Origin of the sequence: Emticicia sp. 17c (genome assembly GCF_037153985.1) — a bacterium.
In the GTDB taxonomy this organism is placed as follows: Bacteria; Bacteroidota; Bacteroidia; order Cytophagales; family Spirosomataceae; genus Emticicia.
The window spans coordinates 57,672-115,342 of sequence record NZ_JBBAYI010000002.1 but is presented as its reverse complement, the minus strand read 5'-3'; the positions used below and the strand labels follow the sequence as shown (position 1 = coordinate 115,342).

Genomic DNA, 57,671 nt, shown 5'->3' with positions numbered 1-57,671 from the left:
AATTTGGAAAACCTATTGTTACAATAATGATTTCGGTGATTTTAGTAGACGATGAAGCAGAATGCCTTGATGTTTTAGAAGCAGAGCTTACTAAATTTTGTCCCGATTTTCAGATTCTACAAAAATTTGATAACCCCACCGAGGCTGTCAGATACATTAATCAAACGCCATTCGATGTGCTTTTTCTGGATATTTCAATGCCTGTACTGAATGGCTTCGATTTATTAAAGCAAATACCCCAGATTAACTTCGATGTGGTTTTTGTAACAGCCTACGATAATTTTGCTTTGAAGGCTTTTGAGTTTTGTGCCGTAGATTACCTGCTGAAACCTACCAATAAAGAAAGTATTATCAGGGCTGCCGATAGGATAAGAGCCAAGCAAAAAAGCCTTAACATAAAAGAAAACATAGCTTTATTGCTGGCTAATATGCAAAAAGACGGCTTAAAAAGAAAGCAGGTGGCTATCCCGACGCTTGAAGGGCTAGAGTTTATTAATATTCAGCAGATTTCCTACGCAAAGGCTGATGGTAACTACACCATTATTGTTTTGCAGAATCAAGAGAAAATCTTGATTTCAAAAACCTTGAAAGAGTTTGAGGGTATACTCAACGACCCTACCTTTGCGCGTATTCATAACTCTTATGTAGTAAACCTTGAGCATATCCGAAAATATATTAAAGGCGATTCAGGCTCAGTAGTACTGAACGATGGAACAGTTTTACAGGTATCTCGGGCTAATAAAACCAAATTATTAAGTCTGGTCCGATTCGGCAATTAACAAAACCTTTCAGGCATGAAAAAAGCTATAATTATAATAATATTATTGAGCTTTTGTTTGCCTTTATCTGCCCAGACCATTATAGACATTGACAGTTCCTTTTATCGGCAACACCAGCTTAACCTGCAACACCAAACCCTGTTCAGACTTGACTCCACCCATGCTCTGCCTATTGAGCAGATTAGCAATAGTGGTTTCAGACCTTTCCATGAATTACCAACGTTCGACCGTTTTTCGAGATACGCCACTGATGTATGGCTAAAGTTTCAATTAAAAAATACATCTTTCCGCGATACCCTTTCTGCACTTTTTACGGCTGGGGGTAGCTACTTTACTACATTGTATGTTTTTGATGGGCAAAAAATGCTTAGCGTTGCAGAAGCCAGTAAGCTACTGCCCGACAACCAACGGCCTTTCCGTTTCGACGGGGCCTATATTCCCGTTAGTATTCCGCCGCAAAAGATTTACACTTATTATGCCAGAATCAATCGTTTTTCACTGAAAAACATTATAATTTCTCCTGCCATTGTTTCGTATGAGCAAGAGGCTCAAACAAAAGAACAACTGCTTTATAACGACCGTTTCGCACTAGTATTTAATTATTCGTTTATTGCTATTTTGTTGTTTCTGGGGGTGTTTACGTTTGTTCAGTACTGGCTCAACCGGCAGCCTTATATTCTGTATTATTCGTTATACCTTTTTTCGATGGCAGCCTTTGGTATATGGGGTTTTGAGTATTCGCCGTATGTGAGTTATTTCATGAAATACTGCCCATTTCTGCTGATTTCGCTCAGGCAGAATTTTTATGTTTTACTTACGCAATATTGTTATTTTCTGTTTATCGGCAATTTTTTGCTTTATACACATTCGCACCCCTTAATTACACAGACAATCCGGTTTTTACTCCGAAGCATTGTGGTGCTTATCATGATAGAGCTAGGTATTACCCTTGCGCTGGGTCGTTATGACTGGGAAGTATATTTAAGCATTTTTACACAGGTATACTTATCTGTGTTTGGGTGTGTAGTATTGTTTTTTTTGTATCAAATCAAAACGCGCTTGGCGTTTTACATTAAAATAGGCAGTAGCTTTCTGTTGTTAGGGGGGATTTTCGGTTTTTTGTCCAGTTGGTTGCATTGGGTTCCGCAGAGTTCGGCTTTACTCGAACACTACCCCAATGCCTTTTTTAATACCTGCATTTTGCTCGAAATCCTGTTTTTTTCTATGGGTTTGGCCTATAAGTCTGTCGAGATTATCAATCAGAAAAATAATCTGGAGCAGGCTGTGTCGCTTTCAGAACTTAATATGCTTCGTTTACAGATTAATCCACATTTTTTATTTAATAGCCTTAATTCTATTAAAAGTTATATTGTCAAGAACAAAACAGAAGAAGCGGCCGAATATCTGACCGATTTTTCGATGTTGATTCGTTCTATTCTCCAGAAATCGAAAGAACAGGTTGTTACTTTACAGGAAGAACTTGATACCGCTTTGCTATATACTAAACTTGAGCAAGTACGTTTTCAAAAAAAGTTTGATATAGTGGTTGAGCTTTCGCCGTCGATCGATACTCAAGCCGTTATGGTTCCGGCACTTATTCTGCAACCTTACATCGAAAATGCCATTAAACATGGGTTGGCTAACAAACCCACAAAAGGAACCCTCAGTTTGCTTGTGATAGATTCAGGCGAAGAAATAGAGATAAAAATTGATGATGATGGCATTGGCCGTAAACAAGCGGCTGAACTAAAATACAATTCTGAAGGGCATAGGTCGATGGGGCTGGCTATTAATGAAGAAAGACTGATTTTGCTCAATAAAATTCATAACTGGCACATCCGATGCCATATTGTAGATAAATTCGATGCCGAAAATAAGCCACTAGGTACTACAATTATACTCACCTTACCAAAGTAAGGCTTTACCAGTTTTCTGTTATTTCCTGCAAGTTATTAACTCGGCACGTCTAGTTACTCATTGTATGTTGTTGTTTTACACCAATTTCAAGATTTTTGACTATCAAAAAAACTTGAATCCGTCTTATGAAAAGACTTATCCTTTTCCTGTTTGCTTCACAAACCGTTTTAGCGCAGGTAACAACACTACCTAGTTCGATTGGTATTGGTGCCAATACGCTTTCCAGTATTCCGTTACATATTAATGCTACTGGCGAAATAGCCCGTTTTCAGGGGGTGTCGCCTTATGTAAGTTTCTATAATAACAGCCTTATTAACGGATACATTCAGGCAATTAACAATACATTCGAGCTAGGGTCAAAAAACAGTTATAACCTTAACTTTTTTACTGGCGATGCCTTGCGCATGAGCATTAATGGTACAACCGGAATGGTTACTTTTAGTCAGAAGCTAATTGCACAAAATGGTATAAAACTTACAGGCCCTTTGCAAGCTGAAGGTGAAAGCGTAGGAGCCGAAGGCATGATACTGGTTTCAAAAGGAAATAATACGCCAGCTTGGGAAGAGCGTAGAATTGCTTTTTCGGCATACTTGCCAACTAATAAAACAATAGGAACCAGTTTAGAGTATCCATTTGATAATTTGTCGGAGCGTTTTGATTACGGTAACAATTTTAATCCTGTAACCGGCGATTTTACGGTGCCATCTGACGGCCTGTATAATTTTATTGTGAATACCATGTTTAATGCGTCAAGTGATTATACCAACGTGCCTATTAAAATCAGGTTATACCGAAATGATAGCTTTCATATGCAATATGAGTACACTATTAATTTTAAAAATACCGAAGGTACAGGCACTAGTTCAACGTTTATACTTAAGTGCAATGAGGGGGATGTTTTAAATTTCAGGATACTTCAGTCTTCTGGCGTAAGTCAGGTTTTATCAGGATATTGGTCTACAATTACTGTTGCAGGTTATAAAGTTTTTTAATGATGAAAACACTCTTTATTTTTTTACTTTTCAGTTCTTCGGTTTTGGGGCAGGCATTCACTGCCGAAACAGGAGATATTTATCTGGGCGATGCCAAAGGCGATTATTCGGGGCTGTTGATTGTGAGGTCAGGATTATTGAAAGTAACTGACCCCATCGAGATATACTCGTCTAAAGGCTTTAAGTATCTGGTGCGTATCGTAAAAATGAAAGACATCAACGATACCAAAAAAGAACTCAAACAATTGAGTGCAGGCCAAGAGGCTTACATTGAGTTTGTTACTGCCGACGAGCCTAAAAGTTATGACGATGCTCTTAGAAAAGGAATGAAGGTGTATCCTAAAGGTTTTAAACCCGATGGTGCTTCGCTGGCAGCTAATACAAAAAAAGCAGATTTTATGGCTACGCTTGACGGGCAACCCTTTAAAGCTGCCGTTGCTTACAAAGGGGCTACACTCTGGCGCAAGGGTGTAAAGAACTTTGCTTCCAATAAACCTTATTTGTTATTACAATTTGGGTCGATAGTTTCGCCGGACGACCGGATATTAACCATTCAGCTATTTAACCCGAAAGAAACCATAGCCAGATACGGCCCCAAAGATATGGAAGTTAATTTTTCGGGTACTACCGATGGCAAAAAGGAAAACACAACCATATATGGTTTTGTAAATGGCAAAGCTGATACTGATTTTATTGTTGAAATTACCAAATGGCAGGCAGTTTCTAACACTAAGGCAATTATTTCAGGAAAACTTTATGGTGACCTTCGAGAAGTAAAAGTGCTGGGTGTTGCCAAGAAGATTAATAGATTTGAAAATGCTACTTTCGATAACATAGAAGTAGAAATCATAAATACTCAGTTAGATTTAAGTACAGGAGTAAAAGATAAAAACTAATAGGTTTTTCCGTGCAATAAGGCTGTTTGCTGTTTGGCAGGCAGCTTTATTTTTTTATATTGGCTCTTATTGGGCAGAACAGCTTTCGTTCTTCACAGAAAATAACCTTTTATCAAAAACTACCAGCCAAAAAGCCAAAATCGTTTTTTCTTTGAAAAAATTATGAAAAACTTCGCCCCACTAATGATTCATTTATTCAACGAACATAAAAACACGCTGGATGTTGTCAGAATAAAGCAGAACTCATTGGTTTTTTCTTCGCTTCAGGCATATTACCAACCCGTAACGTCTCAAGGTTTTGCTATTAAATATGTAGTAGAAGGTCTTGAAAAATACACGCTCAACGGAAATAAGTACCCCATCGAAACAGGAAGGTATTTATTAACGAATGATACCTACGAGGGTAGCGTTGAAATAGATGAAGGCAAGAATGTAAAGGGTATATGTATAAATGTTTCTGCTATTTTACTGGCCGAAGTAGTGGCAAGCATACAACGCCCCGACACTTCTTTTACAGACAATGCACTAGGGCAATTTTTCGTATCAAGCCACTTTCTGGAAAACCAGTATGCCGATACCCAAACGCATCTGGGGCAATTGCTCAGGCAATTAACGGCGCAGGTATATCACAGCCAGTTAAAGCAGGAGGATATAACAGACGAGTTATTTTATACAATTTCAGAAAAAATTGTTGAAGACCAGATTCCGGTTTTTAGGCAGCTACAAGCTATTCCGAGTATTAAGCCAGTTACTAAAAGAGAGTTATTTAAGCGGCTCCAAAAAGGCCGCGAATTTATGGATAACTATTTTACATTACCCTTGTCTATCATAAATATTGCACAAGAAGCCTGTATGTCGGAATACCATTTTTTCAGGCTTTTCAAAACCGTATTTGGTATTTCGCCTAATCAGTATCTTATCCAGAAACGCCTCGAGTATGGGCAGTCTATGCTGAAACAAGATAGGTACTCGGTATCGGCTGCCGCCATGGAGTCTGGGTTTTCAGATATTCATACCTTCAGCAAGGCTTTTAAGAAACACTTTGGTGTTGCACCTTCTTATTTTACTAAACAGCCACGTCAGGATAACTACAACAAAGTAGTTTACTAAAAACAGGTAGTAATTAAAATTAGCAGAATTTGACAAATCAGGTTTTGCGGTATTTTATAGCTTTGAATGCAGTAAGAAACTGTAAAGGTTCATTATTTAATAAAAATCAATAAAATTTATGAAAAAGCAAGAATTCTTCGAGTCGAAATTTTTCAAATTTCTTCTGACCTTAAGTATTATAGTGAGTATCATCTCAATTTTCAGAGCAGGCTATGCAACTGGCCAATGGTTGTTTGCCATCCTGCATTAATGCAAAACTGAACAACCTCAACTTTTGTAAGTCTTCATACTTGAATTAAACACACATCCGAAATTATGTACAAAAAACTATTCTTATTACTATTTATTTCAATTTCAGTAAAAGCACAAAACGGAAACATTAAGGGCATAGTAAAATCTGATAAAAACGAAGCCATAGTCGGGGCTACAGTTATTCTTTCAAAATGGCAGCAAGGCAATATAGTTAAATCTTCATTCACGGATGTTGACGGAAAATTTGAATTTGAAAAACTGAAATATGATTCGCTTGAACTTACAGTCAGTTATGTGGGTATGAGTAAGTATTCGTCAGGTAAAATCGTTTTAAGCGCACAAAATACTATTCTCGATTTAGGAACCATTACACTTCAAAGTAGCGAAAATGCCTTGCAGGAAGTAGCAGTAAAAGCACAAAAGGCTTTTGTGGTGCAAAAAATTGACCGTACGGTGGTTAATCCTGATGCGTTGATAAGTAACGCCGGAGTAACCTCTTTAGAAGTACTGGAAAAAGCTCCGGGGGTATCGGTCGATATAAACGGGAATATTTCGTTAAGAGGGAAGGGCGGGGTAGTAGTATTTGTTGACGACAAACCTACCTATTTGTCGGCAGCCGACTTAGCCAATTATTTACGCACAATTCCTTCTTCAACTATCGAGTCAATCGAAATCATGACCAATCCACCTGCCAAGTACGATGCCGCCGGAAACTCTGGCGTAATTAATATTCGGCTAAAGAAAAACGTGGCTAAGGGCATGAATGGCGGCTTGAATCTGGCTTATGGGCAGGGGCGTTATATGCGGACAAATAACAGTTTTAATTTCAATTACCGAATCAATAAACTGAATTTCTTTTCTAACCTGAGTGTGAACCAGAACAATAGCTATCAGGATTTAACCATTACCCGTAAATATTTTACTCCAGAGGGGCAGTTGAGTTCGACATTTATTCAGAATTCTTACATCAGGCCATCGAACAGAAGTCAGAACCTGAAACTAGGGCTTGATTACTATGTTACTAAAAAAACAACCTTAGGCGTAGCTCTAAGCGGGTTTATTAATCCATCGAGCCGTAACGTAAAAAATAAAGCTACTATCAGAGACGGACAAGGCGAAATAACAGGCTTGGTTGATGCCTACAACCCTACGGATATTCTGTTTAAAAATGGTAGTATAAACCTGAATGTAACCCACAAGCTGAACGATAAAGGCAAAGAAATATCGATGAATCTGGATAACCTTGTCTATAAGTCGAGTATTGACCAATTTCTTGAAAACAGTAATCTGTACCCGGATGGTAGCCTGATTAACAAAAGTGTGCTGGCATCGGAACTCCCCTCAGATATTAGTATTAAGGCATTAAAAGCAGACTTCATTAACCCGCTTAAAAAGGGTGGGCGTATAGAAGCGGGTGTGAAAACAAGTTTTGTAAAAACAAGTAACATTGCCGATTTCTATGACGTAATTGATGGAAGCCGTATGCCTAATTATACGTTCTCTAATAATTTTCAGTATAAAGAAAACATTAATGCTGCTTATGCTAATTACTCGAGAGATTTCAGGAAAATATCGCTTCAACTAGGCTTGCGTATAGAAAACACCAATATTGTGGGAAATCAACTAGGGAACGTAGTCGTGAAAGATTCCTCTTTCAAAAGAAACTACACCAGTCTTTTTCCTACTTTTTACACACAATACAGAATCGATTCAGCATCGAAACATGTGGTTGGGTTATCAGTAGGCCGCCGTATAGACCGACCTAATTATAAAGATATGAACCCGTTTACCTATCCGATGGACAGGTTTACTTATTACGGTGGTAATCCGTTTCTACAACCTACTTTTTCTTATAACGTAGAGTTGTCATATACCTATAATAATTTTCTGACAACTACTTTGCAGTATAGCAGAGCCGATAACGTAATTTCGGAGACCAACGAGCAACGCGGGAATATATATTATAGCCGCCCGGGTAATTTTGCTAAACAGGTTTCGTATGGGATTGAAGTAAGCGGAACTTTTCAGGTACAAAAATGGTGGACAATCCAGCTTTATACGGCTTTCATGAACAACCGTTTCAAAAGCCCTATTTATACCGAAATGCTGGACGACTCGCGCTGGTACTGGGTAGCAGTACCTACCAATCAGTTTATGATTAATAAAAAATGGAGTGCCGAATTGGCGGGTTCTTACCAGACCAAATTATTATCGGGGCAGTTTCTTGTGATTCCTATTGGCTCGGTAAGAGCCGGAGTATCAACCAAAATCATGAAAGATAAAGGTACTTTAAAACTGAATGTCAATGATGTTTTCTACACTAATCAGGTAGGGGGCGATATTCGGAATATTAAAAATGCTGCGGCCAGTTGGTTTAGTTATCTGGACACCCGTGTCATAACGGTTTCTTTTTCATACAGATTCAGTAAAGGACAAAACCTGAGAGTACGCCAGAACGGAGGCTCAGAAAGCGAACAGAAACGCGTAAAAGTATCATAATAATTTGTAAAGCCAGTATTCAATTGCTTATGAAAAAACTCTCTCCAACCGGAGAGAGTTTTCTACATTATTAAGAGACGGGTAAGGGGTAATTATTCTTTAAATGATAGAACGCCAGCCACCACCTAAGGCCCTGTAAAGCCCGATAACGGCATTGTACTGGCTTTTTCTTAAATTGATTAACTCTATTTGGGCCTGCAAGGCATTCTTCTGGGCTGTTACCACTTCCAGATACGTAGCTCTGCCAAACTTGAATAAGTCTACCGAAGTGCTTATGGAAACTTTCAGCACATCTACCTCTTTCGATTTAAGTTCGTGCATTTCGTTGGTGTTTTCAATCAGATTCATATAGTTATATACCTCTGTAAAACTATTTACAATGGCTTTCTTATAATTGGTATAAGCCATTTTTTGTTGAGCTTCGGTAGCCATCAGGTCGGCAATAAGCTGGCGACGGTTTAGTAAAGGTGCAAATAGCCCTCCTGCAAGATTATACGCAAACGAGCCAGGGTTAAAAAGTAAGGCAGCCCTGAATGCCTGTAAACCCATACTGCCATTGATGGTAAACGATGGATAAAAAGCCGCTTTGGCCGAGTAGATGTCGGCATCGGCTGCAATTAAATCAAACTCGGCCTGTTTAATGTCTGGCCTGTTTTCTAGTAATTGAGAAGGCACGCCAACCGATAATCTGGGTGGAATAATTTGCTCCCAAGCGACCGATTTCCGTTCGACAGCCTGCGGGTATCTGCCCAGTAAAAAGTTAATTCTGTTTTCGTTCTCAATAATTTTCTGTTTTACTTCTACCTTCAACGATTGAGAGCTAAGCAATTGGGCACTCATCAGCTCAACTCCAAGCTGATTGGCTTGTCCGGCTTGTTTCAATACCGTTACAATTTCAAGAGCTTCTTTTTGCAGGCGAATGTTATCTTCCAGAATTTTCTGTTCGTTGTCCAGAATTAAAAGCGCAAAGTAAGCATCGGCAATTTCGGCTACCAATGAAGTTACAATCAGATTCCGGCCATGTTCGCTGGCAATGAATCGGGCGGCAGCGGCTTTTTTCTTGCTTTTTAGTTTTCCCCACAAATCAATTTCCCACGATGATTGCAAGCCAATGAAATAATCGGGTACATTGGGCGCAGGTAGTTTTTGTTTATTGTCTAGGTTAGTCGAAAACTGCGTGTCGTAGTTCCCAACGCCATCAATGGTATAATTCCCGAACTTTCGTTGTCCGGCAGTTACACTGGCCGATAAGTCGGGCATATCAATTCCTTGTGTAAAACGCATACCAGCGCGTGCCAACTCAATATTTTGCATGGCTAGCTGCAAATCAAAATTGTTTTTCAGCGCAGTATCTATTAAGGCTATTAAAGTAGGGTCTGAGAAAAACTCCTGCAGCGTAGCCAGTTTGTTAGCGGTGGTGTCGGTTTTAGCACTAAATTTTTGTGGTGTAACAACAGGCTTATTCTGAGGCAAGTTTTGTTTAATCTTACAGCCACCTAAAAAAAGGCAGAAGACAACTATATAAATATATTTAGGCTTCAACATACGATTCTTGAGTAATTTTTTTGGTTTTTTTCTTTCGCTTTGTAAGTCCTGCAAAAATGATGTACAGGCCCGGAATAATAATAACTCCGAATATGGTTCCGAAGAGCATACCTCCGGCCGCGGCGGTTCCGATGGTTCTGTTACCGATGGCTCCGGCACCTGAGGCAAACATTAATGGAATTAAGCCGGCAACAAACGCGAAGGATGTCATTAAAATTGGTCTGAAACGCGCTACGGCTCCGCCTACGGCGGCTTTTAGTAAAGTTTTACCCTCTTTCTGTTGAAGTACGGCAAACTCAACAATCAGGATAGCATTCTTGCCTAACAAACCAATGAGCATAACCATGGCTACCTGAGCGTAAATGTTGTTTTCGAGCCCAAAAAGATACAAAAAGAATAACGAGCCAAAGATGCCCACAGGCAACGACAAAATAACAGGCAATGGTAAAAGGAAACTTTCGTACTGGGCAGCCAGTAACAGATAAACAAATAGTAAACAGATGATAAAAATGTATACTACCTGATTTCCTGAAAGTACTTCTTCACGGGTCATACCCGACCACTCATAGGTGTATCCGCGAGGGAGTTTTGCTTTGGCTACTTCTTCAATAGCTTTGATGGCATCGCCGCTACTATAACCTTCGGCGGCTTCTCCGTTCAGCATGGCCGATACATACATATTATAACGCGTTAGCTGCTCGGGGCCATATACCCTCTCTATACGGCTGAAAATAGCATAAGGAACCATTTCACCGTGCTTATTCTTGATACGTAGCTTCATGATGTCTTCTGGCTGCGCTCTATATTTAGGGTCGGCTTGTACCATAACCTTATACATTTGCCCGAATAAAATAAAATTGGTTGCGTAATAACTACCAATCAACGATTGCAGGTTACTCATGGCGTTATCGACCGAAATGCCTTTTTTAGCGGCCATATCTTGGTCAACATGAATCAGATACTGCGGGAAATTCGGGTTAAAGCTCGAAAACGCATCTTTTATTTCAGGACGTTTTTTTAGTTCATCAATAAATTCCTGTGCAACGTTGGCTGTTCTTTGCAAGTTGCCCGAACCTGTTTTGTCGAGCAGACGAACCTCGAAACCGCTGGCATTTCCGAAACCTGGTACGGCAGGCGGAGGGAAGAACTGAATTTCGGCATCTTTGATATGCTTGGTTTTAGCTATTAGCTGCTCAATAATATCGTTAGCCGTAGCTTTACGGTCTTTCCATGCTTTCAGGTTAATAGTACTCATTCCGAAAGACGCACCTACGCCGTCGGTCATCATACTAAAGCCCGAAAGGCTGGAAATTGATTCTACTTCAGGTAATTTCTGTGCAATTTTATCAATTTCGTTCATTACCTCTTCTGTTCGTTCAAGCGTAGCACCAGCAGGGGTAGTTACGTTTACATAAACAGTACCCTGATCTTCGGTCGGGATGAAACTAGTAGGAAGCACACTTCCTACGCCCCATGTAGCCACACAAAAAGCAATCAGCACTACTATTGTAACCAAACGACGATTGGCAATTAGCCCTAAAAGCTTTTTATAGCGGTCTGATAACCTGTCATAAGCATTATTGAATTTATCGAAGAAGCGTGTGAGCAGGTTAGTTTTCTTTGGCTCCAGATGCGGATTCTTTAGCATAAGGGCGCAAAGGGCAGGGGTAAGTGTAAGGGCATTTATACCAGAAATAACAATGGAAATAGCCATTGTTACAGAGAACTGCCTGTAAAATACACCCACAGGGCCCGATAAGAACGCTACCGGAACAAACACGGCCGACATTACCGACGTAATGGCAATAATAGCACTACTTATTTCGCCTATTGACTCGATGGTGGCCTCTTTAGGGCCGAGGTGTTTTTCTTCCATTTTGGCATGGACACCTTCTACTACAACAATGGCGTTATCGACCACAATACCTATGGCTAGTACAAGTGCAAAAAGGGTCAGGAGGTTAATCGAGAAGCCAAACAATTGCATGAATGCAAAAGTACCCACCAACGAAACCGGAACTGCCAGCACGGGAATAAGCGTTGAGCGGAAATCTTGCAAGAATAGGAAAACCACTATGGCAACCAGTATGAAGGCTTCGATAAGTGTTTTAATAACCTCATGAATGGAGGCATCGAGGAAACGGGAAACGTCATAACTGATGGTGTAAGTCATGCCGGGCGGAAAAGTAGTCGATTTAAGAAACTCTAGGCGTGATTTAATGTTCTCGATTACTTCGCTGGCGTTAGAGCCGGGTCTTTGTTTTAATACGATGGCAGCCGAAGGCTTACCATTCTCTTTTGAAAGTACGTCGTAATCAAGAGAGCCAAACTCAAGGTCGGCTACGTCTTTCAGCCGCAGCATCTCTCCGTTGTCGGACACCTTAATTACAATGTTCTCGTACTGCTCTTTGGTAGTCATTTTACCAGTGTAGCGCAATACGTATTGAAGCGATTGAGACTGACGACCCGAACTTTCGCCTATTTTACCGGGTGCAGCTTCTACATTTTGTGCGCGTAATGCCTGAACAATGTCATCGGCTGATATTTCATAGGCATCAAGGCGAGTAGGTTTTAGCCATACGCGCATGGCGTACTCGCGTGAGCCCATAATATCAACAAAACCTACGCCATCAATTCTTTTAAGTTCGGCCAGTACGTTAATATCTGCAAAATTGTAGATGAATTTTTCGTCAAGAGAAGTATCATCGCTAATAAGGTTGATGTACATCAACATACTATTTACTTCCTTTTCGGTCGAAACCCCCGCTTTAATTACTTCTTCGGGTAGTTCATCGAGCACGGTAGTAACCCTGTTCTGAACGTTTACAGCGGCCACGTCGGGGTCGGTTCCTACTTCAAAGTATACCTGTATAATACTGGTTCCGTCGTTACCCGAAACCGAGGTCATGTAGGTCATGCCGGGCACGCCGTTAATAGCTCTTTCTAGTGGCGTTACAACGGCTTTGGCACAAACTTCGGCATTGGCACCTGTATATTTTGTAGTTACTGAAACGGCCGGAGGGGCAATGTCTGGATATTGGGTAATAGGCAAACCAATCATAGCCAATACCCCTAATAGTACTATAAAGATGGATATAACCAACGATAGTACCGGTCGGTTGATAAAATTGGTAAACATGCTATTCTGGTTTATTGTGGAGTGCTATTAGCCGCAAATTCTTTAGATATTTCGTTCATTTCAATAAATTGTGGGTCAACTGTCATGCCGTCTTTGATGTTCTGAATACCCTCATAAATGATTTTGTCGTTAGGGGTTAGTCCTGAGTCAACAATGTAGAAATGAGGCATACGGCTATTGGTCGTAATAGGTTTCAGTTTAACCTTATTGCTTTTGTCGATGACATAGACATACATTTTATCCTGAATCTCGAAAGTGGCTTTTTGCGGAATAATCAGGGCATTTTTGTATTTACGTTGCAGGCGAACCTTGCCACTTGCGCCGTGTTTGAGTATCTTTTCAGGATTATTGAATCTGGCTCTGAAAGCGATATTTCCGGTACTTTGTTCAATTTCGCCTTCGGTGGTTTCGATACGCCCCTTAAAAGGATGTTCTTCGCCATTGGCTAAAATCAGCGTAACATTTTTCGACTGTTCGGCATCAGCCTTCAGGTTATTAGCGTAGTTAAGATATTCTTTTTCTGAAACATCAAAATAGGCAAACACCTCGTCGTTCTTTGAGATGCTGGTCAGTAGAGTACCGTCTTCTATCAAACTTCCGGTTTTGTTCGGAATCCGGTTGACAATACCGCTGAAAGGAGCTTTAATCTGAGTGTAAGTAAGCTGTATTTTAGCAAAGGTTTCGTTAGCTTGTGCTTCTTCAACTTTAGCTTTAGCAAGTTCGACTTTGTTTTTTGCCATTTCCAGTTCTGTGTTTGAAACAACGTTTTTATCAACCAGTTGTTTTACGTTTTTCAGCTCTAACTCAGCCGCTTTCAGTTCGGTAGTGGCACTTTTCAATACAGCATTAGCCTTTATTATATTTTCGTTCAATTCAGGATTATTAATTGTAAACAGTAGTTGCCCCTGTTTTACATATTTACCCTCATCGATATAGATGTTGTCCAGATAACCCTTAACCCTTGCCCTGATTTCAACATTTTGAACGGCGTTAATTTCGGCCACATAATCAATAGGCAGGGTGGTGTCGATAGCAATGGGAGATGTTACCGGAAATTTTTCTGTGCTTTGTTCCTTTGCCTCATCGCCATCGGAGGTACAGGAAGATGCTAACAAAAGCATCGAAAGTGAAAACATAAGTTTTTTCATAAAAATAGCTTTGGTGATTCGTAAATTATAGATAATCAGTGTGTTACAATAAATTTATTGTATAGCAACAGTTTCTCCAAGCATTTCTTCGAAAGTCAAATTCTTTTATTAGAATCATACAATCGAATACAATGCAGTAGCCATGCAAGGTTATTGCTGCTTAAAAAAGTAACATTTTACCGGAGAAGCTATGAAAAGAACAAATTGCTTTGTTCGGGTGGGGGAGTGTTCAGCCCTAAATACACTTCAGGTATAAAGGTGGTAGAAAAAATAGCTCCTTTACAGATGGTAAATTCAATAATGACAGGCTTGAAAAGATTTTTAAGCAGAGATTCCTCCGCTTCATCAAGACTAAGCATTTTGGTTTCCAAAGAACAAGTATCCTCTATATTACCAGCCCAATGAGATTCTGTTTTATTTGTAAGCCCTTCATAAGCTCTGATGCTTTCATTAATGAAATGCCCACAAAAAAAAGAGAATACCAGTATTAGCAAAAAGCGTACTTTAGTGAGTATGTTTTTTTTCCACGCTAATGGCATGTTGTGTTTATAAAAAGGATATTGGTTACAAAGATAACATAAATATGTAAAACTGGGTTATTGATTCAACTAACTACTTGTTTGTCTCTATCAGTAAGCCCATTTAATCGACCAAATTATTTATCATAATACACAGGCATAAGTTGCGTGTTATATGCCCGTATTTGGGTAACAAAAAAGGCTTTATGAAAATTCAATTCATAAAGCCTTTTAAAATTATGGTCTGCTCCGCCTATATTTAATATACTTTTTCGTAGTATTCTGTTGCCATACGGTCCGAATCAAAATAAGCATTTACATCGTTCATGCTTTGAAGTACCATCTTTTGCCAATCGGCTGGGCGGTCATAATACATAGGTAAAATGTGGTGTTCGAGTGTGTCCAGAAAATTGTTTACATCAGTGTTATCTCTATCCCATTCAGGAAAAGCCTGTGCTACTGGCACAATAAAAGAATTTTGCTCATTAGCAAATTCACAAATCCAGCCATCATAAGTCGAAAAATTAAGTGCGGCATTCATTGCGGCCGTCATCCCGCTGGTGCCTGAGGCTTCGCGGGTAACAATGGGGGTGTTGAGCCACACATCTGCACCATCTTTCAGGGTTTTCGATAAAGCCAGTTCATAGCCTGTCAGCACCGCCATGTTCGGATACAAATGGCTCAGGAAATATAATTGGTTAAACGTATTAATAGCCCCGCCATCGAAAGGATAAGGTTTACCTGCCCAGATAAACTGAATAGGATATCGGGTATTTTTCATGATTCTTTCAAAACGTTCGCGGTCGCGTGTAAGTAAGTCGGGGCGTTTATAGGCGGCAAATCTTCTGGCCCAAACAATGGTTAGTACGTTGGGGTCAAATAGTTTTCCGGCCTGATTAGCCACTTCTTTGAATAAAACTTCTTTCAATGCCTTTTTTCGGCCCGTTATTTTTTTTATATCGGCCTTGTTACGGGCTTTTTCGAGTTCTTCATCTGCCCAGTAAAGGCGGTTTTGTGCATTGGTTACGTGGGTAATCTGACAAATATCATTGTAGCTACTCCACATCGTGCGTGATACCTCGCCATGAAGTTTCGACACTGCATTGGCTTTTTTGCTGAATCGGAGGGCTACCAGCGAATGATTAAAGATATTGTCTTTAATACCTGTAATTTTGCGTACTTCGGGCATCGGAATATCACAAAAGAAACTCATGCTTGCCAGCATATTTATGTCGTGCTTTTCGTTACCAGCTTCTTCAGGTGTATGGGTTGTAAACACCAGACGCTTTTTGATTTCCTCTACGTTTCCTAGTTTTTTGTACAGATGAAAAACACCCGACACGGCATGAGCCTCATTGAAATGATAAATATCCGGCTGGTAGTTTAGCTCGTCGAGTAGTTTCATACCGCCTAGCCCCAGAACCATGCACTGCGCTACTTTGGTTGAGGCATCGGCATCATATAAATGATAAGAAATGGAACGCGCCCAGCTATCGTTACCGTCGGTGTCGGTCGTCAGAAAAAACATAGGTACGCTGCCAAAGGTTTGTGGCGGTAAAAAATAGGCAGCTACCCATACCGGCCGGTTCTGGATGGTTATCTGAAACCGAATGCCCGTATCTTTAACGAAGCTATACATTTTTTCACGAAACTGTACAGCCATACTGTTATCGGTGTTGCGTACTTGGTCATAATAACCGTATTTCCATAGCATACCAATACCAATCAGGTTTTGCTTTAGCTGAAAGGCACTTCTCATGTGCGAGCCTGCCAGAAAGCCCAGCCCACCCGAATAGGTTTTCAGGGCTTGGTCAATGGCAAACTCCATCGAAAAATAAACAACAGATTTCTTGAATTTGGGATTGAAAGAATAAGGATGAGCAAACTGCTCAGGCAAGTTCTTCATGCGATATCATAGGTTTGTGTGGAACAAAAATAAAAACAATCTACGGATTTATAAGGCTATAACAATTTATAGCCTCTTTTTGTCTTTTTAATCTGGTATTTTCTTTATAAGACTACCATCTTACCTGCCCGTTTCCGGTAATAACCCATTTTTCTGTAACAAGTTTTTCTAGCGCAAATGGGCCTCTCGCATGAAGTTTTTGGGTAGAAATACCAATTTCGGCACCTAAGCCAAACTGGCCGCCATCGGTAAAGCGCGTAGAAGCATTATGATAGACCGCAGCTGCATCGACCTCCGATAGAAACAAATCAGCCAAAGCCTGAGTCTGGGTAAGAATGGCTTCTGAATGTCTGGATGAATACGCCTGAATATGGGCCAGTGCTTCGTCTATGTGTTTGACTGTCTTGATAGAAATCTTATAATCGAGCCACTCTTTGCCAAAATCGGCTGTTTGTGCCGGATGCAGTTTCTCATAACCTGCTTTTTGAAGTACAGCATAGGCGGGGGCATCGGCATATATTTCAACATTCCATTTTCTGAAATCATCAATGAGCATCGGAAGAAAATCATCAATGATGGCTTCATCGACAATGGCACAGTCGAGCGAATTACAGACCGATGGCCGTGATACCCTTGCATTCACAACAATGTTCTTTGCCTGAGCTAAATCAGCGGTTTTTTCGATATAGGTATGTACTACACCCGCACCTGTTTCGATGGTAGGAATGAGTGAGTTCTGGCGAACAAACTGAATGAGGGAATCTGACCCCCTCGGAATAATAATATCAACGAAACGCGTAGCTTTTAGTAACTCTTCGGTAAACTTCCGGTCGGTAGGTAATAATAATACTATTTCTTTGGCAAGACCGAATGCCGCTAGTGCCTCATGAATAAGCCCTACCAGACACTGATTCGAGAAATTGGCTTCTTTTCCGCCTTTTAATACACAAGCATTGCCCGAACGCAGGCATAAAGAGGCAACATCGACGGTTACATTTGGTCGAGATTCATAAATAACACCCACTACGCCCATAGGTACTGCTATTTTCTTGATAGTGAGGCCATTAGTCAGGCTGTTTTCAAGCAATACGTTTCCTGTTGGGTCAGGCAGAAGTGCCACCTCTCTCAGCGAATCGGCCAATGCCTGAATACGGCTTTCATTCAGTAACAGGCGGTCATATTTGGGGTCAGTTTTATCCATCAGGTCGAGGTCTTTTTTATTTTCAGTCATGATTAAAGCCACAGACTGTTCAATAATACCTGCCAGATGATTAAGTAATGCACTTTTTTGCTCGCTTGATAAATTTCTGATACCTGCCGATGCCTGTTGCGTGGCTTGAAGAAGAGGAAGAATAACGCTCATAAATTTTTAATAAATCAACCCAAAGTATTGCCTTGATTTTAATTTTTCGTAAAATTACATCGCAATAATCACATTCAAAAGCATAAATATAAACTAGTGATATGTTCATCGAAAAAGACCTTGACAAAATAAAGCTTCGTGGAGCGAGCCTCGAAATAATTCAACAGCAGATAGAAAATTTTAAAAAGGGGTTTCCTTATTTAAATGTTATTAAAGCTGCAACTATCGGAGATGGCATTATTTCGCTGTCTGACTCAAAAGCAGGGAAATATGCCAAGTATTTTGATGAAAGAGCAACGAAACTAAAACTATTGAAGTTTGTGCCGGCCTCAGGAGCCGCTACCCGTATGTTTAAATCGTTGTTTTCGGCCAAAGACGAAGGCAAACTCGATAAATCGGTTAACGAATTTCTGGAGCGTTTGCCAGACTTTGCTTTTTATCATAAACTTATTAAAGCAATAGGCGAGCAAACCGGCGATTATAAAACCGTGCTTGAGTACCTGCTTACTGAAAAAGGGCTTGACTACGGCAGTTTGCCTAAAGGCTTGCTTGATTTCCACCGTTATGGCAAAAGCTCGCGCACACCCATTGAAGAACATCTGGTTGAAGGAGCCAGATACGCCAATAGTAATGGCAAGGTAAGGTTACATTTTACGGTTTCGCCCGAGCATAAGAAAAAATTCAAAGCCTTGATTGATTCGGTGTTGCCTAAGTATGAAGAAAAATATAGCGTAAAATATAGTATTAGCTTTTCAGAACAAAAGCCTTCGACTGATACTATTGCCGTAAATATGGACAATACACCATTTCGGACTAGTAGCGAAGAATTATTGTTCCGTCCGGCTGGCCATGGGGCTTTGCTCGAAAACCTGAACGAGCAGGAGGCTGATATTATCTTTATCAAAAATGTTGATAACGTAGTGCCTGACCGCCTGAAAAGCAAAACTATTTTATACAAAAAGGCTTTGGCGGGCTTGCTGCTTGAGTATCAGGAAAAGATTTTTGCGTATCTGGAAAAGCTATATAATGACAAGGTGGACGAAAAATTATTAGCCGAAATACTGGATTATATTGAGGTTAAATTATGCACACTTCCGCCCGAAGGTTTTGGAGCCTATTCGTTCGACGCAAAAGCCGACTATTGCAAACGCAAATTGAATCGCCCGATTCGTTTGTGTGGCATGGTTAAGAATGTAGGCGAACCGGGTGGTGGGCCTTTCTGGGCAAAAGACCCAGATAATTCGGTTTCGTTGCAGGTAGTTGAGTCGGCACAGATTGATTTGCAAAATGCGCAACAAAAAGAAATCTTTGATAAAGCCACGCATTTTAACCCCGTAGACCTGATTTGTTCGGTAAAAGATTATAAAGGAAATAAATTTAACCTGTTGCACTTCCGTGACCCACAAACAGGATTTATTACCCAGAAATCGCAAAGTGGAAAAGACCTTAAAGCACAAGAGTTGCCGGGTTTATGGAATGGGGCCATGTCGGACTGGAATACGCTTTTTGTGGAAGTACCTCTGATTACGTTCAATCCTGTAAAAACAGTGAACGATTTATTGCGGAAAGAGCATCAACCTGCATAAAACTAATGGCATCTATCGAAATAGACTCTCCGACACAGGTCAGGCAGGGTGAAGAAATAAATCTGGTAAGCCTGAATGAATTTGTACAGTCGGTTTTACCAGATTTTGAGCCTATTATAGCAATTGCACAGTTTCCGGGTGGGTATTCTAACCTTACTTATCTGCTTAAAACGGCAACGCAGGCGTATGTGCTTCGGAGGCCACCGTTTGGGGCTAAAGATATTAAAGGAGGCCACGATATGGGCCGCGAATACAGGATTCTGAGTGCCTTACAGGCCAGCGGTTATACTAAAGCCCCCAAGCCTGTTATATTCACCGAAGACGAAGCCGTAATGGGTTGCCCTTTTTATATGATGGAAAGGGTAGAGGGCGTAATCTTGCGCGCAAAAGATGCCCCCAAATTAATGAATACGGTTAGCTCCGACACCATGCGTAGGATGTCAGAGGCTTTGTGTGATAATCTGGTAGATTTACATGCCATCGATATAAATGTTACTCAGGGTGGAAACCCGGCATTGATTACTATTGGCAAGCCTGAGGGCTATATTCAGCGGCAGGTAGAAGGATGGCATAAGCGGTATCTGGCTTCACAGACAGACGAAATTCAGGCAATGGACTTACTAGCCGACTGGTTAAAAAAACACTTACCTGCTGAAGGCAAACCAACGTTGATTCATAACGATTATAAGTATGACAACGTAGTTTTGAAGCAAACCGACTATACAGAAATACTGGCAGTACTCGATTGGGAAATGACAACCGTAGGAGACCCGCTTATGGATGTTGGCACGTGTTTGTCTTACTGGGCAGAAGCTACCGACGGAGCCTTTGAAAAAGGTTTTAATTTATCGTGGCTGGCAGGAAACCTTACGCGTGAAGAATTTGCGCTCAGATATGCCGAAAAAAGCGGCAGAGATGTATCAAATATTCTGTATTTCTATGTGTTTGGCCTTTTTAAAAATTCGGTTGTAATTCAGCAGATTTACAGCCGCTACAAAAAAGGTCTTACACAAGACGAACGTTTTGCTAATTTAATTCTTGGTGTAAAGGCTTTATCATATAAAGCAGTAAAGTCTATGGAAAAACAGAAAATGTGCTGATAAAAAACAAGGCTTTGAGATTCCTCAAAGCCTTGTTTTTTTATTTGTATTGCTCAATAATTCGGAAGAGAGCTTTTTGTGTATCTATATTCGGAAAAAAATCATAAACCTGTGTATGCGCATCATAATTTATGGTTAAGCCTGTTTCCAGATACTGATACGCTTCGTTATAACTGCCATCAAAAATCAGATACGCCGCTGCCCTGTAATAAAGGTCGGCATCGTCGGGTATTTCAGCAATGGCATCATAGATAATCTCAAAGGCTTTGTTATATTCATTTTGTTCAAAATAAAGCAAAGACCAATTTAGCCATATATCGGGGTTTTTGGCATCCAGACTTACAGCGTGGCTGTAAGCCTCGTTGCTCGACAAGAAGTTCCCCATTTTTGATTCTGTATCGGCAAGTAAAAGCCAGTAGTCGGCATTGTTTTCGTTTAGCCGAATAGCTTTTTGCGTAAAATGAATTCCCTCCATCCAGCGGTCTTGTTCATACAAAGCCGAACCCATCCCGAACCACGCTTCATCCCATGTATCGTCAAGATTAGTGGCTTCGCGGTAGTATTTGTAGGCTTCTTCGTATTGAGAAAGCTTTTCGCAAGCCGCTCCCAGATGCGTATAAACCTCAGCCGTTGGAATTTCGTTTTTTAATACCTTAAGATAACATTCCTTGGCATCCAGATGATTTTCGAGGTTCATATAGGCATGCGCCAGATTAAACCACCCCGAAGCAAATTTTTCGTTTACAACTACGGCGTAGTCATAAGCAAAAGCTGCGTCTTTGTGGTTATTCAGGCGGCTATGCACCATACCCAATGCAAACCATGCCAGATGCGAGTAAGGATTGGTATCGACTAAATCCTGAAAATAGGATAGGTTTTCGTCTAATTTATCTAATTGCTCTAAACAAAAAACTAATTCATAAAAGGCTATTTCTTCATGAAACTGATGCTGTATAGCCTTTTTATAAAAATGAGCAGCCTCTTCAAATTTATGCCAGTTCTGAAAAGTTTGTGCTAATTGAAAGTAAACATTCTCTTTTTCGTCCGATAACAACAATGCTTCTTTTAAATGCTCAATGGCTTCTTCATAGTTACCCATGAGGTTACAAATAACACCTCGCATATAAGTGATTTCGTTGTCAGAGGGGTTGAAAGTAGCTGCTTTGTCGAGTACTTCCATAGCATCATCAAACTGTTCATAATTGGCATGAACCTGCGCCTGGTCGAGAAGTAATTCGAGGGAATAGGGATACTGTTGCAGGCCAAGCCGACAGGCTTTCATGGCCATCTCCCATTTTCCTTTCAGAAGATAGTACTCCGATAACTGTTCATACGTTTCTTCATCGAAGAAGACCGTTTCTTTGTTTTTGAGCATTCCTTCAAAACGTTCGACATTAGCCTTTACAGTTGCGTCATCGAAGTTTTCGAATCTGTCGCTGAATTCGTGTTGCATGTAAGATTACCCAAAAGTTTTTACGGCCCAACCATAGGACGGTAATTCTATTTTATTTATTGAGCCAAGCCTTGAATTAAATAAAATAGGCTTTAATTAAAATTTTAAAGTATTTCGTTTCAAGGCATGCTTCTTTTTACCAATGACTGAATAAAATACGTTTCAATATAAATATATTTTATCAGATGTCAAGCGTTTTGGTAAATAAAAATTTCTTTAAAAAATGCTCTCCGAAACCTTATATTTTACTCTTTACGGCTTTTTAATAAGAACATACTAACACGCCTAATGGTTTCGTCGAAGTCAGTAAACTTAAAGCCAAGTGTTTCTCGGATTTTGTTATTCTTATAAACAAATTTCATTAACGAATTTTTGGCGGTTTCCTTTGTAATGAGCGGAGCTTTGCCTGTAAGAAAAGACCTGATGGCTTCAATACGCCAGATAATTTCGGTTAATACTGGTGAAACTTTTCTGGCAGGTGGTTTTTTCTGGAACAGATTCGCCACACTGGTAAAAAAATCCTTGTAGCTTACAGTGCCGCCATTCAGAATAAAACGTTCGCCGTCAATGTCAGAAACTATTAACTGGTATATAGCCTCAACTACATCTTTTACATCAACATAATTAAGGTTTCCTTCGCTGTAAAACGTATGCTCGTCGTAGGCATATTTAAATAGCTGGGTGCTGCTTTTGGTCCAGTCGCTTTCACCCAGAATAACCGACGGATTCACTATTATTATATTCAGGCCCTCGGCTTTGCCACGCCATACTTCTAACTCTGCCAGATATTTGGTTTTGGCATAATGAGAATTAATGGGGGAGTTTTCCCACTTCTGGTTTTCATCAATGAGCGTATTTTCGGCCGATAATTTCAAAGGAACATTAGGCTTGCCTAGTGCTGCAATAGAACTCACATGGCATAGCTTCTGAATGTTTTTTTCCATACATACATTTACCACATTGGCGGTTCCTTCTACGTTGGTTTTGTACATTCGTTGCTGGTCTTTTGGCGCGTATGATACCACCGCTGCGGTATGCACTACGAAATCAATTGCTTCGAAGGCTTTTTCAAGAGACGGAATATCCAGAATATCGCCTTCAATAATTTTGATTTTTTTTGTTAGTTCGTTAAGTGCCGATAAGTCGCTATCAGTACGGCATAGGGCCGATACTTCAAAGCCTGCCTCAACAAATCGTCGGGCAGTAGCACTTCCTACCAGACCATTGGCTCCTGTAATAAGAATTCGTTTCATACGATGTTTGACATGGCAGATTATCATCTGTCTGATTCCGTACAAAGGTAATAGCAAAAATGAATACAGTGGCTAGCCTTTGTGAATAAAAATCCCTGACCAGATTTTATACATCCAGTCAGGGATTCTTCTGAAAATTTTTATGTACAACAGCTTATGCTTTAGTTGTTTCCTCGCTTGTTTCGGTTACTTCTTCAGTGGCCGGAGCTACAAAAATTTCAGGTAAATATTTCGAAAGAATATTATACCAAGTAATGATTTTCTTTACATCCGACGCATAAACTTTGTCGCGGTCAAAATCAGGAATAATGCTCGAGAAAAAGTCAAATAATTGGTTGTTCGAGAAGTTTTTGTAGTCATCTGCAACAAATTCTCCATGTAATTCACGGATTTTTAAAAGAATATCTGAAAGTGGTTCAGATTTGTTTTGGTCTTCGGTATAAATCGAAATATCTTTCAATACAGAAACGCGGGCGTTGGCACTTACCATTTCGCGTTGTTTTTTATCATCGAGCGTTTCTACAATAACCCCGCCACGGCCAGGTTTTAAAATCTTATACAATCCACTTTTTCCCGAAATATGGGCGATGTCTCTTAATAATTCCATTTGATAAATAAGGTAAGCTTTATTCGGGCCTGATGACCCTCTGAGTTAGTTTTAAATTAATTTGATGAATGCTTCAACCGAAGGCTTTTCATCGGTTTCAAGCAGGTTGCTAGCAATATATTATGCTACAAAAACGCCTGACGAGGGTGCAAAATTATAAATTATTTTTTAAAAGACTGATTTAACTCGTCTATTGCTTTTAATAATTCTTCGCGCCCTATTTTCTTTTCTGACGAGGTTATGAAATACGGCGGAATTTTGCTCCATGTTTGTAACATGGTTTTTTTGAATAAATCAATGTTTTCTTCGGCCGTAACTTTGCCTACTTTATCGGATTTCGTAAATATCAGGTAAAACGGAATGCCTCTTTCGCCCAGCGCATCAATAAAATTGAGGTCAACGGTTTGAGGTTCCAGGCGTATATCAATCAGCACAAACACGCACATCAGGTTCTCGCGGTTTACGAGGTAATCCCAAATCATTTTATCCCATTTGTCGCGTTCTGCTTTAGGGGCTTTTGCAAAACCATAACCGGGTAAATCGACCAAAAACCATTGATTATTTACCTGAAAATGATTAATTAACTGGGTTTTACCGGGTACTTGCGAGGTTTTGGCCAGATTTTTATTAGCCACCAGCATATTAATCAGAGACGATTTGCCAACATTTGACCTACCGATAAAGGCATATTCGGGTATCAAAGGCTTAGGACTTTTTCTGTAATCAGAAGCACTTTGAATAAACTTTGCTTCGGTAACTTTCATATTATTTTCTGATTGAACTATCGTATTAAACAAGTAATTCTTTCGCCTTTCTGACTAGAGTATCTATACAAAAAGAAGAAAGAATTAAATGCAAAGGTAGCATTTTTTTCTTTCTTCTTCTGTTTTTATCAGGTTTCCCTGTTAGATGGCTTTTGTTCAGCCTTATTTTATTTCCAGTTCAAACGGCATTCTGGCTTGTAATTTATCCATGCTTTGAAGCGTCTTGATCTGTTTGGCAAACGGGGCAAGGCTACCTAAATACGCTCTCATTTTTTCTTCTTCGCGGTCTTTGCTAAACTTCTCAAGGAAGGCATCAAGCCCGCTTTTCTTGAGAGGTAGGTATTTTACTCTGTATTCTCCTTCTTTTAATTCAGCTTTTTGTGCAGCAATTTTAATGGCATCTTCTAGGCCTCCGAGTACGTCAACCAAACCATTAGCTTTAGCCTGTGTGCCTGTCCATACTCTTCCGCCTGCCAATGATTTCAATTTTTCGATGCTCATGTGGCGGCCTTGTGCTGCTTTCGATGTAAACGCCTCGTACCCTTTATTTACGCTGTTCTGAATCATCATTTTTTCAGCATCGCTCATGGTACGAGTGGTTGACGGGAAGTCGGCATATTTATGTGAACCAACGGCATCGAATGTGATACCTAGTTTCTGGTTCATCAGGTTTTCTACATTAAATAGCATTCCGAAAATACCAATTGAGCCTGTAATGGTAGTAGGGCGTGCTACAATGGTATCGCAAGCCATAGCCATGTAGTACCCGCCCGAAGCGGCGTAGTCGCCCATAGAGGCAATCACAGGTTTTACTTTTTTGGTAAGTTCTACCTCTCTCCACATTACATCTGATGCCAAAGAACTACCACCACCCGAATTAATTCTTAATACTACGGCTTTTATTTTAGGGTCTTTACGTGCTTTCTGAAGTTCTTTTACGATTCTGTCAGAGCCAATATTGCCATCTTCGCCGTCGCCAGTTACGATATCCCCTTCGCCTACAATTACAGCAATTTTATTAGAAAGGCTACCTTCTTTTACGTATTTGTCGGCTTTCAGGTATTTATTAAGTGTTACGTATTCGATTTTTTTGTCGTCGTTCAGACCAATTTCATGGCGAAGAGCCTTTTCAAATTCATCCCAGTAGCCAAGATTCGTAACCAGTTTGTATTTAACAGCGTCGCTCGGTTCTTGTATGAGTGCATTGTTCAGAATATTGTTCAGTTCAGCCACCGGAATATTTCTTGACTGAGCGATGTCTCCATAAAAACGGTTGGCAATATCGTTGATAAACGATTGTGTTTGTTCGCGGTTAGCATCACTCATGTTGGTTCTGAAAAACGGCTCAACGGCACTTTTATATTCGCCTACTCTGAAAATCTCAGGTTTTACACCAATTTTCTCGAAAAGACCTTTCATGAATGTATACTTGGCATTCAACCCATTAAATTCTAGCCCACCACTTGGGGTCAGGTAGCTTTTGTCTGCCACAGATGCCAGATAAATGGCTCCTTCTGACATCACTTCGCCGTAGGTGTAAATAAATTTCTTTGATTTCTTGAAATCTACCAGATAGTTTCTGATTTCTTCCAATGTGGCAAAGCCCGCAATCGGATATTCAGCTTTTAAATAAATACCCTTGATGTTTGGGTCGAGTTTAGCGTTAGCAATTGCATCTTTTATTTGGGGTAAACTTATCTGACCCGGCCCGCGGCCTCCTGACAAAAGTTCGGTGAAAGGGTCTTCTTCCGGTGCGTTTTCCCGAATTACCTGATTAAGGTCTATTTTTAATACTGAATTTTTTGATACAAAAGTTTTTTCATCAGAGCTGGACATCATTGAGCCAATACCTATCAGAATAAAAAAACACAGCACACAAAACAAAAATAGCCCAACGATTGTCGCAAAAACATATTTCAAAAATTGTAACATAATTTATATAACGGTATAGTTAAGTAAGGTTCCTGAAATGAAAGATATATTTTAAATTAATGGCTAAAGTATACTTAAAGGTTTTGTTTTCAAAAGCTATATACTCACTTTCAGGAATTATTGATAGTTTATTGTTTACAAAAATATGTATATACACAGAAAAGTGTATAAAATATTTGATAAATGGTATAAGTTTTAGCTAAGAGGAAGTTTGTAAGGATAAGAAATCGGGGGTTTATACACCAACGGCTATAAACCCCTGATTGTTAGTATGAAGATGCCATTGCTGACACAGGTAAGAATGTCTTGATGGCCCCTATGCCACCTTCTACATTTACTACGTTATCGAAGCCTCTTGATTTTAATATCGAACAGGCTATCATTGACCTGTACCCGCCGGCACAATGAACATAATTGGTTTCGGTTTTAGAAAAATCTGCCATGTTTTCGCTGATGTAAGCCAGTGGAATATTTTCGGCGTCGGCCAGATGTTCTGGCTCAAATTCGGTGGTTTTACGCACGTCTTTCACAACTAGGTTTTCGTTCTGAAATTTTTTGGCAAAGGTTTCGGCAGCAATAGAAGTAATACTGTCGATTTCTTTACCGGCTGCTTGCCAGGCTTCAAGGCCACCTTCCAGATACCCCAGAATATTATCATAACCTACTCTCGACAAGCGCGTAATTACTTCTTGCTCGGTACCTGCGGTAGCCACAAAAAGTATAGGCTGCTGAATATCAGTAATGAGTGTGCCTACCCACGGTGCAAAGTCTCCTTTCAGGCCGATATTAATGCTGTTAGGTATGAAGGCATCTTTAAATTCGGCAGCAGCGCGGGTATCAATTACAACAGCACCGGTTTCATTAGCGGCGGCTTCAAATGCTGCCGGAGATAATGCCCGCAAGCCCGACTCCATGACGGTTTCCAGACTGGCAGAGCCTGTTTTGTTTATTTGTACGTTTTTCGGGAAATAATATGGCGGAGGGGTCAGGCCCTCTGTTACGGCTTCAATAAAGGCTTCTTTTGTTTGTGGCTGTAAAGCATAGTTAACCTGTTTCTGATGCCCGAGGGTATCAAAGGTTTCTTTGCTCATGTTTTTGCCACAGGCCGACCCAGCCCCATGTGCAGGGTAGACAATAATGTGGTTGGGCAACGGAAGAATTTTATTTTGAAGCGAATCGAACAGGTGTCCGGCTAAGTCATGCGTGGTCAGGTCTGACTTCTGGGCGAGGTCAGGCCGGCCCACATCACCTATAAACAAGGTGTCGCCAGTAAAAATACAATATTCTTTGCCGTTTTCGTCGAATAAAAGATAACAGGCCGACTCCATTGTGTGGCCGGGTGTATGCAATACTTTTATTTTTATTTTTCCTAACTGAAACTCCTGTCCGTCGGTAGCTATAATGCTCTGGAACGCAGGGTTTGCATTGGGGCCATAAATAATGGGAGCATTGGTTTTTTGCGAGAGTTCCAGATGCCCCGACACGAAATCGGCATGGAAGTGCGTCTCGAAAATATATTTAATGGTGGCAGCGTTTTTCTGTGCTTTGGTAAGGTAAGTGTTTACTTCACGCAGGGGGTCAATAATAGCGGCTTCTCCGTCTGATTCAATATAATAGGCTCCTTGCGCCAGACAGCCTGTATAAATTTGTTCGACCTTCATAGTTGTTGATGTAATGTGTTTGGTTTTTTCAACATGAAATTACCAAAATTTGTTCATGAAAAGCAAACAAGGCAAATACCCTTAACAAAATCAATAAACAACTTAATGATTTTGTTAAGGGTATTTGCTGAACAAACCATTTAGGTTTAAGTAGTATTATGGCTCTTTTGGCAGATTATCTGCAATTTTCCGGTCGTTCGATAAACGGGGTACTTTGTTTTGCCCGCCTAGTTTTCCTTGCGAACGCATATAATGAATAAAAGCTCCTTTCTGAAGCGGTGTAATAACTAACTCGCGGAGGATACTGCCTGTGATGAGGTCGTCGTAATAGACGTTCAGTTCGGTCATTTTTTTGTCGAGGTCATGCGCAAATTGTGCCTGATTTTTCGGTGGGTTGGCAAACTCAATCAGCCATTCGTGGTAAGGTAACCCTTCCGACGGCGTTACCATAGGCGCAACAGTAAATTCGACTATTTCAACTTCGGGGTGGCGTTCGCAGGCATATTTCATGGCTTTCTCAACTTCTTCTCCGATTACATGCTCGCCAAATGCCGAAATGAAATGTTTAATACGCCCCGACACAATTACTTTATAAGGGTTTAAAGACACAAATTTAACGGTGTCACCGATAGAATACCCCCAAAGACCAGCATTGTTATTGATAACAAGAGCGTAGTTTTTACCTAGTTCTACCTGTTCGATGCTCAGGCGTGTGGGGTTTTCGTTGAAGTATTCGTCGGCAGGGATAAACTCATAAAAAATACCGGTATTAAGTAGGAGTAGCATACCGGGGTCGCCTTGTTTATCCTGATAAGCAAAGAAACCTTCCGATGCCGGATATAGCTCTAGCGAGTCGATGGGCTTGCCAATAGATTCATAAAGTTTGGCTCTGTAAGGCTCAAAGTTTACACCGCCATACACGAAGAGTTCAAAAGTCGGAAAAACGTCTTTTATTTTCTTGCCTGTACGTGCCTCAATCCGGTCGAAATACATCTGTACCCACGGCGGAATACCTGAAATAAGGCTCATAGGCTGATGAATGGTTTCATCAATAATTTTTTCGAGTTTTTCCTCCCAGTCTTCAATGCAATTGGTTTCATAAGAGGGCAAGCGATTACTTTGCAGGTAAGCCGGCACATGGTGGGTTGAAATACCCGAAAGCCGCCCTATTTTAATGCCATGTTTTTCTTTCAGTTCGGGGCTTCCTGATAAAAAAATGAGCTTGTTGTCGAGAAATCTTGCTTTGCCTGTTTCGTTAATGTAATTGAGCAGGGCATTACGGGCAGAGTCAATATGGTTATGGATAGAATCTTTTGAAATAGGAATATATTTTACTCCCGAAGTAGTGCCGGAAGTTTTGGCAAAATAGAGCGGCTGGCCCGGCCATAAGATATTTTTTTCTCCGTCTACAACCCTGTTAACGTAGTGTTTAATGTCTTCATAGTCACGAACGGGAACAGCCTGTTTGTAGTCGTCGTAAGAATGAATATCCTTAAAGTGGTGGTCTTTGCCAAACTGCGTATCGGCAGCTTGTGAAACGAGGCTTTTACGCCATTCTGCCTGTACTTCTGCCGAGCGGGCAATCCATTTTTTTTGTTGTGCGACAATGTATGCCGCCAAAGGTTTACTAAGTATTGAACGAATTCCCATAATGAGGCAAATATAAAACTTTTGAACCGCTTTAAAAACTCTGTGTGAGACAAAGGCATACACAAACGCATTTACTCAAAAGTATGCTTCAATAAAAATATTGCCTGCAAACAGGCGAGTTGATGAACAAATAAAAACGAATATAGTTAATATGTTTACGCAAAATTATAAGCAATGCCAGACATTATTTTAGACTAAGATTTTTTTTTGCAAAATTTGTTTTCCTTTAAAAATTCAAAAAAAACGTCTAAAAGTAAAATAGGCACAGATTCCGCCAAATTTATTTATATTATTCGACCAAATAAAAAGTAAAAAATTTATTTTTCAGGAAACTTTGCAAATAATAATTGTAAATTTGCGGGCAAATTTAAAAAAACACATTAACTCATAAAGCTCGATATGGCTGGATTGTTTAATTTTCTCACGAGTGACATCGCGATTGACTTGGGGACGGCGAATACCCTTATTATCTACAAAGACCAGATTGTAGTAGATGAACCTTCTATTATTGCTTTGGATAAAATTACTGGAAAAGTGTTGGCTATCGGACACAAAGCAATGCAAATGCATGAAAAAACAAATGAAAATATAAAAACTATCCGCCCTTTAAAAGATGGTGTAATAGCCGACTTTACCGCTGCCGAATTAATGATTCGCGGGATGATTAAGATGATTGAGACTGGCCGTAACTGGTTTTTCTCACCGTCACATCGGATGGTAGTTTGTATTCCGTCAGGTATTACTGAGGTGGAAAAACGCGCCGTAAAAGACTCTTGCGAACACGCAGGTGCAAAAGAGGTATACATGGTGCATGAACCTATTGCAGCCGCCATCGGGATAGGTATTGATATTGAGCAGCCAAATGGCTCTATGATTGCCGATATTGGTGGTGGAACAACCGAGATTGCCGTAATTGCACTTTCGGGTATTGTGTGTGAAGCCTCGGTTCGTATTGCAGGCGATTTGTTTACAAGAGATATTGTTGATTACATGCGCCGTGAGCATAACTTGCTTATTGGTGAGCGTTCGGCTGAGTTTATTAAAATTCAGGTAGGAGCAGCTTTACCTGACCTTGATAACCCTCCGGCTGATATTGAAATCCGTGGCCGTGACCTTATGACGGGTATTCCGAAGGAAATCAAAGTTACTTACAGCGAAATTGCTTATGCCCTTGATAAGTCGATTTCTAAAATCGAAGAAGCAATCATGCGTGCACTTGAGATGTCGCCGCCAGAGCTTTCAGCCGATATTTATGAAAATGGTATCTATCTGACAGGTGGTGGTGCCTTGTTGCATGGCCTTGATAAACGTTTGGCTATTAAAACAAAACTTCCTATTCACGTGGCTGATGACCCTCTTCGTGCAGTAGTACGTGGTACAGGTGAAGTTCTGAAAAACATAGAAAAATACAGAGCTGTTATTGTTCAGTAAGTAGATATTAATAAGCCTCAGACTATAAGCTACAAGTTGTGAGTAACCAACCCGCAACTTGTAGCTTGTGGTTTCAATATAACTAGACTTATGTCGCAACTCCTCCGTTTAATATTTCGGATACGAAATTTCCTGTTGTTTGCTATTTTGGAATTGGTGAGTTTCTGGTTGATAGTTAAAAATAGCTATTACTGGGATGTTTCGTTTTTTAATACGTCCAATTATTACGCTGCTAAAACCCTTGAGGCTTCAAACTATATCAAGAGCTTTGTAAACCTCGGAAAAGTAAACGACCAGCTCGTCAGAGAAAATGCTGAACTTAAAAAGGCAATGGCCGCCCTTAGCCAACTGAAAGCGCGCGAGGGAGACTACTACAAAGTAGACTCGGCTTTTGCTACAAGGTTCGATTTTAAAGTTGCCAAGGTGGTAAACAGTACTGTGAGCTTATCAAAAAATTACCTTACTATTGATAAAGGCAAACTTGATGGCATTGAGCCGGGTATGGGTGTGATTTGCCCGCAGGGCGTAGTGGGGCAGGTAATGCAATGTTCTGACCACTTCTCACGCGTTTACTCAATTCTGCACTCTGAGTTTAATGTTTCGAGTGAAGTAAATAATCAGGCCTTAAGAAGCAAAAACGAAAAAGCACTAGGAATTGCCAAATGGGGTGGGCTGAATCCACGGGTAATTGACCTGACAACAATTGACCGCTTTAAGCCTATTAAAAAAGGTGACTCGGTAGTAACATCTGAGCAAAACGTTATTTTCCCGTCAGGTACAATGGTCGGTAAAATACGTAAGCTAGGTGCCAAACAAGACCAAGCCTTTTTTGATATAGAAGTTGAGTTAACAACTGACTTTCAGAATATATCTTATGTGTATGTTGTGAATAACAAGTTGAAAAACGAACAGGAGAAACTGGAAGAAAGCACCAGACCTGAAATTAAAAAATAAGTAATTAAAAATGAGGCCACAGGCTTCATTTTATTCCAATCAGATTCCATGAATTCGCAGACGGTCATACGGTTAATAGTTACTTTCTTTATTTATTTGTTACTACAAATTGTGGTGCTTCGCAATTTTGTGTTTTTTGATGTGGCTTTTTGCTTCGTTTATATTGCCTGTATTCTTCTGTTACCCGACGAGATTCCGCCTGTTTGGGTAATTCTTATCAGTTTTCTTACTGGGTTACTAGTCGATATTTTTTATAATACGGCCGGTGTGCACGCTTCGGCGAGTGTCCTGATTGGGTATTTACGGGCTTATGTAATCAAGTTCCTTTTTCCTACAAAGGGAGTTGAAAACGAAATTGTTATTTCGCTTAAAGATATGGGTGCCGAACGCTTCATCCGGTATGTAGCTATTCTGACTTTGGTACACCACTCAATGTTGTTCTTCGTAGAAGCAGGTGGATTTGCTTTCTTTCTTATTACAATTCTGAAAATCATTTGCAGTGTGGTTTTTACTACTTTTATGATTATCATCTTGCAGTACGTAAGAGGGAATTAGTGTGTAACGATTTTTATAATCGTTAGTGGGTTAATAGTAAGACTTATTATAGCAGGGTTTTGTCATGCGTTTTTATTTATATTTTTTTATTTTACTGTGTACAGTCACTATCTTTTCATGTAAATCTGACACCACCGAGAGTACTACCGCATCTGCTCCAATAGATAGTGTTGCCTTAAAGAAAAAAATAGCTAAAATCAGGAAAGACATCAAAGCCGATGTAAAAGCCGACCTGATTGAGCAAATCATGCAGAAAAAACTCGCGCAAGGCTTTAATGGTAATATACTGGTAGCACAAAAAGATGTAGTTATCTACGAAAAAGCCTTTGGGTTTGCCAATTTTAAAGATACTATCCGTAATACCCTTGCCTCAAAATTTCAACTGGCTTCGCTTTCAAAAACATTTACGGCAGTAGCAGTTATGAAACTGACCGAACAAGGAAAAATAAGCCTTGATTTAACCGTAAAAGACTATTTCCCTGATTTTCCGTATCAGGGTGTTACTGTCAGAAGCCTGCTTTGCCATCGGTCAGGACTACCTTTTTACCAGTATACTTTTGATAAGGTTGTCAGAGAGGGTAAAATATACCCCACCAATCAGGACATGATGCAATGGTTTGCCAAAGCGCAGCCAGTGCCCCCGATATTTAATCAGCCTGACCACTTCTTCAGTTATAATAATACGAACTTTGCTATTCTGGCAGCAATAGTTGAGAAAACGTCGGGTCAACCTTTCGACATCTATATGCGTGAGCATATCTTCTTGCCCATAGGCATGAAAGACACCTTTATAGCAACTACCAAAAACGATTCTATCAATATTAACCGTACTTACGGGTATCAGTTCGGGCAGCGTTTACCTAAAGATTATTACGATGATATTACTGGCGACAAAGGCGTTTACTCGACCCTTCATGACCTCTTGCGTTGGTACGAAGCCCTGAAAAATAATTTAATCATTACTAAAGAATCATTCAAAGAAATGATTTTGCCCCGTAGCTTTGAACACCCCGGCTTACGTAATTATGGCTATGGTTTCAGGTTGTGGGTAAATGCCAAACAGCAAACCGACTATGTTTACCACACAGGTTGGTGGAAAGGCTACAATACAATTATGTTTTTTGACCTCCGCGAAGATTTCGTAATTATTCTGCTGAGTAATCGTTACAATCGCTCAGTTTATAATATCAAAGAATTAGTAGATATTATGCACGGAGGCAAGCAGTCGAGCGTGGAAGAAAATATTCTGGACGAATAGAGAGAATTTTAGTTGATAAATCATATCAGGTAAAATGGCTGTTCTGAAAAGATGCTGACTTTCTGTTGACTGAATTTTTTTTCAGCTATTACTTTTAGAACAATTTCTCAACATCAGATTCATGAGTTATCAGCGCATTTCTGAAAATGCTTCGGCAGTTATCAGAAAAAACAAAAACACAGCTAATCAGATATCCTATCTAAGGCTTTTACTGGCTATTCTTGGATTATATCTCCTTTATAATATCATTAAAAATGGTTCTACTACACCTATGGTAGTGGCTACCGTTTTGGTGCTGGCTGTTTTTTTGGTACTGGTAAATTACCATCAGAAAATTATCGAAAAAATTCAGTATTACGAGACCCTTTATCGTATCTGCGAAAAAGAAATATTAGCAACAGAGGGTGTGCATGAGCAGTTTGACGGTGGAGATGAATACTTGGATAAAACTCATTTCTTTTCTTTTGACCTCGATATTTTCGGAAACCACTCTATCTTTCAACTGCTTAATCGTAGCATTACGCAAGCGGGTAAAGATACGCTGGCGAATCAGGTTCAGTTTCCTGTACTGGAAAAAAACACGATTGTGGCCAGACAGAAAGCTATTGAGGAACTAAGCAATAAAATTGACTGGCGGGTGAATTTTCTGGCAACCGGAAATTTGTTAGAAAAAGACGAAACCAAATATCAGGAGCTTATTCGCTGGCTTAAAACACCAGAAGTTGATTTATTGAAAAACCTTAAAGTGTTGCTTTGGTTAGTGCCAGCCGTCAATGCAATATTGTTAGGGGCATGGGTTTTTGGGTTTATATCTTTCAGAGTATGGTTATTGACTCTAATTCTGCAATCGGTTTTTTCATTCGTAAATCAGAAGAAATTTAGTTTACTGTACCTGCAAATCAGTAAAAATGCGTCGAATATTCAGAAATACAGCCAGCTATTTCAGTTAATCGAAAAAGAAGAATTTACGGCATCTACGCTTCAAAACTGGCGAACTACCCTCGTTAAACCGTTTCAGGTATCGGCTTTGATACAGAAACTGGCTACTATTGCCGCTTATTTTGCTGTACGAAATAATTTCTTTGGGCCTATACTAAATGCCTTGTTTCTGTGGGATTTCCAATGCGCCCGACAGTTTGAAATATGGAAAAAACAATACAGCGCAAATATGCTTGAGGCTTTCACTATTCTGCATGAATGGGAGGCCCTTGTGAGTATTGCCTGCTATGATTATGCCCACGCTAACTATGCCGTTCCAGAATTTTCTGAACACATTGTGTTAGATGCTACGCAAATGGGGCATCCGCTGCTAAAGAAAGGCAAAAGCGTTAATAACGATTTTAGAATCAATGAAGGTGAGCAGATTTTTATTGTGACCGGAGCAAACATGGCAGGCAAGAGTACATTCTTGCGGGCAACAGGCGCAAACCTGATACTAGCTATGGCAGGCGCAAGAGTAAGGGCCGACAAGTTTATCTGCAAACCTATTCAGGTGTATACCTGTATGCGTATTACCGATTCAATCAATGAAGGGGAGTCGTATTTTCATGCCGAATTATTACGGATTCAGAAAATAATTACCTTGCTTGATGAAGGAAAAGAAATATTCGTGATTCTGGATGAATTGCTGAAAGGCACTAACTCAAGAGATAAACTACAAGGTTCTGAATTGTTTCTGGCAAAGCTGGTGCAATATAAAACAGCTTTTGGAATGATTGCAACCCACGACCTTGACCTAACGGCTATGGCGGGGCAGTATCCTGAAAAAATAAAGAATATATGCTTTGAAATTATTATCGATAACGATAAAATGACTTTCGATTATAAGCTAAGAGCAGGAGTAACACAAAACATGAATGCCCTGTTTCTGATGAAACAAATGGGCATTGTTTGAGGATTATCTCTTGAATGATTTAAACAAACTCCAGACCCGCATCATTAATACGCCGAATACAGCCTCACGGAAAATCTTGGTCGACATCTTGGATACTCCCTTTGTTCGGTCGGTAAAAATGATTGGTACTTCTGTGATATTGAACTTATAGAGAAATGCGTTAAATTTCATTTCTATCTGAAACGCATAGCCTACAAAAACAATTTTATCAAGCGGAATTGTCTTGAGTACCTCACGTCTGTAACAGATAAAGCCGGCAGTGGGGTCCATTATTTTCATGCCTGTAATAAAGCGTACGTACACCCCAGCAAAGTAAGACATCAGCACCCGCCCCATAGGCCAGTTAACTACATTTACCCCCTTAATATAGCGTGACCCCACAGCTACATCGAAGCCATCAATCTTAGCTGCTTTGTATAGGCGTACCAAATCTTCAGGATTATGAGAAAAATCGGCATCCATTTCATAAATAAACTCATATTGCCGTTCTAATGCCCACTTAAAACCGTGTATATATGCCGTACCCAAACCTTGTTTGCCACTGCGTTCTATTAAGTGCAATTCATGCGGAAACTCCTCTTGCAGCTCTTTTACTTTCAGGGCTGTTTTATCGGGCGAGCCATCATCAATAATCAGTACATCAAACCTTTCATCCAGATTCATGACTTTTCTGATAATAGCTTCAATGTTTTCAATTTCGTTGTAGGTCGGTATAATAACAAGGTTTTCTTTATACATTACTTAAATAGGAATAGTCAGGTATGAGTAATCAGTTTATTTCTTTTCTTTTTTTCTTATCGTCCAGAATATTAAGTGTTTCATTATAAATGTCAACCATCAATTCTGGATTCTCGGCATAAAATCTGTAACTGGCTTTATAACGGGTAGTATCTACTTTATACTTAGCCATAATTCTGCGCTCCAGCTCATTAAAAACCACCTGAGTTGAATCATACGCCTGAAAACTTAAGCGGTTTACTTTGGCTTCGGTCAGGTGTATATCTGCCAGAATCTTCGCCATTGTTTTCTGGTCGATTACATTCGCAGGGGGTTTAGGTTTCTCAAGACAGGAAATAAGTGTTGAAATAATGGCTAAATGTAAGAATATTTTTTTTGTCAGTATTTTCACTTTATCTTCGTTTTCAGATTAAGAAACAAATTACGTAAAAAAATAAGAGATTGAATACGTTAAAGTTTGTTAATCGCTTTAAATTTTACAGGATTAATCGGTTAAAAGACTGTGGTAGAAGATATAATTTCCAAACTGAATAAGTACGAAATAAAAATCCGCAAGGCTGTTGACTCGCAGATGCACGGAAACTTTCGTTCTGTATTTAAAGGCTCAGGGCTGGAATTCAGCGACTTGCGTACTTATCAGTATGGCGATGACGTAAGAACCATTGACTGGATTACTACCGCCAAAGGGCATGGTGCCTACGTTAAGATTTTCAAAGAAGAAAAAGAACAGACGGTGTTCTTTATGCTTGATGTGAGTGCATCGCAGGAGGTAGGTAATAATGGTCGTTTAAAACTTGATACCGCTAAAGAAATCTGTGGGGTACTATCACTTTCAGCTATAAAAGAGGCGGGCCATGTAGGGCTTTATTGTTTCTCCGACCAGAAAGAACTCTATTTTAAACCCGCTAATGGCTTAAAACATGGCTATGAGATAATCCTGAGCCTGTTTAAAATGAAGCCGCTTTCGCAACAAACCAATATACCTGCTGCAATCGGGTTTGCACTGAATATCCTGAAAAGACGTAGTGTTGTATTTCTGATTTCGGACTTTCTGGACGAAGGCTATGAGCATAACCTGAAAGCACTAGCCCGAAAACATGACCTCGTAGTAATTCATATATATGACCAGCGAGAAATAAAATTACCTAGTTTGGGTATTATTCCGGTTCTGGACAAAGAAAGCAAACGCACAGTATGGCTCAATACGTCTTCGCCCACTTTCAAGAAAGAAATGAAAGAAATGTTCGAAACTAATCAAGAAAGGCTGGAAAAACTCTGTAAACAACATAATGCGAATTATCTGGCTATCGATTCAAGAGAAGACTATGTTTCAAAACTTATTCAATTGTTCAGAGTCCGCAAATAAATTCATGAGCAATAATGAACCACTTTTAGCGGTAATAAGCCTCAAAACTACACGTATAAGAGTAGTTGCACGGATACTCTGCTGCCTGTTAATTGCTTATGCAGGATACGCACAAAAGCCTGTGGGGCGTTTTCTGACCGATAGTGTTGAGTTAGGTCGCCCATTCGATTACGCCCTGAGTTATTATCATTCTCCCTCGGCTGAGGTTTTTTTTCCGGATACAACCTATAATTTTTATCCGTTCGAAATGGTTCGCCGAAATTATTTCACTACTGTAACCAATAATAATCGTAGTCTTGATAGCGTAGTGTATACGCTCGTTACTTTTGATATAAGTAAAACACAAAAATTTAGTTTGCCTGTATACTTGCTTGGTAAACGTGATTGTACCGCCGTTTTTGCCGATTTGGATTCGATATACCTGAAGGAAATGATAAAGGGCAGCACTGACTCCTTGATGCTTAAAACAGACACACCTCTTTTGCCACTACAACAGCAGGTAAATTATATTAAAATATTAGGGTATATACTCAGCATTATTAGTGTATTGGCTATACTTTACGCACTTTTTGGTAGGTGGCTGGAAAAACAGTATCGCCTGTTTTTGTTTGGGCGTAAACACAAGGAATTTGTTAACAGCTACAAAAAAATTGCCCGTAGCACACTCGATAGCAACAATATAGCCAAAGCCCTTGTAATGTGGAAAGAACACCTTGAATGGCTCGAAAAACGGCCTTATACTTCATATACCAGTAAGGAAATAATTAACCGATTACCGAGTGAGTCGCTTGAAGAATCGCTCAGAGACGTAGACACAGCCATTTACGGGGGTATTCTTTCAACACAGATGCCAGTAGCAATGAACGTTTTGCTTGATAAGGCTGTTGAATTATATCGGAAACGCCGCGAAGAACTGGCAAATAATTCATAATAGTAACCATATTGATTGACCACCATAAACGTAAGTAGGAGAGGGCTACTCAATCATTCAGAAAAAAGTATTAACCATGCAAAATCCTGTATTAATTTTTGGAGCCGGAACGCTCGGTAAAATCGCGTTAGATATCTTTAACCGTAACAACGTATTGGTGTATGGTTTTTTAGATGACAATGAAAAGTTACATAATACCGAAATTGGAGAAATTGTAGTATTAGGAGAAACCGACGACGACGGTTTCCTGAAAATTATTGGTCAGAAAACCGAATCATTCGTGGCCATAGGCAATACCAAAGTAAAAAAGAAAATAGTAGAGATACTGAACGAACGCCGCCATGTAATGCCTGTGAATGCTATTCATGACCGCTCGGTAGTAGCCGAAAACGCCAGTATAGGGCACGGAAATATGGTAATGGCTAATGCCACTATTAATCCGTTTGCTAAAGTGGGTAATCATTGTATTATTCAGTCGGGAGCCGTAGTTGACACCGAAGCCACCGTAGCCGATTACGTAACTATTGGCGCAGGGGCCATGATAAACACAGGTGCCAACGTGGGCGAAGGCGCATTTATTGGCTCAGGGGCTATTATAGTTACTGGCATTAAAGTAGGTAAAAACGCACGCATAGGCGCAGGCTCAGTTGTAATTGAAAACGTACCCGATGGTGCTACTGTTTTTGGTAACCCTGCTAAAAAAGTATAAGCCTGTAAGTTTTATTTGACGAAGTTTTTTTCGCCTGCCTTAATTGCTACTTGGAGGTGATTTTCTCTGGGAGGAATAGGGCAGCTAAAACCTTCGCCAAAGGCACAGTAAGGATTATAGGCTTTGTTAAAATCTATGATAATTTTATCATCCTGAATCTGATTCATACGTAAATCCAGATAACGCCCGCCCCCGTACGTTTCCTTGCTATTGGTTAAATCTTTAAACGGAATAAAGAGTAAATCCTGATACGTCGGAATTCGCTGTAAATCAGGCGACCGATACACAGCCAGAGTATAACTCTTGCCTTCAAGCTGGAAAGTCACTTCTCCGAACTTTACATAAGTTTTAGTTTCGCCCGATGTAGTGGGTATCTCGAAGGGTTTACCTTTTTTAGTGGCAGTAAACTGGCATTCAACCCTGAATTTTTCGTCAGGCTCATAAAAACGCAGGTATTGAAAATCTTCGGCTTTAAGTGGCGAAAATTTCGATTTCAAGAAATCGGCTTTATATTCTTCTCTGAATTTTTCTATCTCGGCCTTGTAATCCTGAGCAAAAATATTGCTCGAAAACAATACAATTAAACAAGTAAGTAGTTGGCTGATTCGTAACATAAAAGTAGAATTTATAAGTGGAGGTCACAATTAAACATTTACTGAGTTTTCCTGATTAACAGGGGTTTGTGGAATTGGCTTTACGGTTCTGGCAATAAAAATACTAAGGAATATCATCATGATAGAAAAATAACCTACCCACTGATAATTATCTATGTAGCCAGATTCTCGTTTTTGGATGATGAACCCACCGATATTTGCCGCGACTGCCTGCGCAAAAAGCTGTAACGACGCATTAATAGCCATAAAACTGCCTCTTTGTTGAGGAGTAACCACATTAGAAATAATGGCTTGAGTAGGGGTAAGCCGACCGTTAGAAAAAATAAAAAATATGGCTGCAATGGGTAAAACAGCCCATAAAGCTCCCGAAAACATATTGGTAATAAGGTAAATCGGAATGAGCGATAACAACGCAAACGTAACAAAAACAGGATACTTGCCTTTTTTATCGGCCAAGCGGCCTACTAGTGGAGAAGTAAAGATGGTAAACGAACCACCTACGAGGTAAATCAGAAAAATGTTTTTCTGGCTAAACCCTACATTAGAAACCAGCGTGGGCGAGATATAAGGAATAATACTGAAATGCCCTAACATAATGGTTACCGATAGCAATAAAGCTCTTAGTTGGTTAGGGTTTTTCAGGATATTAGTAATAACTGCAAAAAAACTCTGCTTGTTTGTTTGGTTTTTCAGGTGTTTATCAAGTTTGGGTACATAGCGGCTAATCAGGAAAATAACTACTAAACCCATACAGCCAACCACCAGAAAAGGTGTATGCCAGCCAAACTCAGAAGCCAGAAATAAACCCGCCGGAATGCCCAGCACCGAAGCAACCGAGAAGGCTGTTGTAACAAACCCCATGGCAGTAGCCCGACGCTCATACTCAAAGGTATCTGCCACAATAGACATCACCTGCGCACCTAGTAACCCTCCGAATGTGCCGGCAATAACCCGTGCCAGAATAAGAAACTCGTGTGTAGGCGCAAAAGCACAAGCAAATGTGCCAATAACAAAACCAATATAAGCCGTTAACACTACTTTCTTACGGTCGAAACTATCTACAAAAAAAGCGGCCAGAAACCCCGAAACGCCAGCACTTATGCCATACGCCGAAACAATAAAACCAAAGTAGCGGGGTGAAATATGAAAAATGTTCATGAGTTGAGGGCCTAGTGGCATCATAATCATGAAATCAACAATATGGGTAAAGTTGATACAGGCAAGTATTAAAAGCAGTAACTTCTCTTTTTGACTCATAAACTACACGAAGTATATATTGGCAACGAAAATATACTGCGCGTAGTTCAATTATTTGTTGCTATTCGCTAACTGGCTGTCCATGCTATTAACAGGAATTTTGCCTTGTACACTCCATGCACCATCAACAAAGAATAACTGGCCGGAAACATAACTCGAATCGTCAGAAGCCAGAAAAACCGCCGGCCCGACCATTTCTTCAGGTTCGCCTGTGCGGCCCAGTGGTACTACACTACCCCAGTTTGTACGATAATTCGGGTCTTCGCGCAGGTTTCGTTCTACATTAATAGGCCCTGGCCCAAAAGTATTAACCCTAATATTATAAGGGGCCAGTTCAACGGCCATTTGCTCGGCCATGGCATGAATACCACCCTTACTAGTTGAATAAGTAATAAGGTTTTTAACGCTTAACGCCGCGCAAATAGTAGAAATATTAATAATACTGCCCCCGCCATTTGCCCGCATAATTTTGGCCGCTTCGATAGAACAAAACAGCGTACCCTTTAGGTTAACCCCCATTACCTTATCAAAAACAGCTTCGTCAGTTTCAAAAAAATCGCTCCAACCGGTAATTCCGGCGTTATTTACTAACACATCCAGTTTCGGATACTGCTGGCTTATGTAGGCAAACATGGCTCTGATTTCGGCTACTTTTGAAATATCGGCATAGATTACTTCTGATTTACGGCCCATTTCCCGAATTTGTGCGGCTACGTTTTCGGCATATTCGGCTCCTTCAACTTCATTAATGATTACATCGGCCCCTTCGCGGGCAAATCCTAAAGCTATGGCTTCGCCAATACCCCGTCCGGCACCTGTAATAAGTGCAGTTTTATTTTTTAATCGCATGGTTAAATAGACTATTGAAAATCAAATGTAGTAAAATTTGCAGAAGATTAAAGAGTACATGAAAGGTTAAAGTTGAGCGAGCCATAAAATCAGAAAGCTCTTGCTACGTACTGCAAGAGCTTTCTGATGAACGTAGCAAAACAAAGCCTATTTACAAACCTTTGCCTGTGGCAGCCCAATAAATACCCCCGTAGATGTGGTCAAGGAAAGTCTGGTCGCTAAAGGTTTGCGGAACGTGCCCCATAGCTGTATAAAAAGCGCGGCCCCCATCATAGTTATGATACCATGAAATAGGGTGGAAGCCCATTCCTTTTCCTTCGTTATCACCCCATTTTACGTTAGGATTATAAGATTTTTCATCGATTGAAACCAAAAAATGTAAGTCTTTCGATTTGGCCGGACCAAATTCATACCATTCGTCTGTCCATAACAATTTTGCAGGAAAACGCTCCATGCCAGGGAAATTCTTGTCTTCTACTTTCAGGTAGGCTGTCTGAATAGTTGGGTGTATTTTAAACATCATACCTACCATTTTGGTATACCATTCCCAATCATATTCGGTATCGCTGGCACTATGAATGCCCACATAGCCTTTTCCTGATTGAATAAATTTCTCGAATGCTGTTTGCTGCTCAGGGGTCAGGATATTACCCGTGGTATTTAAAAATAGCACAACATCGTAGTTAGCAAGTGCTTTTTCATTAAAAATAGAGGCATTTTCCTGCCAGTCTACCGAGAAAAAATGACGCTCTGCCAAACCCTTGATAGCTGTTACACCTTCATTAATAGATTCATGATGGAAGCCATCTGTTTTGCTGAATAGCAAAACCCTGAACTGTTTGCGTTGGGCAAAACAAGTAACAGAAAATGTAAAGGCTAGTAAAAGCAGAATAACTGCCTTAAGTGAATTTGAATGTTTCATAGTTTTATAAATTAAGGGAGCTTAAAATATTTAGTGTCAAAAAAACACTTAATCCTGACAAATGTAGACTTTTGTGCTGCATCAACCAACAAAAAAGGGAGATTAAAAACTTAATCTCCCCTCCAGAATCTTTATTTAAAGATGCCTCAATTCAGAAACTCATAAATACCGGCTACGCCTTGCCCGCCACCTACGCAGGCAGTTACCATGCCGTATTTCTTGTTTTGACGACGCAATTCATTAATGATTTGTACGGATAAACGGCCTCCGGTTGACCCTAAAGCATGGCCTAGCGCAATGGCTCCACCGTTCGGGTTAACTTTGTCCATATCCAGCCCTAATTCTTTAATTACTGCCAATGACTGCGCAGCAAAGGCTTCGTTGAGTTCAATCACATCGATGTCATCTTGCTTTAAGCCTGCCTGTTTAAGTGCTAACGGAATAGCCGCTACCGGACCAATACCCATAATACGTGGCTCAACCCCCGCCGAGGCATAAGACACCATACGGGCCACGGGTTTCAGCCCTAGCTCGTTTACCATTTTTTCTGACATCACAATCACAAAAGCTGCTCCGTCGGAAGTCTGTGACGAGTTTCCGGCAGTTACGCTGCCTCCCATCGTGAAAACAGGTTTAAGTTTTGCTAATGCTTCTACACTGGTGTCGGCACGTGGGCCTTCATCTTTCGTAACAGTATATTCTTTAGTTTTTTTCTTGCCTGAATTTTCGTCGAAGAAAGTTTCTTTTACAGTTATTGGCACAATTTCTTCATCAAATTTGCCAGCCGCCTGTGCAGCCAGTGCTTTCTGATGAGAGTTGTAAGAGAATAAATCCTGCTCTTCGCGGCTGATATTAAACTGCTGTGCTACCTGTTCGGCAGTTAAACCCATACCAATGTAATAATCGGGGTGTGAAGAAGCAAGGTTATAGTTTAGGGCGGTTTTCCAGCCCATTGTTGGTACTAACGACATTGACTCTGTGCCACCGGCCACAATACAATCGGCCATACCTGCGTGAATTTTAGCTGCAGCCATGGCAATGGTTTCAACGCCTGAGCCACAATAGCGGTTTACGGTTACACCGGGTACACTTTTGCCTAATGCCAGTAACGAAATATAACGTGCCATTTGCATTCCTTGCTCGGCCTCTGGTACGGCGTTGCCTACAATTACATCATCTACACGGGCTGGGTCGAGCGCGGGCACACTTGCCATTAAATGTTTAATAACCTCTGCCGCCAAATCGTCGGGGCGAGTAAAACGAAAGACTCCTCTGGGTGCTTTGCCGACTGCACTACGGTAGCCGGCGACTATATATGCATTCATGTTTTTGCTCGTTTTATGATTGCCTCTTCGGTACAACTACGCTTGAAACCAAAGAGAAAATGGTTATTCAGTTAATTATTATTAGTTTCTTGGAGGTTTACCACCACTTAGCAAGCCTTGCATACGTTCTAGCGTTTTCTTTTCGCCAGTCAGCGACAAGAAGGCTTCTCTTTCGAGGTCAAGCAGGTATTGCTCCGATACATTCTGCGGATAACTCAAATCTCCGCCACAAATCACATACGCCAGTTTTTCGGCAATTTTGGCATCATGCTCGGTAATGTAACGGCCCATAAGCATACCAGTGATACCCGCCTTGAAAAGCGCAATGCCCGTTTTGCCCTGCACTTTTATGTCGGTGCGCTGTTTGGGCTGTGTATAGCCATCTTCGGCCAGTTTAATGGCTTCTTCTTTTGCCTCAGCAATAAGTCGGCTACGATTCAACACAATTCTGTCTTTATTAGGTTTCAGGTAATTCATATCGAAGGCTTCCTGTGCCGAGGTAGATACTTTAGCCTGTGCAATATTCATGAAGGCATTCTGAAGAATGTTTAACTCAGTATCGCCCGTATGATACATATCCGAACAACGCAGTGCCATTTCTTTGGTTCCTCCACCAGCCGGAATCAAGCCAACGCCTAGCTCGACCAGCCCCATGTAAGTTTCGGCATGGGCCAATACGCGGTCGGCGTGCAGGTTAAGTTCGCAACCACCTCCTAAAGCCAGACTATGCACGGCCGTTACCACTGGCACAGACGAATATCTGGCACGCATCATGGTTTGCTGAAACTGCGCAATCATCATATTGATTTCGTCGTATTCCTGTTCTATGGCAAACATAAAAAGCATGGCCAGATTGGCACCAGCCGAAAACGCTTCGTTCGAGTCATTGCCTATTACTAAGCCTCTAAAATCCTTTTCGGCAATGGCATAAGCCTTATTTAATCCTTCAACAACTTCTGCTCCGAAGGTGTTCATTTTTGAGTGGAACTCTACCCCTGCAATGCCATCTCCGAGGTCAAAAATTGTCGAACCTGCATTTTTCCAGATAACATTGGTCTGGCGTAGGTTGTCAAGAATAATAAATGATTCTGTACCCGGAATTACTTTATACGATTTTGTCGGAATATCATAATATTTGCGTTTTCCGCCTTCTACCTTGTAGAACGACTCATGGCCTGCTTCGAGCATTTCGTACACCCATGCCGCAGGTTTCAGGTTTAGTTCTTCCATGATGGCAAGCATGGCTTTCACGCCGATGGCATCCCAAGTTTCAAACAAGCCTATTTCCCAGCCAAAGCCTGCGCAGATTGCGGCATCAATTCTGTATAGCTCATCCGAAATTTCAGGAATACGGTTTGTTGCATAGCGGAAGAAATCGGCAAATGTTTTTCTGTAAAACTCACCGGCGTTATCTTTTCCGGCTAGCAGAACCGAGAAACGCTTTTTGAGGTCATCAATATTTTTAGTGCTTTCGAGTGTAGCAAACTTTACTTTTTGTGAAGGTTTATACTCAAAAGTTTTCAGGTCAAGGGCAAGTATAACGGTTTGCCCTTTTTCGTCTTTGGTTTTCTTGTAAAAGCCTTGTCCGGTTTTATCGCCCAACCATTTATTTTCCATGAGCTTGGCCATTACCGGTGGTAACTGAAACGCATCTTTCGATTCATCGTTTGCCAGTACTTTCGATAAATTGTTACATACATTTACGGTTGTATCCAGCCCAACCACATCTGACAACCGGAAAGTGCCTGACTTCGGGCGGCCTACTACCGGCCCCGTGAGTTTATCAACGGCTTCGACGCTAAGGCCCATTTCTTCGGCTACTCGAATGGTCTGCACCATGGCATAAATACCCAGACGGTTGGCTATAAAAGCAGGGGTATCTTTACACAATACGGTAGTTTTACCTAGGTACAGGTCGCCGTAGTGCATCAGAAAATCAACAATAGCGGGGTCAGTCTGAGGTGTAGGAATAATCTCAAGCAAGCGTAAATAACGTGGCGGGTTAAAGAAGTGCGTGCCGCAGAAATGTTTCTGAAAATCTTCCGAACGGCCTTCTGCCATCAGGTGGATAGGTATACCCGAAGTATTTGAGGTAATGAGCGTACCCGGTTTACGGAACTGCTCAACCTTTTCGTAAACTGATTTTTTAATATCCAGACGTTCAACAACTACTTCTATAATCCAGTCATAATCTTTGATTTTGGGCATATCGTCATCAAAATTGCCTAACTTCACACGTGAGACAGATTTCTGACTGAAAACAGGAGAGGGGCTTGCTTTAACCGCCGCCTGAAATAAATCATTTACAATTCGGTTGCGTACAGCCGGATGCGAGGTGTCCTGACCTTTGGCCTTTTCGGCATCGTTAGGTTCTTTCGGCACCATGTCGAGCAATAGTACTTCAACACCAATATTCGCAAAGTGCAAGGCAATACGACTACCCATAATGCCGGCACCTAAAACAACTACTTTTTTTATACTACGATTCATGTTTGATTGAATATGATTTCTTGATTTAAAAACAGACAAAATAAATGTTAACCTACTAGCCCCTGATTACTAACGGGCTTTCTATTTTTTCAATACCCACGCCCAGTTCATTTCTGCTATAACAACTTCTTCTTCCGTTTCATCTGTGATTTTTACCGATACACTCACATCGCCTTTATCGGTTTCTCTGATTTGCGATATTTGCTGGTCGGTTAAAGTTGCAATGGCTTTTTGTTGGCCTTGGCTACGTTTGATAAACCTGACCGAAAGGTTTTTCATTAAAGGAAGTTTATTGTCAGGAATATTCATGCCAACTACCATACCTGTGGCGGTTTCGGCTAGTAGCGTGGTGGCGGCGGCGTGTATCTGCCCGATATGGTTCTGAACCCTGCTTTTGTTCGGAAGCGTGATACTTACCCGATGGCAACTCATTTCTTCAAAATGAATGCCGGCTGTGCCTACAAACTTAACAAACTTGCCAATGGAATAATCGCGCAACCAGTTTTGCAGAAAAACGGGCATTTTCTGAATTTTTGAAAGATTTCGGTTAAGGGCATTGTTATATTCCATACGTATTGAGTGAAAGATTTAGTATTTAAAACGATTCATTGAAAATTAACTAATAATGAGTAATTTTAATTAATCATTCAGGTACTAACAAATTAGTATGCAAGCATAATTTTGTCAGACAAATATACGCAAAGAAAATATTATGCAAGCATACTAATATATAAAATTTATTAACAAAGAAAGAAGTCGGATAACTGGTCAATAAATTTTTTTGTAATGAGCATTTTAATGAAACCATTTTTTTAAGCGTTTGGTTTTTATTAGTATTACTCATAAAGAATATTCTACCAAATTTTACTTTATTATTTTTATTGATTTCAGATTATTCGATAAAAAATAAAATCATGATTGTTTTATGAAACTAATACCTATCGAAAGACGCAGCAACTTAAGCAGAGAAGAGTTCATAGAAAACTATCTGAAACCTAAAAAACCTGTTATTTTTACTGATTTGGTAAAAGATTGGCCGGCTTTGGAGAAATGGACATTTGACTGGCTTCGCGAGAACCACGGACACATCGAGGTCCCTCTGTATGATAACCATGTGCATGACGCAAAAACTTATTATCAGGCAGCTAAAACCATGCCTTTTGGTGAATATCTTAGTTTGATAGAGAAAGGACCCACCGACTTACGTATTTTCTTATTCGATATTTTTAAGAAAGTACCAGAATTAGCCAATGATATTCGTTTCCCGACGATTATGGACGGCTTCCTGAAAAGCTATAAGTTTATGTTTTTTGGTGGGCAGGATGCCGAAGTGAATCTGCATTATGATATGGATTGTTCGCACGTGTTTCTGACGCAGTTCCAGACCCGTAAGCAAATTATTCTTTTTCCGCCCGAAGAAGGCACAAACCTGTATCATCACCCATTTACGGTTCAAAGCCACGTGCATCCGTTAAAGCCCGATTTCAAGAAATTTCCTGCTTTTGAAAAAGCAGTAGGCTATGAAGCAACTTTTGGCCACGGCGAAACCGCCTTCATTCCTTCTTTATGGTGGCATTATATTAAGTATGTAGACGGCGGCTTTAGCCTTGCCCTAAGAGCAAACGATTCAATCTTTACAACCGTAAGAGGTGGGTGGAATTTGGTGCGCCATACTTTTGTAGATAAAGGAATGGCCAAAATATTAGGCCCTCAATGGAAAGAGTGGAAAGAAAACAAAGCTCAGGAAAAAGCAAAGCAATCGTTGCAAGAAGCGTAATAGTATGAAAAAAGCGGCTTTAAGAAAGGAATACCTTCAAAGAAGAAAGGAAATACCAGCCTCAGAAATTAATCAGTATTCAAAGAAAATCCATGATTGGCTTTTCCAGAGTTTTCCTATTCATCAATATGCCGTTATTCATACCTTTATGCCTATTAAGCATAAAAATGAAGTTAATACAGAATTAATTATCGATACTTTAAGAAAAGATTTTTCGGCCGACATTGTTATTCCTAAAAGCCATGACGATGGCAGCCTGACCAATTACAGCTTAAAAAAAGATACTATTCTGCTCGAAAATAAATTTGGTGTACCAGAGCCCATTAACTGTTCGCCGCTGACGGTCAACCCTAAAGATGTAGACCTCGTGTTGCTCCCTTTGCTTACTTTCGACAAACAGGGCAATCGGGTAGGCTACGGCAAAGGCTATTATGACCGCTTTTTGACCCAATGCAGGCCCGATGTAGTTAAAATCGGCGTTTCTTTCTTTGACCCTGTTGAGGTTATTGAAGATGTAAATCCGGGAGACATAAGGCTTAATTATTGCGTTACACCCAATGGAATCTGGAGCTTTTAAAATATTTTGTATTATTCCAAGAAAAACAAACAAAAAATTATATTATTTTTGCACACTAAAGCCCCTTTGCAAATTGGGGCTTTAGTGTAAATATATGTCTAACTAAATTTTTCTCCTCTAAAGAGCGAGTTATTAATCATGAAAATCGCAGTTGTAGGTGCTACCGGGCTGGTAGGCACCGAAATCTTGAAAGTCTTGGCGGAACGCAGTTTCCCCGTTACCGAAATCATTCCTGTTGCTTCAGAAAAATCAGTTGGTAAGCAGGTTGAATTTAAGGGTAAGCAGTTTACGGTTGTAAGCTACGAAGACGCAATCAAGATGAAGCCTGCGGTGGCAATATTTTCGGCTGGTGGAAGTACTTCGTTGGCGTTGGCTCCGAAATTTGCAGAAGCGGGTATCACAGTCATTGACAATTCATCGGCTTGGAGAATGGACCCTACCAAAAAACTGGTAGTGCCAGAAGTAAACGCCGATACTTTAACAGCAGACGACAAAATTATTGCTAATCCGAACTGCTCAACAATTCAGATGGTAGTAGTAATGAAACCATTGCACGATAAATACAAAATTAAACGTGTGGTTGTTTCAACGTATCAGTCTGTTACAGGTACAGGAAAAGCCGCAGTTGACCAGCTTTTTGCTGAAAGAAGCGGCGACGATGAGGCCAAAAAAGTATACCCTCATAAAATTGACCTGAATGTGCTGCCTCACATTGATGTTTTTCTGGACAATGGTTATACAAAAGAAGAAATGAAAATGACCAACGAAACCAAGAAAATCATGGGTGACGATAGCATTGCTGTTACTGCAACAACAGTGCGTATCCCGACAATTGGCGGGCATTCAGAAGCTGTAAATATTGAGTTTGAAAACGACTACGACTTGGCAGATGTAACAAAGCTTTTAAGCGAAACAGAAGGTGTAATTGTTCAGGACGACCCTAAAAACTTTGTGTATCCGATGCCAATTAATGCACACGGAAAAGATGAGGTTTTTGTAGGCCGTATTCGTCGTGATGAGTCTCAACCAAATACTTTAAACCTTTGGATTGTAGCAGACAACCTTCGTAAAGGGGCAGCAACAAACGCTGTTCAGATTGCTGAATACCTATTAGGTAAAGGCCTGATTGCTTAATTCTCTGAAAGTATATCGAAAGGGTATCCTGATAACGGGGTACCCTTTCTTTTGTTATTGGTGCTTAAGTACATACAGGTAACTTACAATAAATAAGTACAAACCTGCACCTATGTTAGCTTAAACTTTTTATTATTCTATTCTTTTCCGAACTTTGTAAGCCGAATAGCCGTTAAACTATTCTATTATTCTCATATTCCAATACATATCTAAGTTGAAAACAAAAGGTTCTGTAAAAAATAAAATAAATATAGTTACACTTGGTTGTTCGAAAAACCTAGTCGATTCAGAGGTAATATATACCCAGCTAAAAGGCAACGGCTACAATGTAACACATGAGTCGAAAAAAGATGATTCTAACATTGTCATTATCAATACCTGTGGCTTTATTGATAACGCCAAACAAGAATCTGTTGATACCATTCTTCGCTATGTTGATGCCAAAGACGCTGGTGTAGTTGATAAAGTTTACGTAACGGGGTGTTTGTCGCATCGTTATAAAGACGAACTGGAGGTCGAAATCCCGACAGTAGATGCGTGGTTCGGAACCAACGAGCTTCCGCGCTTGCTAAAGACCCTCAAAGCTGACTATAAACAGGAATTAGTGGGCGAACGACTCCTGACTACGCCTGCCCATTATGCCTACATGAAAATCTCGGAAGGCTGCGACCGCCCTTGCAGCTTTTGCGCTATTCCGCTTATGCGTGGTAAACATTTATCGAAATCGATAGAAGATCTAGTGCTGGAAGCCAAAAATCTGGTAAGAAAAGGTACAAAAGAACTGATACTTATAGCACAGGATTTAACATATTACGGACTAGACTTGTATAAAAAAAGAGAATTAGCTAATTTACTCGACCAACTGTCGGATGTAGAAGGGCTTGAATGGATTCGTCTGCAATATGCGTACCCGTCAGGCTTTCCGTTAGAGGTGCTCGATGTAATTAAAAACCGTTCCAATATCTGTAAATACCTTGATATGCCATTGCAGCATGGTTCGACCGAGATGTTGAAAATTATGCGTAGAGGTATTACCAGAGAAAAAACCGAAGACCTCATCAAGACAATCCGTGATTCTATCCCTGAGTTAGCCCTACGTACTACGTTAATTACGGGGCATCCCGGCGAAACTGAAGAACATTTTGAAGAAATGTATCGCTTTGTAGAACAGATGCGTTTTGAACGTCTGGGGGTGTTTCAGTATTCGCACGAAGAAAATACCCATGCTTACTCAATGCCTGACGATGTTCTGGCCGAAGTCAAGCAAGAACGTAACGACCTCATTATGGAGTTACAACAGGGAATTTCACAAGAGTTGAATCAGCAGAAAATAGGGCAAACATATAAAGTGCTTTTTGATAGAAAAGAAGGAGGGCATTTTATTGGGCGCACAGAGTTTGATTCGCCAGAGGTTGATAATGAGGTACTTGTGCCAGCTTCGCAATATGTACGCAGAGGTGATTTCGCTCAGGTCAGAATTACTGATGCAACAGAATTTGATTTATATGGTGAAGTAGTACAATAACTACTTTCATACCAAACAATATAGGGCTTTCCTTTACATGAGGTAAATTATCTGTAACACACAATAGCTGTTCAAATAATGCACTTTTGATGATTTATTAAAATTTTTACAAATTCTAATAATATTGATAAGTCTGACGTTATTTATTCGATGTTCATGTCAAGAAAAGTGATGAGATTGTATTTGTTATCGTGCGTATCTGTACTTGTATCGACCGGATTACTAGCCCAACAACCTGTTTTTCGTTCCCAAAGTACGAACATTGGTGTTTTTTCATCAAATACCGTACATACTACCAAGCCTAATTCGTTTATTCCTGAATCAGACAAGAAAAACACGAAAAAACGCTTTGCACCTACCGGTTTGAATATCCACCTGATGCCTCTTTTTGGCGGATATGATAAAACCGATAGCCAGAAAGCTATTGACGAAGAGTTTCTGAAAGTATGCGATGCAAACTTCAAAACACGCAAAGAAGCAAGTGAGTTTTTCTCTCAAAGAGCTTGGGAGTACCTGAGCGAAGGCCAGAAAGATACTGCTACTTACAGATTTAATCTGGCATACTTACTGGATGATGAAAACGTAGACGTTTACTGGGGCTTGGGCGTAATTGATTACCAGAACGAAAAATATGAAGATGCCGTTGCGCTGATGCTGCATGGCCTCGAACTTGACGATGAAGATAACACCACATTGATGGTAGATTTATCAACGGTATATCTCCGATGGTTCATTGTTGATAAAAAAGATGAACACCTGCAAGAAGCCCTCAGCCTTCTGAATAAAGCCATCCAGAAAACACCCGAAAGTGCCAATGCATATATGCAGATGTCGCTGGCAAAGTTATTTAATAACCAGTTAGACGAGGCTTGGAATAACTTTCATAAAGGCTACGAGCTAGACCCGCAAAACGCTAATCCTGAAATATTACAGGCATTACTCGACAAGAAAGATGACCCCAGAGGTATCTTTAAAAAAGGGCAATAAATTAACCAAATCTTCTGCGATAGGCCAGTGGGGTAAGCCCTGTCTGGCTTTTGAAAATCCGATGGAAATGTGAGAGGTTCTGAAACCCGCACTCTATACATATCTGGCTAATATCCAGTTCGTTATCAATCAACAACTTACGGGCGTTGCTCAACCTGATTTCGTTAAGAAAATAAACGTAGGTTTTACCTGTACGCGCCTTAAAGTATCTACAAAACGACGGGACCGTCAAGTTGGCAATACCTGCAATAGAATCAAGCGAAATATCCTGCTGAAAATTCTCCAGCGTATATTCCAGAATCTTTCTCATTCTTTCATTTTCGGTTTCATCAGGTTTTATATTAAACCCTTCGCTGGCCAGCAACTGGTAATCGGTGCTTGCCGCTAGCTGCGCCAACGCTTCAATTAAGGCAAGTAAACGGTTTAAGCCTTCGGTTTCAAATACTTTCCTGACGGCAGGGGCGTAGGTTTCAGCAAACCAGATACCCGACTTAGCAAGATTAAGTAAAGCAACAATTGATTTACACTCAGGTAGAGCCTGCAAAACGTTATCTACAAAGCTTGTCGAAAACTGAATCACGATGGCTTCATGTAAATCTTCCTCATTTTTTGTAAGCCTTTCGCTACGCCAGAAATGCGGCAGATTCGACCCCAGCAGAACTAAATCACCTGCTTTGAAGTTAAAGACGCTGTCACCCACAAAACGTTTACCCTGCCCTTTTACGATAAATGTCAGCTCATATTCAGGATGATAATGCAATGGCGCATCAAAATATGGCAAAGCAACATAACGAGTCAGAAACGACGAGCCTTCGTCAGTTAATATTTTTTCAAATAAAGCTTTCATAATATACCTTATCGCTTTATTGACCATGAATGGCATCTAAAGCGTAATAAATAAACATACCTTAGAGATATTAATTAACATAAAAAATATCTACTAATAGAAAATTATGTTAAAATAACACATAAAAATGAAAATAATAAAGATTTTTCTTAGAAAAATTCTATCGAACTTTGTGGCACTATTCAACCTTAACATTATTAGCAATGTTTGCCGCCGTAGAAAAGACGTCGCTTTTACAACAACTCAACGAACCCTTCATTTTATCGGAAGAAGCCATCGCTTTTTATACCGAAAATGGTTATGTAAAACTTAAAAATGTGTTATCGGCTGAAGTACTGGCTTATTATGGCGAAATAATCACCGATTTGGTTTTTAAGCTCAATAAACTTACTAAACCAATGGAAGAACGTACTACTTATGAAAAGGCGTTCTTACAAATTATGAATATGTGGCGCGAAAATGAAGAAGTAAAAGAGTTTGTCTTTTCTAAACGTCTGGCTCGAATTGCTACGGAACTGATGGGAGTCTCCGGTGTGAGACTCTATCATGACCAAGCCCTTTACAAAGAACCTTCAGGTGGCATTACCCCTTGGCACGCCGACCAGTTTTACTGGCCTCTTTCAAACGCAAACACAATTACTGTCTGGATTCCTCTACAAAATACGCCTATGGAAATGGGACCTCTGGCATTTGCTGAAAAAAGCCAGAATGTCGAAATCGGGCGCGATAAGGAAATCTCGGATGAGTCAGAAGCATTACTTGCCCAGACCCTGAAACAATTCAACATGAACGATACCCCCTTCGACTTAGGAGAGGTGAGTTATCATGCCGGATGGACTTACCATAGGGCAGGGGCTAACTTGTCGGGTAAACCCCGAAAAGTAATGACCATGATTTATATGGATAAAGACATCAGGATTATTGAACCCACCAACAGGTATCGCATTGCCGACTGGCAAACATGGCTTGATGCCAAGCCGGTGGGCAACATCGCCGACGGACCATTAAACCCTATACTATATCAATACTAATACCCCGCTACTAATATCCTACCGGAGTTTTAAGTCAGTCTTTTTCTTAAAACTCCAAAACCTAGTGTGGCTATTATACCAAAACACCCCAAAATATACCATAAAGCATTAAAACCAAAATGGGCAATAGTCTGGGTACCTATAAGTGGGGCCGAAATCTGTGCAATTGACCAACTCATGGCATAAAGAGCCGAATACTGCCCACGATTATGAGGTTTAGCACGGTCGAGGCTAAAGGAATTCATAAAAGGCATGGCAAACATTTCTGAAAAAGTGGCAAATAGCATCCCTACAATTAACCACTCATACTGATGCGTAAACAGAAAAATAATATAGTTAGGCACCACTAGTAAAGTGCCAAAACTTATCAGCGACAGGCGGTTGAATCTCCCTTCAATTTTGTAAATAAAAACCATCTCAAGTAACGCTACTACTAAACCATTTAAACCTAGCAGATACCCGATTCTGGTTTCGGAAAGATGGCAGGCTTCTTTATAAAACAGTGGCCCGATTGTAAATAACTGCGAAAAAGCAATGGCATAAATTGTTGTTAAGGCAATAAATATGAGGTAAAGGTAATCACGCATGGCCGAATCTTTTTTGTCATAAACTACCTTATTGGTTGTTGCCATTTTCTTTTTACGGCCCCCTCTCAGAAACACCCATACCATTAGTCCGGCTCCTACGTTGGTTAGGCCGTCGGCCCAGAATAAAAGCTTGTAATCGTGTGCTGCCAGAAAACCGCCAATAGCCGGCCCGATAGACCAGCCCAGATTAATGGCCAGCCGTATCAGCGAAACCGAACGGGTAAAGTTTTCGGGAGTACTGAAATCAGCAATAGAGGCCGAATTGGCGGGGCGGTAGGCTTCGCCTAAAGTACTGAGGCAAAAAGCATACAGGCACAGCAGGTAAAAGTTCTGGGTTTGCACCATAACCATGAACATAATACCACCCAGAAATAAACTCCAGAACTGTACCGGATAATACCCGATTTTATCGGTCAGTTTTCCACCCATCCATGTGCCGAAAATAGAGCCTACCCCGAATAAAGTCATAACTACACCTGCCTGTTCAATACTGAAATGGAGTTTCTGAGTCAGGTATACAGTCAGGAAGGCAATTACCATAGTGCCACTACGGTTAATAAACATGACGATTGCTAAAAGCCAGATATGCCTTGAAAGACCACTGAAAGCATTACGAAATAAAGAAACCATTTGGAGGAAAGTCGAGAGTAATAGCGCCTGAGCAAAGGTAATATTTTATGTGCTTGCATCAAACTAAACAATTTCTTAGTTTTGTCATAGTAGGTATGCAAGCATACCAATTTTATTCAACTTTATACACTCTTATCTAATGGAAGCCTATATATATGATGCCATTCGGACGCCTCGTGGGCGCGGAAAGTCAGATGGTTCTTTGCACGATATACAACCTGTTCAATTACTTTCTACTGTGCTGAAAGCCCTGAAAGAACGCAACGCCTTAGATACCAGTCTTGTAGATGATGTAATTATGGGGTGTGTTTCGCCTATTGGCGAACAAGGGGGCGATATTGCACGGGCAGCCGTGTTGGAAGCGGGTTATGCCGAAACCGTAGCAGGAGTACAAGTGAACCGTTTCTGTTCGTCGGGTCTGGAGGCTATCAATATGGCAGCCGCTTATGTAATGTCGGGGCAGGCCGATTTGATTATTGCAGGAGGGGTAGAGTCTATGTCACGCGTGCCTATGGGGTCTGACGGTGGCGCACTCATGATGAATCCTGAAATGATAGCGCATCATAAACTGGTGCCACAGGGTATATCTGCCGACCTCATTGCTACTAAATATAACTATTCCAGAACAGAGGTAGATACTTATGCCGCGGAGTCTGTAAGACGCGCAGTAGAGGCACAAAAAAACGCTTATTATAAATCAATGGTAGCGGTAAAAGATGAAATCGGGCTTACTGTTCTCGACAGAGATGAAGGTATCAGGCCTGACACTACCGTTGAGTCACTGAGCAAGTTAAAACCAGCTTTTGAGATGATAGGCAGTATGGGGCTTGATGCCCTGGCTTTAATGAAATATAATCATCTGGTTAGTATCAATCATGTGCATCATGCCGGTAATTCCTCACAAATAAGTGATGGTGCAGGAGCCGTAATGGTAGGAAATAAAGCTATGGGTGAAAAACTGGGCTTAAAACCCCGTGCCAGAATAAAGGCTTTCGGAGTAGTGGGGTCAGAGCCAACAATTATGCTAACAGGGCCTATTCCAGCCACGCAAAAAGTACTCAGAAGAGCCGGAATGAATATTAATGATATAGATATTTTTGAGGTAAATGAGGCTTTTGCCGCTATACCAATGTTGTTTATGGATAAACTTGGCGTTGACCACGCAAAGGTGAATATCAGTGGAGGAGCTATTGCATTAGGGCATCCGCTTGGA

48 protein-coding genes (1 of these 48 only partly in view) are annotated in these 57,671 nt (G+C 40.4%); 24 read left to right on the top strand and 24 right to left on the bottom strand.

Annotated elements, in window-relative coordinates; all coding sequences use genetic code 11:
- Positions 1-26: 26 nt before the first annotated feature.
- The 7 genes from WAA15_RS05005 (at position 27) to WAA15_RS04975 (ending at position 8,445) form a co-directional block, all read left to right on the top strand.
- Positions 27-779, top strand: coding sequence for a LytR/AlgR family response regulator transcription factor (locus WAA15_RS05005; protein WP_337041440.1), 753 nt, complete (start codon positions 27-29; stop codon positions 777-779).
- A gap of 15 nt (positions 780-794) precedes the next feature.
- A complete protein-coding gene (locus tag WAA15_RS05000; RefSeq protein ID WP_337041439.1) occupies positions 795-2,696 on the top strand; it encodes a histidine kinase in 1,902 nt (633 codons plus the stop codon).
- Positions 2,697-2,821: 125 nt separating this feature from the next.
- Entirely contained in the window at positions 2,822-3,688 is an 867-nt protein-coding gene (locus WAA15_RS04995; protein WP_337041437.1) for a C1q-like domain-containing protein, read from the top strand.
- A gap of 2 nt (positions 3,689-3,690) precedes the next feature.
- Positions 3,691-4,584 (top strand): hypothetical protein, encoded by an 894-nt coding sequence (locus tag WAA15_RS04990; RefSeq protein ID WP_337041436.1) that lies wholly within the window; start codon positions 3,691-3,693, stop codon positions 4,582-4,584.
- A 162-nt stretch (positions 4,585-4,746) separates the two neighbouring features.
- Positions 4,747-5,694: a helix-turn-helix domain-containing protein gene (locus WAA15_RS04985; protein ID WP_337041435.1), complete on the top strand. Its 948-nt coding sequence runs from the start codon at positions 4,747-4,749 to the stop codon at positions 5,692-5,694.
- A gap of 118 nt (positions 5,695-5,812) precedes the next feature.
- Positions 5,813-5,944, top strand: a complete 132-nt coding sequence (locus tag WAA15_RS04980) for a hypothetical protein (protein ID WP_337041434.1) — start codon at positions 5,813-5,815, stop codon at positions 5,942-5,944.
- 65 nt (positions 5,945-6,009) lie between these two features.
- Positions 6,010-8,445, top strand: coding sequence for a TonB-dependent receptor (locus tag WAA15_RS04975; protein ID WP_337041433.1), 2,436 nt, complete (start codon positions 6,010-6,012; stop codon positions 8,443-8,445).
- A gap of 99 nt (positions 8,446-8,544) precedes the next feature.
- Here WAA15_RS04975 and WAA15_RS04970 read toward each other — a convergent pair whose 3' ends face one another.
- The 6 genes from WAA15_RS04970 to WAA15_RS04945 form a co-directional block, all read right to left on the bottom strand.
- Entirely contained in the window at positions 8,545-9,990 is a 1,446-nt protein-coding gene (locus WAA15_RS04970) for an efflux transporter outer membrane subunit (protein ID WP_337041431.1), read from the bottom strand.
- Positions 9,977-13,129 carry an efflux RND transporter permease subunit gene (locus tag WAA15_RS04965; RefSeq protein WP_337041429.1) on the bottom strand — a complete coding sequence of 1,051 codons (3,153 nt, stop codon included), beginning with the start codon at positions 13,127-13,129 and terminating at the stop codon, positions 9,977-9,979. The genes WAA15_RS04970 and WAA15_RS04965 overlap by 14 nt, the downstream gene beginning before the upstream one ends.
- An 11-nt stretch (positions 13,130-13,140) precedes the next feature.
- The gene (locus tag WAA15_RS04960) at positions 13,141-14,277 is read right to left on the bottom strand and encodes an efflux RND transporter periplasmic adaptor subunit (protein WP_337041428.1); all 1,137 of its coding nucleotides are present in this window, start codon (positions 14,275-14,277) and stop codon (positions 13,141-13,143) included.
- A 188-nt stretch (positions 14,278-14,465) separates the two neighbouring features.
- Positions 14,466-14,816: a hypothetical protein gene (locus WAA15_RS04955; protein WP_337041427.1), complete on the bottom strand. Its 351-nt coding sequence runs from the start codon at positions 14,814-14,816 to the stop codon at positions 14,466-14,468.
- 238 nt (positions 14,817-15,054) lie between these two features.
- Positions 15,055-16,701: an alpha-glucan family phosphorylase gene (gene glgP / locus WAA15_RS04950; RefSeq protein ID WP_337041426.1), complete on the bottom strand. Its 1,647-nt coding sequence runs from the start codon at positions 16,699-16,701 to the stop codon at positions 15,055-15,057.
- A 112-nt stretch (positions 16,702-16,813) separates the two neighbouring features.
- Positions 16,814-18,064, bottom strand: coding sequence for a glutamate-5-semialdehyde dehydrogenase (locus WAA15_RS04945; protein ID WP_337041425.1), 1,251 nt, complete (start codon positions 18,062-18,064; stop codon positions 16,814-16,816).
- A 101-nt stretch (positions 18,065-18,165) separates the two neighbouring features.
- Here WAA15_RS04945 and WAA15_RS04940 point away from each other — a divergent pair, with 101 nt between their 5' ends.
- Both WAA15_RS04940 and WAA15_RS04935 read left to right on the top strand, forming a co-directional pair.
- Positions 18,166-19,650 (top strand): DUF4301 family protein, encoded by a 1,485-nt coding sequence (locus tag WAA15_RS04940; RefSeq protein WP_337041424.1) that lies wholly within the window; start codon positions 18,166-18,168, stop codon positions 19,648-19,650.
- A 5-nt stretch (positions 19,651-19,655) separates the two neighbouring features.
- Positions 19,656-20,750: a phosphotransferase family protein gene (locus tag WAA15_RS04935; RefSeq protein WP_337041423.1), complete on the top strand. Its 1,095-nt coding sequence runs from the start codon at positions 19,656-19,658 to the stop codon at positions 20,748-20,750.
- A gap of 40 nt (positions 20,751-20,790) precedes the next feature.
- On the opposite strand, the gene WAA15_RS04930 is transcribed toward WAA15_RS04935, so the two are convergent.
- The 7 genes from WAA15_RS04930 to WAA15_RS04900 all read right to left on the bottom strand — a co-directional run bounded on the left by WAA15_RS04930 (position 20,791) and on the right by WAA15_RS04900 (position 30,070).
- Entirely contained in the window at positions 20,791-22,203 is a 1,413-nt protein-coding gene (locus WAA15_RS04930; RefSeq protein WP_337041422.1) for a tetratricopeptide repeat protein, read from the bottom strand.
- 245 nt (positions 22,204-22,448) lie between these two features.
- Positions 22,449-23,456 carry an SDR family NAD(P)-dependent oxidoreductase gene (locus WAA15_RS04925; RefSeq protein ID WP_337041420.1) on the bottom strand — a complete coding sequence of 336 codons (1,008 nt, stop codon included), beginning with the start codon at positions 23,454-23,456 and terminating at the stop codon, positions 22,449-22,451.
- Between the two features lie 154 nt (positions 23,457-23,610).
- Entirely contained in the window at positions 23,611-24,063 is a 453-nt protein-coding gene (locus WAA15_RS04920; RefSeq protein ID WP_337041418.1) for a DUF5606 family protein, read from the bottom strand.
- A gap of 161 nt (positions 24,064-24,224) precedes the next feature.
- On the bottom strand, positions 24,225-24,827 hold the full coding sequence (gene yihA, locus WAA15_RS04915) for a ribosome biogenesis GTP-binding protein YihA/YsxC (protein ID WP_337041417.1): 603 nt from the start codon (positions 24,825-24,827) through the stop codon (positions 24,225-24,227).
- A 162-nt stretch (positions 24,828-24,989) separates the two neighbouring features.
- On the bottom strand, positions 24,990-26,759 hold the full coding sequence (sppA, locus tag WAA15_RS04910) for a signal peptide peptidase SppA (RefSeq protein ID WP_337041416.1): 1,770 nt from the start codon (positions 26,757-26,759) through the stop codon (positions 24,990-24,992).
- Between the two features lie 266 nt (positions 26,760-27,025).
- Positions 27,026-28,420, bottom strand: a complete 1,395-nt coding sequence (locus tag WAA15_RS04905) for an MBL fold metallo-hydrolase (protein WP_337041415.1) — start codon at positions 28,418-28,420, stop codon at positions 27,026-27,028.
- A 156-nt stretch (positions 28,421-28,576) separates the two neighbouring features.
- A complete protein-coding gene (locus tag WAA15_RS04900) occupies positions 28,577-30,070 on the bottom strand; it encodes a GH3 auxin-responsive promoter family protein (protein ID WP_337041414.1) in 1,494 nt (497 codons plus the stop codon).
- A gap of 399 nt (positions 30,071-30,469) precedes the next feature.
- On the opposite strand from WAA15_RS04900, the gene WAA15_RS04895 reads away from it, so the two are divergent.
- From WAA15_RS04895 to WAA15_RS04875, 5 genes are all read left to right on the top strand, one after another.
- Entirely contained in the window at positions 30,470-31,501 is a 1,032-nt protein-coding gene (locus tag WAA15_RS04895) for a rod shape-determining protein (RefSeq protein WP_337041413.1), read from the top strand.
- Positions 31,502-31,591: 90 nt separating this feature from the next.
- Positions 31,592-32,455 (top strand): rod shape-determining protein MreC, encoded by an 864-nt coding sequence (gene mreC, locus WAA15_RS04890; protein ID WP_337041411.1) that lies wholly within the window; start codon positions 31,592-31,594, stop codon positions 32,453-32,455.
- A gap of 48 nt (positions 32,456-32,503) precedes the next feature.
- Entirely contained in the window at positions 32,504-33,010 is a 507-nt protein-coding gene (locus tag WAA15_RS04885; RefSeq protein ID WP_337041409.1) for a hypothetical protein, read from the top strand.
- Between the two features lie 64 nt (positions 33,011-33,074).
- Positions 33,075-34,268 (top strand): serine hydrolase domain-containing protein, encoded by a 1,194-nt coding sequence (locus tag WAA15_RS04880; protein ID WP_337041408.1) that lies wholly within the window; start codon positions 33,075-33,077, stop codon positions 34,266-34,268.
- 121 nt (positions 34,269-34,389) lie between these two features.
- On the top strand, positions 34,390-36,162 hold the full coding sequence (locus tag WAA15_RS04875) for a MutS-related protein (protein ID WP_337041407.1): 1,773 nt from the start codon (positions 34,390-34,392) through the stop codon (positions 36,160-36,162).
- 3 nt (positions 36,163-36,165) lie between these two features.
- Here WAA15_RS04875 and WAA15_RS04870 read toward each other — a convergent pair whose 3' ends face one another.
- Both WAA15_RS04870 and WAA15_RS04865 read right to left on the bottom strand, forming a co-directional pair.
- Positions 36,166-36,900: a polyprenol monophosphomannose synthase gene (locus tag WAA15_RS04870; RefSeq protein WP_337041406.1), complete on the bottom strand. Its 735-nt coding sequence runs from the start codon at positions 36,898-36,900 to the stop codon at positions 36,166-36,168.
- A gap of 31 nt (positions 36,901-36,931) precedes the next feature.
- Positions 36,932-37,291, bottom strand: coding sequence for a DUF4296 domain-containing protein (locus WAA15_RS04865; RefSeq protein WP_337041404.1), 360 nt, complete (start codon positions 37,289-37,291; stop codon positions 36,932-36,934).
- Positions 37,292-37,402: 111 nt separating this feature from the next.
- Between WAA15_RS04865 and WAA15_RS04860 the strand changes: the two genes are divergently transcribed.
- From WAA15_RS04860 to WAA15_RS04850, 3 genes are all read left to right on the top strand, one after another.
- Positions 37,403-38,266 carry a DUF58 domain-containing protein gene (locus WAA15_RS04860; RefSeq protein ID WP_337041402.1) on the top strand — a complete coding sequence of 288 codons (864 nt, stop codon included), beginning with the start codon at positions 37,403-37,405 and terminating at the stop codon, positions 38,264-38,266.
- Between the two features lie 4 nt (positions 38,267-38,270).
- Positions 38,271-39,197, top strand: a complete 927-nt coding sequence (locus tag WAA15_RS04855; RefSeq protein WP_337041401.1) for a hypothetical protein — start codon at positions 38,271-38,273, stop codon at positions 39,195-39,197.
- A gap of 76 nt (positions 39,198-39,273) precedes the next feature.
- A complete protein-coding gene (locus WAA15_RS04850) occupies positions 39,274-39,906 on the top strand; it encodes an acetyltransferase (protein ID WP_337041400.1) in 633 nt (210 codons plus the stop codon).
- A gap of 11 nt (positions 39,907-39,917) precedes the next feature.
- Here WAA15_RS04850 and WAA15_RS04845 read toward each other — a convergent pair whose 3' ends face one another.
- From WAA15_RS04845 to WAA15_RS04815, 7 genes are all read right to left on the bottom strand, one after another.
- Positions 39,918-40,520 carry a DUF1684 domain-containing protein gene (locus tag WAA15_RS04845; protein ID WP_337041398.1) on the bottom strand — a complete coding sequence of 201 codons (603 nt, stop codon included), beginning with the start codon at positions 40,518-40,520 and terminating at the stop codon, positions 39,918-39,920.
- A 30-nt stretch (positions 40,521-40,550) separates the two neighbouring features.
- The gene (locus tag WAA15_RS04840; protein WP_337041397.1) at positions 40,551-41,777 is read right to left on the bottom strand and encodes an MFS transporter; all 1,227 of its coding nucleotides are present in this window, start codon (positions 41,775-41,777) and stop codon (positions 40,551-40,553) included.
- A 51-nt stretch (positions 41,778-41,828) separates the two neighbouring features.
- Positions 41,829-42,626, bottom strand: a complete 798-nt coding sequence (locus tag WAA15_RS04835; protein ID WP_337041396.1) for an SDR family NAD(P)-dependent oxidoreductase — start codon at positions 42,624-42,626, stop codon at positions 41,829-41,831.
- Positions 42,627-42,777: 151 nt separating this feature from the next.
- Positions 42,778-43,548 (bottom strand): ThuA domain-containing protein, encoded by a 771-nt coding sequence (locus tag WAA15_RS04830; protein ID WP_337041395.1) that lies wholly within the window; start codon positions 43,546-43,548, stop codon positions 42,778-42,780.
- A 146-nt stretch (positions 43,549-43,694) separates the two neighbouring features.
- Positions 43,695-44,873 (bottom strand): acetyl-CoA C-acyltransferase, encoded by a 1,179-nt coding sequence (locus WAA15_RS04825; RefSeq protein WP_337041393.1) that lies wholly within the window; start codon positions 44,871-44,873, stop codon positions 43,695-43,697.
- Positions 44,874-44,954: 81 nt separating this feature from the next.
- Positions 44,955-47,363 (bottom strand): 3-hydroxyacyl-CoA dehydrogenase/enoyl-CoA hydratase family protein, encoded by a 2,409-nt coding sequence (locus WAA15_RS04820; RefSeq protein ID WP_337041392.1) that lies wholly within the window; start codon positions 47,361-47,363, stop codon positions 44,955-44,957.
- Positions 47,364-47,444: 81 nt separating this feature from the next.
- Positions 47,445-47,933 (bottom strand): DUF4442 domain-containing protein, encoded by a 489-nt coding sequence (locus WAA15_RS04815; protein ID WP_337041391.1) that lies wholly within the window; start codon positions 47,931-47,933, stop codon positions 47,445-47,447.
- A 355-nt stretch (positions 47,934-48,288) separates the two neighbouring features.
- Here WAA15_RS04815 and WAA15_RS04810 point away from each other — a divergent pair, with 355 nt between their 5' ends.
- The 5 genes from WAA15_RS04810 (at position 48,289) to WAA15_RS04790 (ending at position 53,363) form a co-directional block, all read left to right on the top strand.
- Positions 48,289-49,140: a cupin-like domain-containing protein gene (locus WAA15_RS04810; RefSeq protein WP_337041389.1), complete on the top strand. Its 852-nt coding sequence runs from the start codon at positions 48,289-48,291 to the stop codon at positions 49,138-49,140.
- 4 nt (positions 49,141-49,144) lie between these two features.
- The gene (locus tag WAA15_RS04805) at positions 49,145-49,717 is read left to right on the top strand and encodes a 5-formyltetrahydrofolate cyclo-ligase (protein ID WP_337041388.1); all 573 of its coding nucleotides are present in this window, start codon (positions 49,145-49,147) and stop codon (positions 49,715-49,717) included.
- A 138-nt stretch (positions 49,718-49,855) separates the two neighbouring features.
- Entirely contained in the window at positions 49,856-50,851 is a 996-nt protein-coding gene (locus WAA15_RS04800; RefSeq protein ID WP_337041387.1) for an aspartate-semialdehyde dehydrogenase, read from the top strand.
- A 214-nt stretch (positions 50,852-51,065) separates the two neighbouring features.
- Positions 51,066-52,376 carry a 30S ribosomal protein S12 methylthiotransferase RimO gene (gene rimO, locus WAA15_RS04795; RefSeq protein ID WP_337041386.1) on the top strand — a complete coding sequence of 437 codons (1,311 nt, stop codon included), beginning with the start codon at positions 51,066-51,068 and terminating at the stop codon, positions 52,374-52,376.
- Between the two features lie 171 nt (positions 52,377-52,547).
- Positions 52,548-53,363 carry a tetratricopeptide repeat protein gene (locus tag WAA15_RS04790; protein WP_337041384.1) on the top strand — a complete coding sequence of 272 codons (816 nt, stop codon included), beginning with the start codon at positions 52,548-52,550 and terminating at the stop codon, positions 53,361-53,363.
- Position 53,364: 1 nt separating this feature from the next.
- Here WAA15_RS04790 and WAA15_RS04785 read toward each other — a convergent pair whose 3' ends face one another.
- Positions 53,365-54,210 carry an AraC family transcriptional regulator gene (locus tag WAA15_RS04785; protein WP_337041383.1) on the bottom strand — a complete coding sequence of 282 codons (846 nt, stop codon included), beginning with the start codon at positions 54,208-54,210 and terminating at the stop codon, positions 53,365-53,367.
- A gap of 203 nt (positions 54,211-54,413) precedes the next feature.
- Here WAA15_RS04785 and WAA15_RS04780 point away from each other — a divergent pair, with 203 nt between their 5' ends.
- Positions 54,414-55,241 carry a phytanoyl-CoA dioxygenase family protein gene (locus WAA15_RS04780; RefSeq protein WP_337041382.1) on the top strand — a complete coding sequence of 276 codons (828 nt, stop codon included), beginning with the start codon at positions 54,414-54,416 and terminating at the stop codon, positions 55,239-55,241.
- A 29-nt stretch (positions 55,242-55,270) separates the two neighbouring features.
- On the opposite strand, the gene WAA15_RS04775 is transcribed toward WAA15_RS04780, so the two are convergent.
- A complete protein-coding gene (locus WAA15_RS04775; protein ID WP_337041381.1) occupies positions 55,271-56,458 on the bottom strand; it encodes an MDR family MFS transporter in 1,188 nt (395 codons plus the stop codon).
- Positions 56,459-56,597: 139 nt separating this feature from the next.
- On the opposite strand from WAA15_RS04775, the gene WAA15_RS04770 reads away from it, so the two are divergent.
- Positions 56,598-57,671, top strand: partial view of an acetyl-CoA C-acetyltransferase gene (locus WAA15_RS04770; RefSeq protein ID WP_337041380.1) — the 5' portion only. It continues 126 nt past the right edge of the window; the window shows 1,074 of its 1,200 coding nt (coding positions 1-1,074); its start codon is at positions 56,598-56,600; its stop codon lies beyond the right edge, outside the window.

Bases quoted from the DNA above. Each gene is read 5' to 3' on its own strand.
- WAA15_RS05005 (WP_337041440.1), top strand. From the start codon at position 27: ATGATTTCGGTGATTTTAGTAGACGATGAAGCAGAATGCCTTGATGTT.
- WAA15_RS05000 (WP_337041439.1), top strand. From the start codon at position 795: ATGAAAAAAGCTATAATTATAATAATATTATTGAGCTTTTGTTTGCCT.
- WAA15_RS04995 (WP_337041437.1), top strand. From the start codon at position 2,822: ATGAAAAGACTTATCCTTTTCCTGTTTGCTTCACAAACCGTTTTAGCG.
- WAA15_RS04990 (WP_337041436.1), top strand. From the start codon at position 3,691: ATGAAAACACTCTTTATTTTTTTACTTTTCAGTTCTTCGGTTTTGGGG.
- WAA15_RS04985 (WP_337041435.1), top strand. From the start codon at position 4,747: ATGAAAAACTTCGCCCCACTAATGATTCATTTATTCAACGAACATAAA.
- WAA15_RS04980 (WP_337041434.1), top strand. From the start codon at position 5,813: ATGAAAAAGCAAGAATTCTTCGAGTCGAAATTTTTCAAATTTCTTCTG.
- WAA15_RS04975 (WP_337041433.1), top strand. From the start codon at position 6,010: ATGTACAAAAAACTATTCTTATTACTATTTATTTCAATTTCAGTAAAA.
- WAA15_RS04970 (WP_337041431.1), bottom strand. From the start codon at position 9,990: ATGTTGAAGCCTAAATATATTTATATAGTTGTCTTCTGCCTTTTTTTA.
- WAA15_RS04965 (WP_337041429.1), bottom strand. From the start codon at position 13,129: ATGTTTACCAATTTTATCAACCGACCGGTACTATCGTTGGTTATATCC.
- WAA15_RS04960 (WP_337041428.1), bottom strand. From the start codon at position 14,277: ATGAAAAAACTTATGTTTTCACTTTCGATGCTTTTGTTAGCATCTTCC.
- WAA15_RS04955 (WP_337041427.1), bottom strand. From the start codon at position 14,816: ATGCCATTAGCGTGGAAAAAAAACATACTCACTAAAGTACGCTTTTTG.
- glgP (WP_337041426.1), bottom strand. From the start codon at position 16,701: ATGAAGAACTTGCCTGAGCAGTTTGCTCATCCTTATTCTTTCAATCCC.
- WAA15_RS04945 (WP_337041425.1), bottom strand. From the start codon at position 18,064: ATGAGCGTTATTCTTCCTCTTCTTCAAGCCACGCAACAGGCATCGGCA.
- WAA15_RS04940 (WP_337041424.1), top strand. From the start codon at position 18,166: ATGTTCATCGAAAAAGACCTTGACAAAATAAAGCTTCGTGGAGCGAGC.
- WAA15_RS04935 (WP_337041423.1), top strand. From the start codon at position 19,656: ATGGCATCTATCGAAATAGACTCTCCGACACAGGTCAGGCAGGGTGAA.
- WAA15_RS04930 (WP_337041422.1), bottom strand. From the start codon at position 22,203: ATGCAACACGAATTCAGCGACAGATTCGAAAACTTCGATGACGCAACT.
- WAA15_RS04925 (WP_337041420.1), bottom strand. From the start codon at position 23,456: ATGAAACGAATTCTTATTACAGGAGCCAATGGTCTGGTAGGAAGTGCT.
- WAA15_RS04920 (WP_337041418.1), bottom strand. From the start codon at position 24,063: ATGGAATTATTAAGAGACATCGCCCATATTTCGGGAAAAAGTGGATTG.
- yihA (WP_337041417.1), bottom strand. From the start codon at position 24,827: ATGAAAGTTACCGAAGCAAAGTTTATTCAAAGTGCTTCTGATTACAGA.
- sppA (WP_337041416.1), bottom strand. From the start codon at position 26,759: ATGTTACAATTTTTGAAATATGTTTTTGCGACAATCGTTGGGCTATTT.
- WAA15_RS04905 (WP_337041415.1), bottom strand. From the start codon at position 28,420: ATGAAGGTCGAACAAATTTATACAGGCTGTCTGGCGCAAGGAGCCTAT.
- WAA15_RS04900 (WP_337041414.1), bottom strand. From the start codon at position 30,070: ATGGGAATTCGTTCAATACTTAGTAAACCTTTGGCGGCATACATTGTC.
- WAA15_RS04895 (WP_337041413.1), top strand. From the start codon at position 30,470: ATGGCTGGATTGTTTAATTTTCTCACGAGTGACATCGCGATTGACTTG.
- mreC (WP_337041411.1), top strand. From the start codon at position 31,592: ATGTCGCAACTCCTCCGTTTAATATTTCGGATACGAAATTTCCTGTTG.
- WAA15_RS04885 (WP_337041409.1), top strand. From the start codon at position 32,504: ATGAATTCGCAGACGGTCATACGGTTAATAGTTACTTTCTTTATTTAT.
- WAA15_RS04880 (WP_337041408.1), top strand. From the start codon at position 33,075: ATGCGTTTTTATTTATATTTTTTTATTTTACTGTGTACAGTCACTATC.
- WAA15_RS04875 (WP_337041407.1), top strand. From the start codon at position 34,390: ATGAGTTATCAGCGCATTTCTGAAAATGCTTCGGCAGTTATCAGAAAA.
- WAA15_RS04870 (WP_337041406.1), bottom strand. From the start codon at position 36,900: ATGTATAAAGAAAACCTTGTTATTATACCGACCTACAACGAAATTGAA.
- WAA15_RS04855 (WP_337041401.1), top strand. From the start codon at position 38,271: ATGAGCAATAATGAACCACTTTTAGCGGTAATAAGCCTCAAAACTACA.
- WAA15_RS04850 (WP_337041400.1), top strand. From the start codon at position 39,274: ATGCAAAATCCTGTATTAATTTTTGGAGCCGGAACGCTCGGTAAAATC.
- WAA15_RS04845 (WP_337041398.1), bottom strand. From the start codon at position 40,520: ATGTTACGAATCAGCCAACTACTTACTTGTTTAATTGTATTGTTTTCG.
- WAA15_RS04840 (WP_337041397.1), bottom strand. From the start codon at position 41,777: ATGAGTCAAAAAGAGAAGTTACTGCTTTTAATACTTGCCTGTATCAAC.
- WAA15_RS04835 (WP_337041396.1), bottom strand. From the start codon at position 42,626: ATGCGATTAAAAAATAAAACTGCACTTATTACAGGTGCCGGACGGGGT.
- WAA15_RS04830 (WP_337041395.1), bottom strand. From the start codon at position 43,548: ATGAAACATTCAAATTCACTTAAGGCAGTTATTCTGCTTTTACTAGCC.
- WAA15_RS04825 (WP_337041393.1), bottom strand. From the start codon at position 44,873: ATGAATGCATATATAGTCGCCGGCTACCGTAGTGCAGTCGGCAAAGCA.
- WAA15_RS04820 (WP_337041392.1), bottom strand. From the start codon at position 47,363: ATGAATCGTAGTATAAAAAAAGTAGTTGTTTTAGGTGCCGGCATTATG.
- WAA15_RS04815 (WP_337041391.1), bottom strand. From the start codon at position 47,933: ATGGAATATAACAATGCCCTTAACCGAAATCTTTCAAAAATTCAGAAA.
- WAA15_RS04810 (WP_337041389.1), top strand. From the start codon at position 48,289: ATGAAACTAATACCTATCGAAAGACGCAGCAACTTAAGCAGAGAAGAG.
- WAA15_RS04805 (WP_337041388.1), top strand. From the start codon at position 49,145: ATGAAAAAAGCGGCTTTAAGAAAGGAATACCTTCAAAGAAGAAAGGAA.
- WAA15_RS04800 (WP_337041387.1), top strand. From the start codon at position 49,856: ATGAAAATCGCAGTTGTAGGTGCTACCGGGCTGGTAGGCACCGAAATC.
- WAA15_RS04790 (WP_337041384.1), top strand. From the start codon at position 52,548: ATGAGATTGTATTTGTTATCGTGCGTATCTGTACTTGTATCGACCGGA.
- WAA15_RS04785 (WP_337041383.1), bottom strand. From the start codon at position 54,210: ATGAAAGCTTTATTTGAAAAAATATTAACTGACGAAGGCTCGTCGTTT.
- WAA15_RS04780 (WP_337041382.1), top strand. From the start codon at position 54,414: ATGTTTGCCGCCGTAGAAAAGACGTCGCTTTTACAACAACTCAACGAA.
- WAA15_RS04775 (WP_337041381.1), bottom strand. From the start codon at position 56,458: ATGGTTTCTTTATTTCGTAATGCTTTCAGTGGTCTTTCAAGGCATATC.